Below are 45,467 nucleotides of genomic sequence, written 5' to 3' on the forward strand. Positions count from 1 at the left end.
TCGGACGCAACGGCGGCTAACTCGCGGCCGGGCCGCTACGGCCACTGCGTGGCCGCTGCTCCCTATGGGTCGCAGGTGGGGGCTGGGAGTGCGGTCATGGGGGATTTGGGGTTTGCGGGGTGGGTGGCTCAGGCTGAGCCTGGGCCTACGTTCTTGCTGTTTCTGGTGCGCAAGGAGTGGACGTAGTCCTCTGGGGCGCCTGCTTTTTCGGCGGCGTCGGCGATTACTCCGATGTAGCGGGCCGAGGGGAGGCCGCCTTCGTAGGAGTCCAGGACGTACAGCCAGGCGAGGCGGGACTCGCCTTGGGTGCCGGTGACTCGGATTCGGATCTTCTTGTGGATTCCGAAGTCGGAGCCCTCCCAGCGGTCGAGGCTGTCCTCGTCCTCGGGGGAGACGTCGTAGAGCACGACGAATACCCGCGAGCCGGGGTCCTCGACGACGGTGGCCAGCGGGCCTTCCCAGCCGATGTCGTCACCGGCGAAGGTCAGGCGCCAACCCTCCAGCCACCCGGTCCCGGACATGGGCGAATGCGGGCAGCGTTCCAGCATCTGCGTCGAGTCCATGTTGGACCCGTAGGCGGCATAGATCGGCACCATGGAACTGTAGCCAATAACCGGCGCACAATTACTGTCTCCCACCCAGATCGGCTGACCGTCACACTTACCGACCACAGATGACGTGGCACAGAACACGCGCGCTGTTGTTCACCGATCCGACCCTGGCACGTCACAGTGCACCTGAAATGATGGGTCGACAGCACGGACGGGCCCTCACAAGGGGCAGTTCGATCAGGCGAGCACAAGGAGCGTGACTGGTGGCACGAATTGCGATCATCGGCGGTGGACCGGCCGGATACGAGGCGGCACTGGTAGCCGCCCAGCACGGGGCGTCGGTGACCCTGGTCGACGCCGACGGCATCGGCGGTGCCTGTGTGCTGTGGGATTGCGTGCCGTCGAAAACCTTCATCGCCTCGACGGGTCTGCGCACCGATCTGCGCCGCGCGCGCGACCTGGGCATCAACATCGACGCCGATCAGGCCAAGGTGCATCTGCCCGAGGTGAACGCGCGTGTCAAGGCACTGGCGTTGGCGCAGTCCTCCGATATTCGCACCAAACTGCAGGCCGCGGGCGTTCGACTGCTTCCCGGCTACGGTGAACTGGTCGGTCCCGCACCGGGTTTGGCGCATCAGGTGCGTGCCACCCTGCCCGACGGCAGCACCGAGGAGTTCGAAGCGGAGGTCGTGCTGATCGCCACCGGCGCCAGTCCGCGCGTGCTGCCCGGCGCCGAGCCCGACGGTGAGCGCATCCTGAACTGGCGTCAACTTTATGACCTGGAAGAACTGCCCGAGACCCTGGTCGTGGTCGGATCCGGTGTCACCGGCGCCGAATTCGTGTCCGCGTACACCGAGATGGGCGTGCGGGTGAAGCTGGTGTCCAGCCGCGACCGCGTGCTGCCCGGCGAGGACGCCGACGCGGCGCTCGTGCTCGAGGAAGCGCTGGCCGAACGCGGTGTGGAGCTGGTCAAGCACGCGCGCGCCGACGCGGTCGAGCGCACCGCCGACGGCATCGTGGTGAAGCTGTCCGACGGTCGCACCGTCACCGGTTCGCACGCGCTGATGACCGTGGGCTCCACCCCCAACACCCAGAACCTGGGCCTGGACCGGGTCGGTATCGAACTCGATCGCGGCGGATACCTTCGCGTGGACCGGGTTTCGCGCACCTCGGTGCCCGGCATCTACGCCGCGGGCGACTGCACCGGTCTGCTGCCGCTGGCCTCGGTGGCCGCCATGCAGGGCCGCATCGCGATGTACCACGCGCTGGGCGAGGGCGTGAGCCCGATTCGGTTGAAGACGGTGGCCTCGGCGGTGTTCACCCGCCCGGAGATCGCCACGGTCGGCGTCAGCCAGACCGCGATCGACGAGGGTGAGGTGCCCGCGCGCACGGTGATGCTGCCGCTGAACACCAACCCGCGCGCGAAGATGTCGGGGCTGCGCCGCGGCTTCGTCAAGATCTTCTGCCGTCCCGCCACCGGTGTGGTGATCGGCGGCGTGGTGGTCGCGCCGATCGCCTCGGAACTGATCCTGCCGATCGCGCTGGCGGTGCAGAACAATCTGACCGTGGCCGACCTGGCGCAGACGTTCTCGGTGTACCCGTCGCTGACCGGTTCGCTCACCGAAGCCGGGCGTTTGCTGATGCGCCACGACGATCTGGACTGACTCCGCCAGGCGCCGGATGCTGGGGTTTTCAGGTTCGAAATGTGTTGTTCGCCAACGCTACTCACTCGAACTCGGTAATCCTCACATCCGGCGTTCGCGCAGGCGGAGCCCAGAAGACGCGAAACCTACTGCTGCGTTGCCTGTCTCGCGCTCATGTGGTTGACTCACGGCCGAGGCGTGATCATCTGTGGTCGCGTGGTGGATGCAGTGGGGGATTCCCTCCGGGAAAGGGATTACGAAAAGTGAAGCATCGTAAGCCGAGTCGGGCGCAGCGAGCGATGGCAAGCACGTCGTTGCCTCTTGCTGCCGCGGCGGCAGTAGCAACTCTTCTCGCGGCACCGGCCGGCGCGGTCCCCAGTGACCAGCCGACCACTCCTGCCACGCCGGCTCCTGCGCAGCCGGGCCAGCCTTCGGCTGAAGTAGAGACCCCGGAGACTCCCACCCCGGAGACCCCGGAAAGCGTCAAGCCCAAGCCGGGCGAGACCAAGCCGACCCCGGCGCAGCCGGGCGTCACCAGCCCCGCGCCGGGTCAGCCGGAGCAGGGCACCCCCACCAAGCCGACGCCGAGTCAGCCGGGCGTCACCAGCCCGCGCGTCGCGCCGCTGCCCGTGCCGGGTCAGACCGCCCAGGGCACCGACAAGCCCGCGGTGCAGCCGGAGCGCACCGACGCCACGCCCGACCAGCCGGGCACCACCAAGCCCGAGACCGTCACGCCGACCCGTCCGGGCCAGCAGACGCAGCCGACCGTGCCGTCGGGTCAGGGCGAGCAGGCCGAGGTCGAGTCCCCGGACACCCTCATCCAGGAACCCAAGGCGCCGGAATGGCAGGCCCCGCGCCTGGCCAACGCGCCCGCCGCGCCCGTAGTCGAGATGGAAGGCCCGCACCAGGAAATCGGCGCTACCATCGACGGCGCGGGCATCCTGGCCAACACCCACCACTACAACAACGCGTCGGGCTACGTCGGCACCGTCGGCTACCGCGCGCCCGGTGGCGGCTTCGGTGACGCCGGTGTGTCGGTGGAGTACATCGGCGAGAACTCGGTCAAGGTCACCACCTTCAACGGTGGCGACGGCCGCGCCGACAACACCACGGTGACCGTGCTCGACACCACGCAGGCCAACCTGGCCAAGGCCGCGGTCGAGAACTGGATCAAGGCGCAGCCGGGTGGCACCGCCGCACTCGAGCAGGCCGCGAAGGCTACACTGCCCGTGCCGGGGGAGCTGCTTCAGACGGTGAACGTCGCGGGTGTGAACACCCAGTGGGGTGGCTCGCTCCAGTACTGACACGCAGTACGTCGTGTGGGGCGGTCGCATTCGACCGCCCCACACGTGTGTCCTGGGGAAAGGATTGGACGTGGGCACCGAAGGTGACAACAACGAGCGCGGCGATCGACGACCGGCCGCGGAATTCGGTCCTCCCGTAAGCGATTTCGGGCCACCGGTCGACGACGAAGGTTTCGGCGGGCCCGTGCCTGTTACGCCGCCGCCCGTGCCGACCGGGGTTCCCGAGTTGGGGTGGCGGCCTGCTGGTCCGCCCGCTGGTGGGCCTGCACCGGGTCACTCCGGTCCGCCCGTTGGCGGGGGTGCTGCTCCCGGTCCGTTCGGTCCGCCCGCTGGTGGCCCCGGCCCCTCCGGTGCGCCCGCAGGTCCGCCTGCCGGCGGGGGTGCTGCTCCGGGTCCGTTCGGTCCGCCCGCTGGTGCGCCCGCGCCAGGTCCGTTCGGTGCGCCGGTCGCGGGTCAGCCACCCGTTGCGCCACCGCCCGCTGGGCCGTTCGGTGCGCCCGTCTCGTACAACACGATGCCGCCGGGTCCGCCCGTCGGCCCGCCGCGTCAGTCCGGTCCTACACCGCAGGCGCCACCCCGATCTCCCGATAATCGACGCTCCGCCCCCACCTCGGTCTTCGGTGACGCGGTAGCCACGCCTCCGCCCGCCCAGTCCGGGCCTCGCCAGGCCGCCCCGTTCGGCGGTCCGACTCCGGGTGGTCCGCCCTCGGCCGACCCCACTGTCCGGTTCGGTGGGAAGCAGGGCTCCGGTGACGCGGTAGGCACGCCTCCCTCCGCCCAGTCCGGGCCTCGCCAGGCCTCCCCGTTCGGTGGTCCGACTCCGGCTGATCCCACTGTGCGATTCGGTGGGGAGCAGGGCTCCGGTGACTCGGTGTTCGGTGATTCCGTGCCGGTGACGTCCGGTCGTGAGCTCACCGAGGTGATCCGTCGCGGTCGCCCCGATCCCAAAAAGCCCGCGTCGCAAGGACCTTCGTCCGAAGTGCCGCCGGAGCCGGTCCGTCCGCCCGACGGCACGCGCACCCCGCTGTTCGCCGACGAGCCGAAGCCGGCAGCCGACAAATGGTGGGACGCCGACGATGACGGCGCGATCCCGAAGCCGCCCGCCGAGCCCGGCTTGTCGTGGGCCGACGACCCGATCGCGCGCCGCCTCGCCCCGAAGACGCCGACCACCCCGCCCCCCGCGGAACCCGAACTCGACAGCAAGCGGATGCGCTGGATCATCGGCGGCGTGGCCGCGGCGGTGCTGCTGGTGGTGGCACTGGTGTTGACCATCGGCTTGGTCAAGCGCGGCGGTGGCGCCGATCCCGGCGTGACGGCCGCGCCGGTCACCTCGGCCGCCTCCGCGACCGAATGCCAGTCTGTCGCAGAACAATCCGTCACCGTCGGCAACGGCCCGGGCGACACCACCACCGGCGCCAGAGCCATCCTCGGCTTCCAATACGCCTTCTACACCGACCGATCCGGCGCCAAGGTGCGCGAGTTCGTCGCACCCGACGCGGAGAACATCTCACCGGCGGAGACGATCCAGCAGGCGATCGACGGCCAGATCCCCGCGGGCACCACACACTGCGTGAAGATGCGCGAAACCACCGTCGGCCGCTATGACGTGGAGTTGCGCGAAATGCACCCCGATGGTTCCGCGGTGGTCTACAAGCAGGAAATCATCACCACCAACACCGATGGAAAGTGGCAGGTCAAGTCGATCACTGCCCGATAGCATCTCACTGCATGAGACGATAGTTTCACATTCTGGCGGACGCTATGCAATCGTAGGATGATTGCTTCCCTTGGCGTCCCCGGAGGTTCCCATGTCGCTGACCACTCCCGCCCTGGCGGGCAAGCTCGCAGGCCTACAGAGCTCAGCGATCAGGGACCTGCTGAAACTCACAGCCCGCGACGACATCATCAGCCTCGCGGGCGGCCTGCCCGACGCCGCCCTGATGCCCCGCGAACGCATCGCTCTCGCCGCCGAGACCGCCCTGCGTAGTTCGGCGGTCCTGCAATACACCGAGTCATCCGGCTGGCCCGCGCTGCGTGAGGTGATTGCCGCACGCGAGTCTGCCAAGATCGGCCGCGCCGTGCCCGCAACGGAAGTCTTCATCACGCACGGCTCCCAACAGGCCCTGTCCCTGCTGGCTGAAGTCCTACTCGACCCCGGCGCCCTCGTGATTGTCGAAGACCCCGCGTATGTCGGTGCCTTGCAGGTCTTTCGAGCCGCGGGCGCCCGAATCGTCGCCGTCCCACTGGATTCCGACGGCATGCGCCTGGACATCCTCGAAGACCTCCTGGCCGCAGGCGAACGCCCCGCCGTCGTCCACACGGTCTCGAATTTCCACAACCCCGGCGGCGTCACCCTCGCCCCCGAACGCCGCCGCCGACTCGCGGAACTCGCGCAGGCCCACGGCTTCTGGATCATCGAAGACGACCCCTACGGCGAACTCTGGTTCGACCAGCCCACGCCCGCGCCGGTCGCCTCGTACTCACCCCAGGTGATCCGCCTGTCCAGCGTCTCCAAAATCCTGTCCCCTTCCCTGCGCGTCGGTTGGATGATCGCCCCCGAAAAAGTCTGCCGCGCAGTCGAACTCCTCAAACAGGGCGCCGATCTCTGCGGCTCGGCTCTCACCCAGCAGATCGCCACCGACCTGCTCTCGGACACCGATTGGCTTGCATCGCACATCAATTCGATCCGAACCACCTACGGCACCCGGGCTCGAACCCTTACCTCCGCCCTCCACGCCACCTTCGGCACCCGAATCCACTGCACAGCCCCCATCGGCGGCATGTTCATCTGGGCCGACTTCACCGACAACACCAACACCACCACCCTGCTCCCCAAAGCCCTCGAATCCGGCGTCGCCTACGTCCCCGGCGCGGCCTTCGCGGTCGCCGACACGGGGCACAACGCCCTACGGCTCTGCTTCACAACATCGGACGAGCAAACCCTCCTAGAAGCGGTCACCCGACTGTCGAAGGCTGCAGCGGTCTAACGACCACGGGCTATCTGCCATAATCCTGCTAGAATCATGGCATGGTGATGTTTCAGGTCAGCGATCTAGCGGGCGCGCGCCGCCGTGAGTTCCTCGACGAGGCCAAACGCTCGTCGGCGTCGCTGCGCGATACCGACGGATCTGTGCTGATCATGCTCGCGGCACAGCGGATCGCCGCTCTGCACGAAGCGGTTGCCGTCACCACCCAACTGTTCACGGCCGAAGCGGTGCTGGCGCGGACCTCCTCGCCCACCCCGGTCGAGCTCGGCGGCCTGGCATGGCTCGCAGAGTTCGACCCTGACGACCGGGCCGAAGCGTTGGCCGAGATCCGAAACGCCGTTGTCCTGACGGTGGCATCGGAAGACCCGGAACCGCTGCGGGAGGCGTTGCACGCGTGGGTCACGACAGCAGCGGTCATGCGCGACTCGGCCCGTCGCGCGGTGCACATCGGTTCAGTAGAGGATTCAGAGTTCGTCGAGGTGGATGCACCCCGTTCGAGCGACAATGGCTGACCCCGAGCCAGGAGCGTATCGGCCCTTCGTCGCAGCGCGCTCGCCCGGCGGTCGACCCGGCACCAAACCGATGTACCGAGTTCTGGTGCACCGGCAATACCTCGACGTGTGGAACGGACTGGCCGACCGGGTCGGAATGACATCGGCTCAGCAATTCTGGGAACACGTCTCGGCAACTCCTGGCAGGCCACCTTCGGTCGGATCGTCGACCGTTCTACGCGGCAAACACCACGGCCCGAAATGGGCAGGCTATTCACGCACCATCCACTACGAGATCAGCGGCGCCGGGCGAATCGATTACCAGTACTGCAACGACACTGAGGAAGGCGATAGAGGCGACGCGCATCCGGTGGTCAAGATTCTGACCATAGATCTCGGCAGCCATTGAATCCGTTGCGCGGTTTCTCAGGCCCAGTTGTAGGTGCGTTCTACGGCTTTGTTCCAGTCGGCGTAGCGGTGGGTTCGTTCCTTTTCGGACATTGTGGGGGTCCAGGTTTGGTCGGCTATCCAGTTGGCTCGCAGGTCCTCGAGGTCGGACCAGTAGCCGACTGCTAGGCCTGCGGCGTAGGCGGCGCCCAGGGCGGTGGTTTCGCGGACTACGGGGCGTACTACGGGGACGTCGAGGATGTCGGCTTGGAATTGCATGAGCAGGTTGTTGCCGGTCATGCCGCCGTCGACTTTGAGGGTGGTCAGTTCCAGGTCCAGGTGTTGGGCGGCGGCGTCGGCTCGCATGGCGTCTACTACTTCGCGGGATTGGAAGGCGGTGGATTCCAGTGCGGCTCTTGCCAAGTGGGCTTTGGTGACGAAGCGGGTGAGGCCGGCGATGACACCGCGTGCGTCGGGGCGCCAGCGGGGGGCGAACAGGCCGGAGAAGGCGGGGACGAAGTGGGCGCCGCCGTTGTCTTCGACGGTGCGGGCCAGGGGCTCTACTTCCTCGGCGGAGGAGATGATGCCGAGGTTGTCGCGTAGCCACTGGACCAGGGAGCCGGTGACGGCGATGGAGCCTTCGAGGGCGTACACCGCGGGGGTGTCACCGAGTTGGTAGCAGGCGGTGGTGAGCAGGCCGTGCTTGCTGAACACGGGTGTGGTGCCGGTGTTGAGGAGCATGAAATTGCCTGTGCCGTAAGTGTTTTTGGCTTCGCCTGGGGACAGGCAGGCTTGGCCGAAGGTTGCGGCTTGCTGGTCACCGAGAATGCCCGCGACGGGGACGCCTTCGAAAGGGCCGGAGACGACGTCGGCGTAGACCTGCGACGAGCTGCGGATCTGGGGCAGCAGCGACATCGGGATGTCGAAATCGGCACAGATCTGCGAATCCCATTGCAGGGTCCGAAGATCCATCAGCATGGTGCGCGAGGCGTTGGTGACGTCGGTGAGGTGTTCACCGGTCAGTTTCCACAGCACCCAGCTGTCCATGGTGCCGAAACACAGGTCGCCGGCTTCGGCGCGTGCGCGCACGCCCTCGACGTTGTCCAGGATCCAGCGCAACTTCGGACCGGCGAAATAGGTCGACAGCGGCAGCCCGGTGCGGTCCGCATAGCGTTGCGGCCCTTGAGCACCCGCGAGTTCCGCGCAGAGTTGATCGGTGCGCGTGTCCTGCCAGACGATCGCGTTGTACACGGGCTCGCCGGTGACCCGGTCCCACACGAGGGTCGTCTCACGCTGATTGGTGATCCCGACCGCTGCCAGATCCCCGGCCGAACACCGCCCGTTACCCAGCGCCGCGCCCAACACCCACTCGGTATTACGCCAGATCTCCGCCGGATCGTGCTCCACCCAGCCCGGCTTGGGAAAGATCTGCCGATGCTCCCGCTGCGCGGTCCCGACGATCCGACCCTGCCGATCGAAGATGATGCACCGACTCGAAGTAGTCCCTTGATCGATGGCAGCCACATAGCGACGCATTGACGCAGGTTACCGAATGCGAGGCGTCCGGCTGACAGCTTTGTCGCTGGAGAGCAGCGGTATAGCGGGTCGGCGGCGACATGCGTCAAAACAATCGTGAAGTTCGCCCCGCTCATCGCACCCAGATGTTGGAGCCTGACGAGCCCGGCCACGCACGGCGCACGGCGGTCGCGGACCGGGGCGAATGTTGGGGCCCGGCACATCCCCCGGCCGTTCGGTTCGGTCAGGCCGCCGAATTTCGTCCACACGCCCCGCCGAACGCGTCCCGCGCGCTGGATGCCCACTACGTTTAGCCTGTACGCAGCGGCGCCGGGTTCGCGGCGCCCGCCCCACTGTCGGCTGGGACCGGCCGGATTCGGTCGGCGGCGAGGAGTCGAGCATGTCGCAGACACCGGAGTTTCCGTTCTTGCACCCGGGTGAGTTGGTGGCGGGCGGGAAGCGGGACCGGCTCGGGCCGGGGGTCCTGGGCCCCGAACATCGGCGTGCCGCCTGGGAACGGCTGGGTAAGGATCAGTTCGACGTGCTGGTCGTCGGTGGCGGCGTGGTCGGTGCGGGCATCGCGCTGGACGCGGCTACCCGCGGGCTTTCGGTCGCGCTGGTCGAGGCTCGCGATCTCGCGTCGGGCACGTCGAGTCGCTCGTCGAAGATGTTCCACGGTGGCCTGCGCTACCTCGAACAGCTCGAGTTCGGCCTGGTCAAAGAGGCGCTGAAGGAACGTGAGCTGGCGCTGTCGACGTTGGCCCCGCATCTGGTGAAGCCGCTGCGCTTCCTGTACCCGCTGACCCATCGCGTGTGGGAGCGGCCGTACGTGGCCGCGGGAATCGCCCTGTACGACACGATGGGTGGCGCGAAATCTGTTCCCGGACAACATCATCTGACAAGGCACGGCGCGCTGCGGTTGGCACCCGGACTGCGCCGCGATTCGATGATCGGCGGGGTCACCTACTACGACACCGTCGTCGACGATGCACGCCACACCATGACCGTCGCGCGCACCGCCGCCCACTACGGCGCGGTCATCCGCACCTCCACCCAGGTCGTCGGCCTGTTGCGCGAGGCCGACCGGGTCGTCGGCGTGAAGCTGCGCGACACCGATGACGGGCGCACCGCCGAGGCGCGCGCGAGTGTGGTGATCAACGCGACGGGCGTGTGGACCGACGAGGTCCAGGGTCTGTCGAATCAACGCGGGCGTTTCCATGTGCGTGCGTCCAAGGGTGTGCACATCGTGGTGCCGCGCGACCGGATCGTCAGCGACGCCGCGATCATCCTGCGCACCGCCACCTCGGTGCTGTTCATCATCCCGTGGGGTGCGCACTGGATCGTGGGCACCACCGACACCGACTGGAACCTCGACCTCGCCCACCCCTCCGCGACCAAGGCCGACATCGACTACCTGCTCGACCGGGTCAACGAGGTGCTGGTCACCCCGCTCACCCACGCCGACATCGACGGCGTCTACGCGGGCTTGCGTCCGCTGCTGGCAGGCGAGAGCGACGAGACGTCCAAGCTTTCGCGCGAACATGCCGTGGCTCGCGTCGCGCCGGGTCTGGTGAGTATCGCGGGCGGCAAGTACACCACCTATCGGGTGATGGCGGCTGACGCGATGAACGAAGCGGCACAAGACATTCCGGCGCGGGTGTCGCCGTCGATCACCGAGAAGGTCGCGCTGCTGGGCGCCGACGGCTACTTCGCGCTGGTCAACCAGACTGTGCAGCTCGCGCAGCACTACGGCATCCACCCCTATCGGATGACGCACCTGCTCGACCGCTACGGCTCCCTGGTCGACGAGGTGCTCGACATGGCGGCGGGCAAACCCGAACTGCTGCAACCGATTACCGATGCCCCCGCCTACCTGCAGGTCGAAGCGGTCTATGCGGCCGCCGCCGAGGGCGCGCTGCACCTGGACGACATTCTGGCTCGCCGCACCCGGATCTCCATCGAATACCCCGATCGTGGCGCGAACAGCGCCGAACAGGTCGCCCACCTGGTGGCGCCCGTACTCGGTTGGGATGCAGACGATGTCGACCGCGAGATCGCCACCTATCAGGCGCGCGTGCGAGCCGAGATCGAATCGCAGACCCAACCCGATGACAAGTCCGCCGACGCGCTGCGGGCCGCCGCCCCCGAACCCCGTCCGCAATTGCTGGAACCGGTGCCGCAGGAGCGGTGAACACCGGCGTAATCGACCACTTCGACCTCGAATAGGCCGAAATCGGGGGGTAAACGATGCGAAGTGGGCGATTACGCCAGTTGTCCAGAGGAGGACGCAGACGGCCGGAATCGGGTCAGCTTGTTTGTGGACTGGGCTGGCAGCGGGGGCAGAAGTAGATTCCGCGTTCTCGCTGGGTGATGCGGTCGGCGGGATCGTCTTCGCCGAGGAGTTGGGAGGCGATGGCCGTGCCGCAGCGGGGGCAGGGGCGGCGGGTTCGGCCGTAGACCAGGGGGCGCCACGGGGGTTGGTGGGCGGCTTTGCCCAGGACGCGGTGGGATTCGTCGACCAGGGCGGGGAGGTCGGGGATGTCGCCGACGGGGGTGGCGGGGTGGATTCGGCGCAGGAAGCAGATCTCGCTGCGGTAGATGTTGCCGATGCCTGCCAGGTTGCGCTGGTCGAGCAGGGCGAGGCCGATGGCGCGGCGGGGGTGTTCGGTGAGGTTGTGCAGTGCCTGTGCCGGGTCCCAGTTCGGGCCGAGTAGGTCGGGGCCGAGGTGGTCGATGACGGTGTGTTCGTCGGCGCGCGGGAGTACCTGCACCTTGCCCAGCGAAAAGCCGACCGCTTCGACCTCGTCGTTGGCCAGTACCAAGCGGGCGGTGACCCGCGGTTTGGTCCAGCGTTGGCCGCAGTGGAACACCCGCCATTCGCCTTCCATCTTGAGATGGGTGTGGATGCTCAGGCGGTCGGTGCGGATGAACAGGTGCTTGCCGTAGCTGGCGACCTCCTCGACGAGGTCGCCGACCATGTTCACCGTGGCGAATCGCGGTACTCGAAAGTCGCTGCGCGTCAGGGTTTTTCCGACCAGGGCCGTGCGCAGCCGTTCCGCGGTGCGGAAGACGGTGTCGCCCTCGGGCATCGGTCTACACCTGTCTGCGCAGCCGTAAACCGCGCGGGGTCATCGAGAAACCTGCCTCGACCAGGACATCGGCGAAAAGGTTGCCGTGCACGGTTTCTCCGTTGATCTTGTCGATCACCAATCCGTCGACCCTATGGTCGCGCACGAGTCCGGCCAGCGCGACCGAGGCGGCTCGGCGCATCCCGATGTCCTCGGTGAAGCTGAGCAGGGTTTTGCCGCCGCGTTCGGAGTAGAGCACCAGTTCGCCGCCCACGAGTACCACCAGGGCGCCCGCTTTGCGACCGGGGCGATGGCCGCCTTCGGCGTCGCCTTTGGGCCATGGCAGGGCCGCGCCGTACGGGTTGGCGGGGTCGCACGCCGCAAGCGCCAGGGCGACGCCCGTTCGGGTGTCGTCGCGATCGGTGTCGAAGGAGCGCAGGCGGTCGACGGTGTCGGTGGTGGAGAATTGCGCGCCACCGAGACTGTCGACGAAGTAGCCGCGCCTGCACCGGCCACGGTCCTCGAATTCGGTGAGTACCCGGTACATCAGCTGGAAGCCGCCGGAAATGCCTTCGTTCTGCACCGAACCGCGGGTGAGGACGCCGTAGCGTTCGATGAGCTGGTCGGCGGTGGCGTGGGCGCGAACGGTGTTGTCCTGCACGCGTTCCGGCAGGATCGACCAGCGACCCGCGAGGTTCGGCGGCCCTGCGCGGGTGGGCAGCGCGGCCCTCGGGAGGTAGGCGCGGCCGCGAGGGGCGCGACGGGGGGCGCGGTGCGCGGTGGTGGCTCGGGTGGTGCCTGCCAGCAGTGCACGGACGGGCGCGAAAGTGTCGCCCGAGACATAACCGGCCCAGACGAGTTGCCACAGCGCCTCGCCAACCGCTTTGTCGTTGAGTAGGCCGGTGGCGTCGGAGAGGTGGCGGAAGAAGTACGCGCCCGCGCCGTGCAGGGTGGGGGGAAGCCGACCGTAGGACCCGGCTGAACTGCCGGGAGTCGCATCGGCGGGGGAGGAACTTGCACCAGGATCGCTGGTTGAAGGTCCTGTAGTTGTTCCCGCCGCGCGACTTTTACCCGTGCGCGACTTCGCCGCGGTGTCCAGCTGTGGCGAAGCGGGTTGTGTCGGTTCGATGGTGACGCCTTCGCCCGCGCTGTCCAGGTCGACCACTTGGCGTTCGTTGCCGGGGGGCCACGGTTCGAGTTGGGCGCCCATGGCTACCAGGAGGTTGAGTTGGATGTCGGTGGGGTCGATGTCGTCGGGGGGCGGCAGGGTGAACGAGGCCTGGTCGGCCAGGTGCAGGGCGATCCAGCCGTCGCGGGAGGTGATCGCGCCGTGGCCCGACCAGACCACTTCGCCGGTGGCCATCAGTTCGTCGAGCATGGCGGGGGAGTAGTCGCGCACGCGCATGGGCAGGATCAGCGATTCCCATGCCGAGGCCGGAATCGGTACGCCCGCAAGCTGTTCGACCACGGTGGCCACGCCGTCGACACCCCGCAGTTCGCCGGAGCCGACGTGTTGCCATGACGGTAGGAAGCGGCCGAACGCGGCAGTGGTCACCGGCTCGACTTCCTGCCGAGCGGCGGCCAGTGAACGGCGGCGCAATTGGCGCAGGACCTGGGAGTCGCACCACTCGCCACCGGCTGTTCCCGGCGTGAATTCGCCTTCGACAACACGCTTTTCGGCGAGCAATCGGTGCAGTGCGGTGCCGGCCACCGCGGCTCCGAGGCCGAAGCGGGCGGCGACCGCGCCGGTGGTGAAGGGCGCGTGGGTGCGGGCATAGCGCCCGACGAGGTCGCCGAGCGGATCGGGCACCGGTTCGATGAACGCCGCGGGCACACCGATCGGCAACGGCACGCCCAGAGCGTCGCGAAGGCGAGCCGCGTCCTCCACCGCCACCCACCAGGTGCGCCCCGCGAACGAGACTTCCAGCGCTCGACGCGAATCCCGCAGTTCCGCGAACCACAGCGGGGCATCGGAATCGGCGAGCAGATCGTCGGAGGCTGCGGCGCGTGCTGAGGGTGTGGCGCTTGGGGTGCCCTCGGTGGCCGCTGTCGGCTCGGCCGTGCGAGCGTTCACGTCGGGTTCGGGGGCGCCGAAGTCGTCTAGCGCCACGTTCCCCATGGCCTCGGCGCGGCGAGCGGCGGCGGCCGTGCCGGGGCGGGGGACGCAGCGGGCTGCGGCCTCGGTGGGGGTGAGGGGGCCGAGTAGACGGAGGAGGTCGGCCAGGCCTTCGGCGTCACGGGCTTGGCGTTCGGGGGTGAGGCGTTGCAGTTCTCGTTCGGTGAGGTCGATGACGGCGGGGTCGAGAAGTTCGCGTAGCTCGACGCGGCCGAGGAGTTCGGCGAGCAGGCTGGAGTCCAAAGCCAGTGCGGCGGCACGACGTTCGGCCAGGGGGCTGTCGCCGTCGTAGAGGAACTGGCCGATGTAGGAGAACAGCAGGGCGCCCGCGAAGGGGGACGGGCTGGCCGTCTCGACTTCGATCAGGCGGATTTCGCGGCGGGCGACCTTGGTGAGCAGGTCACGCAGAGCGGGCAGGTCGTAGACGTCGCGCAGGCATTCGCGCACGGTTTCCAGCAGGATCGGGAACTGGGGGAATTTGCGGGCCACATCCAGCAATTGGGCCGAGCGCTGCCGTTGCTGCCACAGCGGTGCGCGTTTGCCGGGGTCGCGGCGCGGCAGCAGCAGCGCTCTGGCGGCGCATTCGCGGAAGCGGGAGGCGAAAAGGGCGGAGCCGCCGACCTGTTCGGTGACGATGTCGTCGATCTCGTCGGGTTCGAAGGCGAACAGTTCGGCACCGGGCGGTTGGTCGGTGGTGTCGGGCAGGCGCACCACGATGCCGTCGTCGGACGCGGTCGGGGCGGCGTCGATGCCGAACTGTTCCTGCAGGCGCGCGCCGACGGCAAGCGCCCACGGTGCGTGCACGGGGGTGCCGTAGGGGGAGTGCAGCACCAGTCGCCAGTCGCCGAGTTCGTCACGGAATCGTTCCACGACCAACGTGCGATCGGTGGGCAATTGCCCTGTAGCGCTGCGCTGTTCCTCGATCAGGCTCACCAGATTCGCGGCAGCATTCTGATCGAGTCCAGCCGATCGCACCAGGTGCTCCAGCCGCGCCCCAGGCTTACTGAGCTCGGCCGAAACAGGTTTCGCCTTCTTCCTGGCAACCGGGGTCTCAGCATCATCGACCGCCGACCCCGCAGGCAGCGCAAGCTGCGACCCCATGCCCGCCACGATCCGCGTCAGTTCATCCCCCGGCACCTGACCCGCCGTGCGAATGAATTCACCCAGCGCAGCACCCAATTCGGCAGGCCGCCCCAACCCGTCACCGCGCCAGAACGGCAACCTGCCCGGCATCCCGAACGCAGGCGAGACCAGCACCCGGTCGAAGGTGATTTCCTCGATCCGCCAACTGGTGGCACCGAGCGCGAACACATCGCCCACGCGCGACTCGTACACCATCTCCTCGTCGAGTTCGCCGACGCGAGATGCTTTTTCGCCCACCATGAACACCGCGAACATGCCACGGTCGGGGATCGCGCCGCCGGAGGTGACCGCAAGGCGTTGCGCGCCGGGGCGGCCCATGATGGTGCCCGCGTCGCGGTCCCACACCACCCGCGGGCGGAGTTCGGCGAACTCGTCGGAAGGGTAGCGTCCGGCCAGCAGGTCGAGCACTGATTCGTACGCGGAGCGGGGCAGGTTCGCGTAGCTGCCGGTGGAGCGCACGAGGTCGAACCAACCGTCGACGTCGATGGGTTCCAGCGCGCAGGCCGCCACGGTCTGCTGGGCGAGGATGTCCAGGGGGTGCGCGGGGATCTGCAGTTTCTCGATTTCGCCGGCGAGCATGCGTTGCGCGGCCACGGTGCAGTGGATGACGTCGGTGCGGTGCTTGGGGAACAGCACGCCTCGCGAGACCTCACCCACCTGGTGTCCGGCCCGGCCGACCCGCTGCAGCCCACTGGCCACCGACGGCGGCGCTTCGACCTGCACCACGAGGTCCACCGCACCCATGTCGATGCCGAGCTCGAGCGACGACGTGGCCACCACGCACCGCAGCCGACCGGTCTTGAGGTCGTCTTCGATGATGGCCCGCTGTTCCTTGCTCACCGACCCGTGATGCGCGCGGGCCAACAGGTGTTCGGCCCCGTGGGTCACCTCGGTGGACGCCCCGATCTGCGCGGGCGGTGCGTGCTCGGTCTCGACCGGTTCGCCCAGTCGGGCCGCGTAGGTTTCGTTGAGTCGGGCGGTGAGGCGTTCCGACAGTCGTCGCGAGTTCGCGAACACGATCGAGGACCGATGTTCGAGCACCAGGTCGACGATGGCCTCGTCGACGTGCGGCCAGATCGACCCCGGCTGATCGGAATCGCCGCCGGGATCGGTCATATCGGCCACCGGCACTCGCACCGACAGGTCGAAGGTCTTGGGCGCGGGCGGTCGCACGATGGTGATGGGCGCGTTGCCGACCAGGAACCGCCCGACCTCCTCGGCCGGGCGCACCGTGGCCGACAGTCCGATCCGCTGTGCGGGTTTCTCGGTGAGCTGATCCAGCCGGGCCAGCGACAACGCCAGGTGCGCGCCGCGCTTGGACCCCGCGATGGCGTGCACTTCGTCGACGATGATCGTGTTGACCTCGGCGAGAGTCTCGCGCGCCGCCGAGGTCAACAGCAGGAACAGCGACTCGGGTGTGGTGATGAGAATGTCGGGCGGCGTGCGCAGCATGGCCCGGCGCTGGGCGGGCGGGGTGTCGCCCGAACGCACGCCCACCGAGATATCCGGCGGGTCCAGTCCCAACCGTTTCGCCGTCTGCGTGACTCCCACCAGCGGCGCCCGCAGATTGCGCTCCACGTCCACGGCCAGGGCCTTCAACGGCGAGATGTAGAGCACCGACGTGCCGCGCGGCGCGTCCTTCTCCGGCGGCTCTCGCTGAGCCAGCTGATCGATGGCCCACAGGAACGCCGACAAGGTCTTGCCGGACCCGGTCGGCGCGACGACCAACGTGTTCTGACCGGCGGCGATCGCGTCCCACGCGCCGAGCTGGGCCGACGTCGCGCCGGGGAAGGCACCGTCGAACCATTGCGCGGTAGCGGGGGAGAACCGATCCATGCACCCAGTGTGCACCGACCCACTGACAATTCCCGGCGACCGCGCGCGCACCGACCTGCACCGATACCGCGAATACGGGGCTGACCGGGGCGACTGCGCGGCCCTGGGGTGTGGCGTGGGTCGCACCCGGGGCTACCCTCGACTCTCGTGCAAACGGTGCTGAGAGTCGACCTGGTCGGCCATGGCCTTACCGAGGCGGTACGTAAGGCGCGTTTTCCTGTTGACGAACCCCTCGACGAGTCGGGGCGGGCCGCGGTGCGCGCCTGCGTGCCCCTGGACGCGGCGCTGGTGCGGACCGGGCCCGAACTGCGGGCCCGCGAGACCGCGCAGGAGTTGGGCCTGGTCGGCGAGCCGGATGTGCGACTACGGGACCTGGATGCGGGGTCGTGGCGGGGCAGTGAGATGGGCAAGGTGGCCCAGGATCAACTGTTCGCCTGGCTCACCGATCCCGAATTCCGTGGGCACGGTGGGGAATCGGTCACGGATCTGACTGAGCGAGTGCGGTTTTGGTTGGCCGAGGTCGCGTCGGCGGGGCGCGACACCGTGGCGGTGACGCATCCGGCGGTGGTGCGCGCGGCGCTGCTGGTGGTGCTCGACGCACCGGCGAAGTCGTTCTGGCGAATGGATGTGCCGCCTGCCAGCGTGACGCGGCTGCACTACCGGGGCAACTGGACGCTGCGGCTGGGTACATGAACGGCTGGGTACATAACGAAGAAGGCCCCGAAGTCGAAACTTCGGGGCCTTCTCGTAGTAGCGGGAGCAGGATTTGAACCTACGACCTCTGGGTTATGAGCCCAGCGAGCTACCGAGCTGCTCCATCCCGCGTTGCAAAGACAACTTTACACGGGGGGAGCCGAAAGACGAAATCGGTGCCTGATCAGCCGAAATGGATGCCCTGAGCCAGGGGGAGTTCGGTGGAGTAGTTGATGGTGTTGGTCGCGCGACGCATGTACGTCTTCCAGGAATCGGAGCCCGACTCGCGCCCGCCGCCGGTGTTCTTCTCCCCGCCGAACGCACCGCCGATCTCCGCACCCGAGGTGCCGATATTGACATTGGCGATGCCGCAGTCCGAGCCCGCCAGGAACCGTTCGGCCTCACGCTGGTCGAGGGTGAGGATCGACGAGGAAAGTCCCTGCGGCACACCGTTGTTGAGTGCGATGGCCTCATCGAGGTCGTCATAGGTGAGCACGTACAGTATCGGCGCGAAGGTCTCCTCGCGCACGAGCTCGGTCTGCCCCGGCATGCGAACCAGTGCGGGCCGCACGTAGTAGGCGTCGGGACCGACGATCTCGACTCGCTCACCGCCGCAGATGATGTCGCCACCCTCGGCCACCGCTCCTACCAGTGCTTCCTGCATCGCGGCGAAGGCGAGTTCGTTGATCAGCGGGCCGACCAGCACGCCGTCGTCGAGCGGATTACCCACGGGCAGTTGGCTATACGCCGCGGACAGCCGTTCGACCACCTGGTCGGCGATCGAACGGTGCACGATCAACCGACGCAGACTCGTGCACCGCTGCCCCGCGGTTCCGGCCGCCGAGAACACGATCCCGCGCACCGCCAACTCCAGATCGGCACTGGGCGCGACGATCGCGGCATTGTTGCCGCCCAGTTCGAGCAGGCACCGCCCGAACCGCGCGGCCACGCGAGGTGCGACCGTGGCGCCCATCCGCACCGAGCCGGTGGCACTGAGCAGTGCGACACGGGGGTCGTCGACCAGGACCGAACCGGCGGTCGCATCACCCTGAATCAGTTGGTGCACTTCGGGATCCGCCCCGACATCCACCGCAGCCCGACGCAGCAACGTGTGACAGGCCAACCCCGTCAACGGCGTGGTCTCCGAGGGTTTCCACACCACCGTGTCACCACACACCAGCGCGATCGCGGTATTCCAAGCCCACACCGCCACCGGGAAATTGAACGCCGAGATCACCCCGACGACGCCGAGCGGATGCCACGTCTCCATCAGTCGATGGCCGGGCCGTTCGGAAGGCATTGTGGCGCCGTAGAGTTGGCGCGACAGCCCGATCGCGAACTCGCAGACGTCGATCATCTCCTGCACTTCGCCCAGCGCCTCGGGACCGATCTTGCCCGCTTCCAGGGTCACCAGTTCGGCCAGCTCGTCCTGATGCTCCACCAACAACTGAGCCAGCCGACGTACCAGCGCGGCCCGAATGGGCGCGGGCACCGTGCGCCACGACTCGAATGCCGTTGCGGCACGGCCGATCGCGGCGTCCACGTCGGCGGGGGTATCGGTGGTCAACGGCAGCAGGACCCCGCCCGAAATGGGCGTGCGCGCCAGCAGCGGGCCGGGTGCGGGCAGGGTGGCACCCAGGGCGTGCAGCAGCGCCCCGGCGCGCAGCGACAGCTGCTCGGAGAAGTTCTCGGTCACGGTCTGCGTCATCGGTACTGTGCTCGCCTTCTGCAGTTCGGCTGACTGCTGTTTGGTACGACTCACGGAAAAGTTCGGGAGATTTCGGTGGGGAACGGAAAGAAGTTTTCCCCGCGCCGGGGCCGCGCTGGGTTAGCCTTCGCTGATGGCGGATACACCGGCTCGACCCCAGCTAGACGACATCGATCGACTATTGATCAAGGAACTGATGATCGATGGCCGCGCCACGTTGTCGATCCTGGCGGAGAAGGCCAGTCTGTCGGTCTCCGCGGTGCAATCGCGGGTGCGCAGGCTCGAAGCGCGTGGCGTGATCCGCGGATACACCGCGAATGTGGACCCCGAAGCGCTGGGCCACCTGTTGTCGGCGTTCGTCGCGATCACTCCTCTCGACCCGTCCCAACCCGATGACGCGCCCGCATTGTTGCAGCACATCCCCGGCATCGAGGGGTGCCACTCGGTGGCGGGCGAGGAGAGCTACGTGCTGCTGGTGCGGGTGGCCTCGCCTCGGGCGTTGGAACATCTGCTGCAGGAGATCAGGGCCACGGCCAACGTGCACACCCGCAGCACCATCATCCTGCAGACATTCTATGACAAGTAGTCATCGGTCGTAATTTGATTCGCGAATCCGTAGAACTTCCGTAAATATTTGCGTATCGTCGGTCTGGTGACCATCGAACTGGAGCGCCCCGGCGCGGCGGTCATCCCCGCCAACCGGGTCCACGAAATCCTGTCCTCGCACATCCTCGCGGACGGCTTCGAACTCGTGCTCGACCTGCGCAAGTCGCACGGTCGCACGCTGGTCGACGAACGCGACGGCACCAGCTACCTAGACATGTTCGGCTTCTTCGCCTCCAACGCGCTGGGCATGAACCATCCCGCGTTGGCCGGCGACGAGGACTTTCTCGCCGAATTGGCCACTGCCGCACTGAACAAGCCGAGCAACTCCGACATCTACACCGTCGAGATGGCGGCCTTCGTCGACGCCTTCGCCCGCGTGCTCGGCGACCCGAGCCTGCCGCATCTGTTCTTCGTCGACGGTGGTGCGCTCGCGGTCGAGAACGCGCTGAAGGTCGCGTTCGACTGGAAGAGCAGGCACAACGAATTGCACGGTCGCGCACCGGAACTGGGCACCAAGGTGCTGCACCTGACCGGGGCGTTCCACGGCCGCAGCGGCTACACGATGTCGCTGACCAACACCGATCCGGTCAAGACCGCCCGCTTCCCGAAATTCGACTGGCCGCGCATCGACACACCGCACACCTTCGCCGGCCCCGATATCGAGAAACTGGAAGCGCGCGCGCTGGCGCAGGCCGAACAGGCTTTCGCCGAAAACCCGCACGACATAGCGTGTTTCATCGCGGAGCCGATTCAGGGTGAAGGCGGCGACCGTCACCTTCGGCCGGAATTCCTCGCCGCCATCCAGCAGCTGTGCCACGCCAACGACGCGCTGTTCATCCTCGACGAGGTGCAGACCGGCGTCGGCCTGACCGGAACCACTTGGGCCTTCCAGCAATTGGGGGTGCAGCCCGATGTGGTGGCGTTCGGGAAGAAGACGCAGGTGTGCGGGATCATGGCGGGCGGTCGGGTCGACGAGATCGACGACAATGTCTTCCAGGTGAGCTCGCGTCTGAACTCCACGTGGGGCGGCAACCTCACCGACATGGTCCGTACTCGGCGCATTCTCGAAGTGCTGGAACAGGATCGGTTGATCGAAGGGGTGGCGCCGCTGGGTGCGTTCCTGCTCGATCAGCTGGGCAAACTGGCTGCCGCGCATCCGGACGAGGTGAGCGAGGTGCGTGGGCGCGGGCTGATGTGCGCGATCACCCTGGCCACGCCGGAACTGCGCGATCGGGTGGTGACGGAGTTGCGTGGACGTGAGCATGTGCTGTTGCTGGGCACGGGGGAGCGCAGCATTCGGTTCCGTCCGGCACTGACGGTGACCGAGGAAGAACTCGAGCGCGCGGTCGATGCGTTGGACGCGGTCCTCACACGAGAAGCGCAGTAGCGCAACACAAGTCGCTCATGGCCGCGATATGGCGACGTGTCGCGGCTATGGGCGGCGTTTTTCCTCGCGGAACCGCCATAACCCCGTCAGGCGGAGACCGGCCGCAACCCCAGCGCACCCTCGACGAATCGATGCACCGACGCCAGCCCTGCCGCCAAAGCCTCGTCCGCACCGGCCCGCGCCCACCCGGTCACCGCAGCCGTTCCGTCGACCCCCGGCGTCACGCCGATCTCGGCGACCATCTCCGCCGTGGTCGGCACACACACCGCCCACGACAGGTGCGACTCATCCGCCCACTGCTGCGAACGCGTGGCCACATAGTCGGAATCGGTGATCCCCCCATCGGCCAACGCGGGTCGGTCATCGATGCGCTCATCGGCCCGCAAGGCGCGCAGATACCAGGACCCAGCGTTGATCTCGATCGCTTCCACGCCCGCAGCCTAACGGCTCATCTCGCGGCTGGTTCAGGCCGTACGCAGCGTTCCCCCACCGAGCAACGAATGCACAGCCGTCCGCCCGATCTCCAACGCCCGATCGAGCAGATCCGTATCCCGAGTCGCACTCTCCACCGCGGGCGAACCAGCAGGCGGATGCACCTGCAGCACCTGTTCGCCCAGCCCGGCCAGATAACTGTCCTCCCTGGCCTGCTGACCCGGCCGCTTCGTCCACGCCCGAAACGCCCCCGGCGCGATGGCCCGCATGTACCCGCCGCCCACCACCCGGTGCAGCAGCGAAGCGGGCGGCCGCAGCTCGTCGGTGCGACGGGTGCGCAACACCAACGCGTGCGTGACCCCCGCGGCCACCGCCGTACGAATCGGCACGGTCTCGGCGAGCCCACCGTCGAAGTAACTGCCACCCCCGAGCATCACCGGTGGCCCGGCCAGCAGTGGCAGCCCCGCAGACGCCCGCAGCGCCGTCAGCAGCGACTGTTTGTCGGTGATGTAAGGACCAAGGTCCACCGACTCCCCGGTGCGGATGTCGGTCGCGATCGGGTGAAAGCTGGTGGGGTTGGCCAGGATCGCCGGAAAGTCCATCGGCTGGATTCCGTCGTAGACGCCGTTCACCAGATAGTGCAGGTCGAACACCGGCTTACCGCGCAGGATGCGCACCGGGTCCACCACGCGTCGCATGATCGCCGGATCGGTCCACGATCGCATCCCCGTAGCCGCGCGTCCGCACAGCAACCACGCACCGTTGATCGCCCCGGCCGACGTGCCGTACACCGCGTCGAACACCTTCGACAGGCCCAGCTCCTCGAGCGCCTGCACCATCCCGCTGGAATACACCCCGCGACTGGCACCACCCTCGATCACCAGCGCCAGCCGATGCCCGTCAGCGCGATGACCGGCGTCTCGACGGTGGTGAATGACCTCCGCGACCGTGGCCGAACCCGGCGTAGGCAACGGGTTCGAATCGGTGTGCGCGGTGCTGGTCACCCGATCCACGATACGACAGGATCGGGCCACTCAGCCTGGAAGAACCCGTGATCTTCGCCCCCCGTTCAGCTACGCCGCCTCCCTGCGACTTTTGCCGGTAGGAGAACAGCAACGGGCGCCGGTCACGAAGACCGACGCCCGTTGGGGTGAAACCAATTTTTACTTGATCTCCGCCAGAACAGTGCCCTGCGTGATCGCAGCACCCGCCTCCACGGACAGCCCGGTGACAACACCGGCCTTGTGCGCGTTGACCGGGTTCTCCATCTTCATGGCCTCGAGCACCACGATCAGATCGCCCGCCTCGACCGACTGTCCCTCTTCGACAGCCACCTTCACGACGGTGCCCTGCATCGGCGCGGTCACCGCGTCACCCGACGCCGCACCACCGGCCGCGCCACCACGCTTGCGCGCCTTGGGCTTCTTGCGAACCACACCGTTGCCTGCCGAACCGGCAGCGCCACCACCGAGGGTGAACTGACCCGGCAGCGACACCTCCACGCGACGTCCACCGACCTCGACGACGACCTTCTGCCGGGGCAGATCCTCGTCGTCATCGTCGGCAACGCCCGCGGCCGTGTACGGCTCGACGGTGTTGTTCCACTCGTTTTCGATCCACTTGGTGTAGACGTCGAACTTCTCGCCGTCACCGATGAACGCCGGATCCTCGATGACCGCGCGGTGGAACGGGATCACCGTGGCCAGGCCCTCGACCTCGAACTCGGCCAGCGCGCGACGCGCACGCTGCAGCGCCTGCTCACGGTTCTCGCCGGTGACGATCAGCTTGGCCAGCATCGAGTCGAACTGCCCGCCGATGACGCTGCCCTGCACCACACCGGAATCCACGCGCACGCCGGGGCCCGAGGGCTCGCGGTACACGGTGACCGGGCCGGGCGCGGGCAGGAAGCCGCGACCGGCGTCCTCACCGTTGATGCGGAACTCGAACGAGTGGCCGCGCGGAGCCGGGTCTTCCTTGATGGTCAGCTCGTCGCCGTTGGCGATCGCGAACTGCTGACGCACCAGGTCGATGCCAGCGGTCTCCTCGGTGACCGGGTGCTCCACCTGCAGGCGGGTGTTCACCTCGAGGAACGACACGGTCTCGCCCTGCACCAGGTACTCCACGGTGCCGGCACCGTAGTAGCCGGCTTCGCGGCAGATGCGCTTGGCGGAGTCGTGGATGGCGGCGCGCACCGAGTCGGACAGGAACGGCGCGGGCGCCTCCTCGACCAGCTTCTGGAACCGACGCTGCAGCGAGCAGTCGCGGGTACCGGCGACGACCACGTTGCCGTGCTGGTCGGCGATGACCTGGGCCTCGACGTGGCGGGCCTTGTCGAGGTACTGCTCGACGAAGCACTCACCGCGACCGAACGCGGCCACGGCCTCACGGGTGGCCGACTCGAACAGCTCGGGGATCTCCTCGATGGTCTGGGCGACCTTCATCCCGCGCCCACCGCCACCGAACGCCGCCTTGATGGCGACCGGAACGCCGTACTCCTTGGCGAACGCGACGACCTCGTCGGCGTTCTTGACCGGGTCCTTGGTGCCCGCGGCCATCGGCGCCTTCGCCTTCTCGGCGATGTGGCGCGCGGTGACCTTGTCACCGAGGTCGCGGATGGACTGCGGCGACGGACCGATCCAGATGAGCCCGGCGTCGATGACGGCCTGGGCGAAGTCGGCGTTCTCGGAAAGGAAACCGTAGCCGGGGTGGATCGCGTCGGCGCCGGACTTGGCCGCGGCGTCGAGGATCTTGTCGAACACGAGGTACGACTCGGCAGAGGTCTGACCGCCGAGGGCGAACGCCTCGTCGGCGAGCTTCACGAAGGGAGCGTCGGCATCGGGCTCGGCGTACACCGCGACGCTGGTGATTCCCGCGTCCTTGGCAGCCCGGATCACGCGAACCGCGATCTCGCCGCGGTTAGCTACGAGTACCTTCGTGATCCGTGCGCTGGCATGGCTGGGCACTGAGCCTCCTGTGTGCAATCTTTGGTCGCGTCGGGGAACGGGTCGCCGGTTAGGCCCCGTGCCCGGTATCGACAACTTTCGTCTCGGGCGAGTGTAGGCAGTGTGCCAACCCTGCTCGAACTCGGCTAGCCCTACCGTGGAGTAGGTCGCAGGTCACACTACGCGGCGTCCACCGATGTGAACATGTTTCACATGATCTGATTCGCGACACCGGGCTCGGTACCTGCGACTATGGGCAGCCGCACCGAATTGCCCCATTCGATCCAGGAACCGTCGTAATTGCGCACCGACCTGCGGCCGAGCAGGAATGTCAGCACGAACCAGGTGTGGCTCGAGCGCTCGCCTACCCGGCTGTACACGACCAGATCGTCGGCCGGCAGCGCCCCGTAGACCTCGTCGAGTTCGGCGCGCGAGCGGAATCGGCCGTCGTGGGTGGCGGCCTGCGTCCACGGGATGTTCACCGCGGTCGGCACGTGACCGCCCCGCAGCGTCGCGTACTCCTCGCGCAGGCGTGCGTCCTCGATCTCGCCGGAGTACTCCTGCGCCGAGCGCACGTCGACCAGCGGCTTGCCGAGCCTGCCCAGCACCTCGTCGCGGAACGCGCGCGCGGTCGAGTCGTCGCGCTCGACCTCGGGATAGTCGCTGGGTACCGGCATCGGCAGATCGAACGTGGTGTCGCGTTCCTCGGAGATCCACGCGTCACGGCCGCCGTCGAGCAGACGCACGTCCTCGTGCCCGAACAGGGTGAAGATCCAGGCGGTGTGCGCGGCTTGGGCATTGCCGCGATCGCCATAGATCACCACGGTGTCGTCGCGCTGGATACCCTTGGCTCGCATCAGTTCGGTGAAGCGCGGGCCGTCGACATAATCGCGGGTCACCGGGTCGCTCAGGTCGCCGCGCCAGTCGATCTTGACCGCGCCCGGGACGTGGCCGATGTCGTAGAGCAGGATGTCATCGTTGGACTCGATGATTCGTAAACCACGCACGCCGATGTTTGCGGACAGCCATTCTGTGGTTACCAATCGTTGTGGCACTGCGTAGGAACCGAAGGCGGGGTGGCGATCCGGGGCGACGGGCACGATGTGGTCCTTCACGCGAGTTGGGTGGGTGCGAACACTGTGTGGTCGCATCCGATGGTAAGTGTGTGGTGGCACGTCACAAATCGACACAATGGGCGAATAAAGCGCACGGTTATCCGATAAAGTCTCTGGAGAGGAGGGGTGAGCTATGTCCGATTCATGGCCGCGACGGCGACTGCTCGCGATCCTACGTGGCGCCACCGAGCCCCTCGATGCCCAGGAACTGGCCCGGATCACCGGACAGCACGTCACCACCGTCCGATTCCACCTCGACGTGCTCACCCGCGAATCGCTGGTGCGCCAGTTCCAGCAACCGCCACGCGGACGCGGACGGCCACGCATCGGCTATCGCGCGGTCCAACGCTCGGTGGGATACCAGGAACTCGCACAGGTGCTGGCCGACCATCTCGGTCCCGACCCGGTCACCCGTTCGGCCGCCGCGATCGCCGCGGGCCGAGCCTGGGGTGCGCGCATGGACGTCGGCGCGCAGCCGGTGGAAACCCTCGCCGACGCCAGGGACATCACCATGTCACTGCTGTCGGAACTGGGCTTCGCGCCGGAGAAGGAACCCGCCGGTGAGACCCCCGAACACGTGCAGATCAACCTGACCGCCTGCCCGCTGCGGGAACTGGCCCGCTCGCACGCCGAAGTGGTGTGCGGGGTGCACATGGGGCTGATGAGGGAAGTGCTCGAACGCAACGGTGCGCGCGGTCGCGTGGACGTGCAGCTGCACCCGTTCGTGGAACCCGAACTGTGTACCGCGCGCCTGGACCTGACGATGTCGGCCGACGACCGCACTCCGGCCGTGGAGCCGGGCGCGCAGCACGTGATCGCGCCGTCAGTCCCGCGCGTCCCGCCACAGCTGCGTGACACCGACCCCGACGTCTTCGAGCAGTCGGCGCAACAGCGGTAGACCGATCCCGATCACGCTGGACGGGTCGCCCTCGATCCGGTCGACGAACCACCCGCCCAGACCGTCGAGCGTGAAGGCGCCCGCGACCTGCAAGGGTTCGCCCGAGGCGATATAGGTCTCGAGTTCGTCGGGTGTCGGCTTCGCGAAATGCACTGTGGTACTGCTGCATTCGGCGGATTCGGCCACGATCTCACCATCGCGCAGACGCAGCACACAGTGCCCGGTGATCAGATCCGCGCTGCGCCCGGCCATCGTGGCCCAGCGCTGCCGCGCGACCTCGGGAGTGTGCGGTTTGCCTTGTAGCTGCCCGTCGACCAGCAGCATCGAATCACAGCCGACCACCACACAGTCGGCGTCGAACTCCGGGATCGACGCGGCGACGTCGGCCGCCTTGGCGCGGGCCAAGGCGACCACGACATCGTGCGAGGAGGTACCGGCGGGCAGTGCCGCGGCTACCGCGTCCTCGTCCACGCCGGAGACCCGCACCACGGGATCGATCCCCGCGGTGCGCAGGATCCCGAGCCGGGCCGGAGACGCGGACGCCAGAACCAGCTCGGTCACCGGCACGGTCAGCGCAGGTGCGACAGCATCGGGTACACGTACGGCGAGAACGGGTTGGTGCCCCGATGCATCATCGTCGACGTGCCCCAGCTGTCCGCCGGACCGCTCGCGCCACCTGCGGGGGCAGCAGCGGCCGCAGCACTGAGCACCGCGACCAGCGCCGCGATGTCCGCGTCGGTGGGCGAGCCCTTGAGAATGCGGAACAGCGGCTCGCCCGCGGTGTCGACGGGAGCTTGCGCCACCGCCTGCACCGACAGTTCGAGTTCCTCGACGAGTGGCTCGACGACGAGCTCGAGCTCGGCGACTGTCAGAACATCTTCTTCTGCCACAGTTGTCACAGTGCCAGATCCTTCCTGCACTTACTTCGCTTCTCGAGCGCGGTTGCCGCGATCATTCCCGGTCCCACCGCGTCGATCAATAGTTGCTTCCCACAATCAGTGTGCGCGGGTGCACTCTGATATCGCGCAATCAGAGCGGAATGTTGCCGTGTTTCTTCGGGGGCAACGTCACCATCTTGCGCTCGAGCAGGCGCAGCGCCGACACGATCTGGCCACGGGTGTGCGACGGCGGGATGACCGCGTCGACGTAGCCACGCTCGGCCGCGACGTACGGGTTCACGAGCGTGTCCTCGTACTCGTTCTGCAGCTCGAGGCGCAATGCGTCGACGTCGTCGCCGTTCTTCGCGGCTTCCAGCAGCTGCTTGCGGTAGACGAAACCGACGGCACCCGAGGCACCCATCACCGCGATCTGGGCGGTCGGCCACGCCAGGTTCACATCGGCACCCATGTGCTTGGAACCCATGACGTCGTAGGCGCCGCCGTAAGCCTTGCGGGTGATGATGGTGATCTTGCCCACAGTGGCCTCGCCGTAGGCGTACAGCAGCTTCGCGCCACGGCGGATGATGCCGTTGAACTCCTGGCCGGTGCCGGGCAGGAAGCCGGGCACGTCGACCAGGGTGATGATCGGGATGTTGAACGCGTCGCAGGTGCGCACGAAGCGCGCGGCCTTCTCCGAGGCGTCGATGTCGAGGCAGCCGGCGAACTGCATGGGCTGGTTGGCCACGATGCCGACGCTGCGCCCGTCCACCCGACCGAAACCGCAGATGATGTTCATCGCGCGCTCGGCCTGGACCTCGAGGAACTCGTCGTCGTCGAGCAGACGACGGATGACCTCGTGCATGTCGTACGGCTGGTTCGGCGAGTCCGGGATGATCGTGTCGAGCTCGATGTCCTCGTCGGTCAGCGAGTCCTCGATGGCACCGTCGATCGGGTCGGTGGGCAGGTGACGCGGGGACTCGGCGCGGTTGTTGCTGGGCAGGTAGCCCAGTAGTTCCTTGACGTAGTCCAGGGCGTCCTGCTCGCCGGAGGCCACGTAGTGGGCCACGCCGGACTTGACCATGTGGGTGTGCGCGCCACCCAGGTCCTCCATGGAGACCTCTTCACCGGTGACGGTCTTGATCACGTCGGGCCCGGTGACGAACATCTGCGAGGTCCCGTCGACCATCACCACGAAGTCGGTGAGCGCGGGGGAGTACACGTGACCACCGGCGGCGGCGCCCATGATCAGCGAGATCTGCGGGATCACGCCCGAGGCCTGCACGTTGCGGTGGAAGATCTCGCCGTACAGCCCGAGGGAGACCACGCCTTCCTGGATGCGCGCGCCCGCGCCCTCGTTGATGCCGACCAGCGGACGGCCGGTCTTGATCGCCAGGTCCATCACCTTGACGATCTTCTCGCCGTAGACCTCGCCCAGCGAGCCACCGAACACGGTGACGTCCTGGGAGAACAGGCACACGTCGCGGCCGTCGATGGTGCCGTAACCGGTGACCACGCCGTCGCCGAGCGGGCGGTTGTGCTCGAGGCCGAAGTTCACGCTGCGGTGCTTGGCCAGTGCGTCGAGTTCGACGAAGGAGCCCTCGTCGACCAGGGCCAGGATGCGCTCGCGAGCGGTCATCTTGCCCTTGGCGTGCACCTTGTCGACCGCGGTCTCACCCATCGGGTGCTGCGCTTCATCGAGCCGATTCCGCAGATCAGCCAGCTTCCCGGCGGTGGTGTGGATATCGGGGGTGCCCGCCGATTCCGATGCGGGCTGCTGCTGGACACTCGTCATGGGTTGCGATTGTAACCAGTGACACCGTCGCGCACTACGGCAGTCTCGCTTACCGGTCAGTAGAGAAACCGCAGCTAGCTGTGGTCATGATCGTTCACGGTTGACACCCGGTAGCCTGCCTGAAATGAACCGGGCACCCCTGGACGAATCGCGGCTGAGCGCCTCACCTGCACTGTCGTTCTACGAGCGGATCGATGTGGTCGAGTCGACCGGATCGACCAATGCCGATCTGGTCGCGCGCGCGGCCGACCCGTCGGTGGACCGGGTGGCGTTGCTGGCCGAGGAACAGGTCAGTGGTCGCGGCAGGCACGCCCGCGCGTGGGTGAGTCCGCCGCGGGCGCAGATCTCGATGTCGATCCTGGTTCGCCTGCCCGGCATCGATCCGTCCGCGCTGGGGTGGTTGTCGTTGCTGACTGGCATCGCGGTTGTGGACGCGTTGCGCGGAACCGCCGATGTGGCACCAGAATTGAAGTGGCCCAACGATGTTCTGCTCGGCGGCCGCAAACTCGCGGGCATCCTCGCGGAGGTAGCCGCGACCGGTACCGCGCCCGCCGTGGTGATCGGCATCGGCATGAACGTCGACCTCGACGAATCGGAACTGCCTGTCGCCCATGCGACTTCGCTGTCGCTGGCCGGTGCGCAGGTCGACCGCACCGAGTTGGTCGCGGCGATCCTGGCCGAATTCGCGCGCCGCTTCACCGCGTGGGAGCTGTCGGGTTGGAACACCACCGAACTCATCGCCGAATACCGTCAGCGGTGCGCCACGATCGGCGTCGACGTGCGCGCCGAACTGCCCGGCGGGACGGTGCTCACCGGCGTGGCCACCGGCGTCGACGACACCGGCAGGCTGCTCATCGGCGACCGTGCGGTCTCCGCGGGCGACGTCTCCCACCTGCGCGGACACTACTGAGACGGGCCCGGCAGCCGGGCCCGTCTTCAGCGGCACAGATCAGCGAGCGGCCACCGTCGTGCGCTCGGCTACCTCACGCTCGCGAGCGAGCAACCGGTCGCGCTGTTCCTCGAACCGCAGCACGTCCTTCTCCAGCTTGTCGATGAACAGCGCCAGTTCGTCGCGCGCCGCCTCGCCCCGCGCACCGAAGTCGTTGCGCTCGAACACATCCCACTGCTTGAGCACCGGTCGCACCACTTCGTCGAGGTGCTGGCGCAGGTCGTAGATCCCGTGCTTGGCCATCAACACACCGTTGCGCCGCCAGTTCGGCATCCCCGCGCCCGGCATCTGAAAGTTGGTGAGCACCTTGGTGATCGCGGGCATCGCCTGATCGGGCACCAGGTCCAGCGCCGCCGCGCACAGGTTCCGGTAGAAGATCATGTGCAGGTTCTCGTCGGTGGCCACCCGCGCCAGCATCTTGTCCGCGATCGGGTCGTCGCACACCCGCCCGGTATTGCGGTGGCTGACCCGGGTGGCCAGCTCCTGGAACGTCACATAGGCGACGTTGACCAGGAAACCGCCCCAGTTCGCCGGTGCGTGCGCACCCTGCGTCATGTGCACCATCCGCGCCTCTTCCAGCGCCACGGGATCCACACCGCGAGTAACAACGAGGTAGTCGCGAATGACGATGCCGTGCCGGTTCTCCTCGGCGGTCCACCGCCCCACCCACGTGCCCCACGCGCCGTCGAGCGAGAAGTTCTCGGCGATCTCGCGGTGGTAGGACGGCAGGTTGTCCTCGGTGAGCAGATTGGTGATCATCGCCGCCTTGGCGACGTCGGTGAGCTTGGATTGTGAAGGGTCCCAATCGGTTCCGCCCATGGCGGCGAAATTGCGACCTTCCTCCCACGGCACGTAATCGTGTGGATTCCAGTCCTTGGCGATGGAAAGGTGCCGGTTGAGGTTCTGTTCGGCAACAGGTTCCAGGGCCGTGAGAATGTCGAGCTGAGTCAGATCTTCGGTCACGCGTGCCTCCACTGTCGGTTTCGAGCAAGCAGATCGGGATAAAACCTGGCATCTAGCGTGGAATCCACAGTATCGGTTCGGTCGTGGCATCGAGAAATGCACCGTCACACCGCTGTACTGTTCGGGGCATGGGTTACCCGGAGGATGTCCTCGCGCCCGACGAGCAGCTGATCCTGCACCGCCACCCGCATTGGAAAATGCTGGTGTGGCCCATCGTCACTCTCATCGTCGTGACCGCGATCGCCGGCTTCCTCGGCGGTCTGGCCTGGCGCAACACCACCGGTCATGTCCGCACGGTGCTGCTGATCCTGATCGGGCTGGTCTGGCTCGGGGTGATCGCGTGGCGGGTGGTGGCGCGCGTGATCGCTTGGAAGTCGACACATTTCATCATCACCGGGCGACGCGTGCTGGTGCGCCAGGGCGTGCTCACCCACACCGGCATCGACATTCCGATGAGCCGGATCTCCAGTGTGCAGTTCAGCCACGGACTCTGGGACCGGATGCTGGGCACCGGCACCTTGATCATCGGGTCCTCGTCGGAGGAGCCGCTGGAATACGACGACGTGCCGAAGGTGCAGCAGGTCCACGCGCTGCTCTACCACCACGTGTTCGAGGCGGGCCGCTCCACCAGCGACCAACACTGGGGCGGCGGCTACCGGTGAGCTGTCCTTCCCCGCTGATCAGAAACGCTTAGCCTGTGCACATGACCGCAGTACTGCTGGCCGAAGACGACGAGGCGATCGCCGCACCCCTGTCGCGCGCGCTGGGACGTGAGGGCTACACCGTCACCGTCGAACGGTTCGGCCCCGCGGTGCTGCGTCGCGCCCTCGAAGGCAACCACGACCTGCTGATCCTGGACCTCGGCCTGCCCGGCATGGACGGCCTCGAAGTGTGCAGGCAGGTGCGTGCCAGCGGCGCCGATCTGGCGGTGCTCATGCTCACCGCCCGCACCGACGAAGTCGACTTCGTCGTCGGCCTGGACGCGGGTGCCGACGACTACGTGGGCAAACCGTTCCGGCTGGCCGAACTGCTGGCCCGCGTGCGAGCCCTGTTGCGCCGCAGCGGAATCGGCGACGACGCGGTGGAAGTCGGCGCGATCCGACTAGAACCCGCCGCCCGCCGCGTATTGGTCAACGGCGCCGAAGTGAACCTGGCCAACAAGGAATACGAGCTGCTCAAGGTCCTCATCGACCGCGCCGGTCAGGTCGTCTCGCGCGAGACCATCCTGCGCGAGGTCTGGGGCGACGCGGACCTGCGCGGTTCCAAGACCCTGGACATGCACATGTCCTGGTTGCGCCGCAAGATCGGCGACGAGGGCCCGATGGCCGAGCGACGCATCGTCACCGTGCGCGGGGTCGGGTTCCGGCTCAACACCGACGGACCCACCTCGCACCGAGGCTGACCGGTGCGCCGCCGCATCCTGCGTTCGATTCTCACCGTGCTGACCATCACCACGGTGGTCCTGGGCGTACCGCTGATCTACACCGCGTGGCTGTGGGTCGAGGACATCACCCGCAACGACCTGCAGAGTCGCCTGGAACAGGTCGCGGCGGAGGTCATCGCGCAGGAAGGCGGCGACGGGATCGTGCACAACGGTCTCGACGTGCGAGCCATGCGCGCGCTGATCCCCGAGGGCGGCAAACTCACCATCGTCTACCCGGCCCCGCACGACAACGCCGCCCGCGAGGACCTCGGCGTCGACGAGGTACCCGATCCGCTGATCGAATCACTGTCGATGGGCACCTCCGGTTCGCTGCGCCTCGAGGTCCCCGCCGGGCCGATGCACTCGCGTCAGGAACAGGCGGTGGCCGCGGTCGCGCTGGCCGTGCTGGCCTCGCTGGGCGCCGCGTTCTCGGTCGCGGTGGTGACCGCCCGCCGCGTCGCCGACCCGCTGCGCGATGTGGCCGCGCGCGCCGCCCGCCTGGCGATGGGCGACTTCCGCCCCGACCCGCGCCGCCACGGCATCGCCGAACTCGACCGCGTCTCCGACGTGCTCGACTCGGCGACCGTGGAGATCGCGGGCCGCCTACAACGCGAGCACGCGCTGGTCGCCGACGTCTCCCACCAGCTACGCAGCCGCCTGACCGCCGTTCGCCTACGCCTGGACGAGCTGTCCACCCACGCCGATCCCGAGGTCGTCCACGAGGCGGAGGAGGCGATGGCGCAGGTCGACCGGCTCACCGAGGCCATCGACGACCTGGTCCGCGCCTCCCGCGACGAGGACGCCAACGACCGCGACCCGGTCCCGGTGATGGCGGAACTGCGCGGCGTGGTCACCGAATGGACCCACCCGTTCCACGAGACCGGGCGTGAACTGCAACTGCTCGGCGACGAATCGCTGCGAGCCCCGATCACCGGTTCCCGGCTGCGCGAGGCGGTCGCGGTGCTGGTCGACAACGCGCTCATGCACGGCGACGGCACCTGCACGATCTCCGTGCGCACGGTCCCGACGATGAGTTCGCGCGACCCGCTGATTTGCGTGGAGGTGTCCGACGAGGGGGAGGGGGTGCGCGACGAACTCGCGCCGCACATCTTCGATCGGGGATTCTCCGCGGGCGGTTCGACCGGCGTGGGTCTTGCCCTGGCCCGCGCGTTGGTCGAGGCCGATGGTGGGCGACTCGAGTTGCAGCGGCGTCGGCCGGCGTTGTTCGCGGTGTTCCTGGGTTCCAAGCTCAATCGGCCGCAGAACGCGACGTTGACCGAGCCACGCTGATCAGCTGTGCCCGAGGTGCTCTTGCTCGCCCTCGATGAGGTCGTCCAGTTCCGCCTCTAGCTCGTTCATCTCGTCGGGGAACACCCAGCGCTTCATCGCCCAGAACCGGAACGCCATCTGCAGCAGGTTGCCGATGATGAACGCGCTGAAGAAGTCGGCCAGGTTCTCGACCAGGAAGCTCACATGGGGTTCGCGCAGGTCCAGCACGTAGATCGAGATCCACAGCGGGATATTGGCCAGCACCACCCCGACGCCGCTGACCCCGAAGAACAGCAGCGCCTCGTGATGCTTCTCCCGGCCGCCGCGGTTCTTGAACGACCATTCCCGGTTGAGAATGTACGACGCGATCACCGCGACCACCCCGGAGATGATCTTGGCCGTAATCGGCTTCTCCGACAGGATCGTCCACTTCAACAGGTAGAACAGGCCGCTGTCGATCACGAACGTCGTGGCTCCGACAATGGCGAACTTGATCAGCTCTTTGTGCTTGATCGCGCTCGCACGCATGCGCGGGGGAAGGACGTTGACCACGTCGTCGACGATTGACACGAGTTCTGAGTGTACCGGTCGACGACTTCGGCTCTCGACATGACAACATTGTCCGACGTGACCGCACGCTCATTCGATCCGTCAGCCATGCCCACCGTCACCATGATCGGTGGAGGCCAGCTCGCGCGCATGACGCACCAGGCCGCGATCGCGCTGGGCCAGCGTCTGCGAGTGCTCGCGGAACAGCCCGACGACCCGGCCGCGCAGGTCACCCCCGACGTGGTGTTCGGCAGCCACGACGACCTGTCCGCGCTGCGCGAGGCCGCCCGCGGTTCGCACGCGCTGACCTTCGACCACGAGCACGTGCCCACCGAACACCTCGAGGTGCTGGTCGCCGAGGGTGTGAACGTGGCACCGCCGCCGCAGGCGCTGATCTTCGCGCAGGACAAGCTGGCCATGCGGCGGAAGCTGTCCTCGCTGGGTTTGCCGGTGCCCGCGTTCGTCGAGGTCGAGGCTGTTTCGGACGCGGTCGCCTTCGGTGACGAGCACGGCTGGCCGTTCGTGTTGAAGGCGGTGCGTGGCGGTTACGACGGGCGCGGCGTGTGGATGCCCGCCGACGCTGCCGAGGCCACCGAGCTCGTGTCCGACCAGCTCGCGCACGGCGTGCAGTTGCTGGCCGAGTCGAAGGTCTCGTTGAAGCGCGAGCTGTCGGCGATGGTCGCGCGATCCCCCTTCGGACAGGCGGCGACCTGGCCCGTGGTCGAGACCGTGCAGCGCAACGGCCAGTGCGCCGTCGTCATCGCCCCCGCCCAGGACCTGGACGAGGACTTGGGTGCGCGCGCCGAGACCATGGCACTGGAACTGGCCGCCGGTCTCGGTGTGGTGGGAGTCATGGCCGTGGAGCTGTTCGAAACCCACGACGGCGAACTGCTGGTCAACGAACTCGCCATGCGCCCGCACAACTCCGGCCACTGGGGCATGGACGGCGCCCGCACCGGCCAGTTCGAACAGCACCTGCGCGCGGTCCTTGACTACCCCCTCGGCGACACGTCCCCGCTCGCACCGGTGACCGTGATGTCGAACATTCTCGGTGCGGCGGAAGCTCCCGAGATGTCGATGGACGAACGGCTGCACCACCTGTTCGCTCGCATGCCCGATGCCAAGGTTCACCTCTACGGCAAGGGTGAACGCCCTGACCGCAAGATCGGCCACATCAACATCCTCGGCGACGATGTCGTTGCGGTGCGCGAAAAGGCCGAGCGTGCGGCGCACTGGATGTCGACCGCGGTCTGGACCGACGGTTGGGATCCACACGGGGAGTGAAACCCATTGTCCCGCAAGTGTTTTCGACGCCTGCGGGAGTCGGCGCAGTAGAGCCTCGAAACCGCGGCGTCAGCCGCCAACCCTAAGGAACCCACATGAGCACCACTGGACCCCAGGTCGGCCTCATCATGGGCAGCGACTCCGACTGGCCCACCATGGAAGCCGCCGCAGAAGCCCTCGCCGAATTCGGCATCCGCTTCGAAGTAGGCGTCGTCTCCGCCCACCGCACCCCCCAACGCATGCTCGACTACGCCCGCGAAGCGGCAGGCCGCGGCCTCAAAGTGATCATCGCCGGCGCGGGCGGCGCAGCCCACCTCCCCGGCATGGTCGCGTCAGCCACCCCCCTGCCCGTCATCGGCGTCCCCGTCCCCCTGAAATACCTGGACGGCATGGACTCCCTCCTCTCCATCGTCCAAATGCCCGCAGGCGTCCCCGTAGCCACCGTCTCCATCGGCGGCGCCCGCAACGCAGGCCTACTGGCAGTCCGAATCCTCGCCACCACCGACGAAGCCCTCCGCACCCGCATGGAACAGTTCCAAGCCGACCTGGAAAAAATGGTCCTCACCAAAGACGAAGCCCTCCGCAACAAACTCCTGGGCTGAGATGATGTCGCCCCGTCGCGAGCCGACGAGCGGGGCGCATCAGAAGTCAAGCACCACGACGTCCCTCACGTAGAGCTGCCACGGCCTCGACCAACCCTGCGCGTTCGAGTTCGTCGAGCACGTCCTCAGCAGTCTCTGGCGGATTTCGTCTGGAATACGCGATTTCTTGGACGCAGCCCCAGACAACTCGATCGTCGAGGTCGATGAGGTCCAGCAGGAAATCATCCGGACTCTTCGCTGCGATGTTCCAGCCCGCGATGTACTCGTCGGGAAAGTCTTTCAGGTTGGACGTCACGATTATCTGAGCGCCTGCTCTGATCGCGGCGGCAAGTACATGGCGGTCGTCAGGATCCGGCAGTTTCAGGTTTTCGACAAGCGGTTCGTACCCCTCGATTCGGCAGTCGGGAACCGCAGTGATGATCATCTGCCGCAATTGTGCGATCTTCTCGGCAGTGATGTCGGGCCGCTTGGCGGCGAGGCTACCCAGCGCCTCGTCGAGGATCCGGTCCGCCATTGGGCCCGGACAACTTTTGCGCGAGCCAAGCGGATGAATAGATCGCGAACTGCGTTGCCATACAGGACATTCGCGTCATAGACCACGATGAATGCCATCAGAGGTCGAGTTCCTGCCCGAGGCGGGTCAACTCATCTGCGGCCGCGCGGCTGGTGGCCTCGCTGCGCTGGGCGTACACCTTGAGGTCGTCGAATCGGATCCGGCGATGCCTACCGACGAGGCGATAGGGGATCTCGTCGTTCTCCAGCAGTCCCACCAGATACGGCCGCGAGACGTTCAACATGTCGGCGGCCTGCTGCGTGGTCATCTCCGCATGTGAGGGGACCACCGAAACGCCGCGGCCCTCTGCCGCCTGCGCCAAGATGAACGCCAGCAGGCTGACAGCTTCCCGCGGCAGTGCCAGCGCCTCGTCACTACCGATCTCTCCGGTGACCGGAATGATCTCCTCGTCCGGGTGGCGCATGAGGTAGTCCTTGATCCGCCGCATCGCTCGGTCGGCGACGGCCGCATCGATCGCACCGGGTTCGGTGCGCTTGGCCGACTGGATACCTGACATCGTTGCCTCCTTCTCGGTAAGCCGTAGCGTTCCGACACCGACTGAACAGCTATTCGCAGTGTACGAAATATTCGAAGCAAGCGAAACCTCGCCGGCTGGATCAGTCGAGGAAATCCCGCAGGGCGACGGCGACGGCTTCCGGCGCCTCCACGTGTGGGGAATGCCCTGCGTTCTCGATGATGGCGGTGCGTGCGCCCGCGGCGGAGTAGCGCGCGATCGACGGTGCGCAGGCGTACATCTGGTCGCGGCGGCCGTGAATTGCCAGAACAGGCACGTCCAGGCGTTGGATCCGTGCGTCGAGTGGGTCGGCGGCCAGCTCCCGCGCGCGGTCGACGAGTGCGAACCTGCCTATCGACGGAGTGAAGGCGCGGAAGTCGCGCACGACGATTTCGGCGAAGCCGGGTACCGAATCGAACCGGAACCCCGGTGCGAATCCCTGTTTCGAACCTTGTTGGATGGCGAACGCGGGCGCTCGTTGAGCGATCGCGATCAGTGACGGCCGGGAGAGTGTGATGAGGCCGGGAGGGTAAGTGGCGCAGCGGAAGTCGGGCGCCTGGTCGATCAGTACGACAGCATTCGCGCGCCCGGCAGTAGCCAAATCGATGGGGATGTCGGTGCCGAAAGAATGTGCCACCGCGGAGATTTCGGTGATTCCGAGGTGATCGAGCACCTCGGTGACCATCGCGACCTGGTCCATGCGCCCGAGCCGTTCCCGCCCGCCGGTTGCGCCGTGTCCACGCAGGTCGATTCGCACAATGCGATAGGTGTCGCACAGCAGCGAGGTGAGCTGGTCGAACCATTCCAGCGAACACGGTGAGCCGTGGATGAGGAGCAACGGCGGACTCTTCGATGGTCCATCCAGTCGCACGCGCACCGGCCCGTGCTGCAGGTCAAGGATCCGATCGGTCGATTCGTCGACCGTGAAGCTCATGGTGACAGTCCTTTTCACGGTGTCAGGAACTCGACGAGGGTGGTGACGACCGCGTCGGGCCGGTCGACCTGGACGAAATGGGATGTGCGGTCAACGCGCACCATTCGTACGGACGGCAGGCGCTCTGTGAGTGCGTCGGCCACCCGCGGCGACACGATCGGGTCGGGTTCGGTGCCGTAGACGGCGAGCAGCGGAACCGGGAAACTGTCGAGGTCGGCGAGCGTGCGGCCGAGAGCAGCCAGGTCGGCGGGGCGAAGGCCGTCGCGTAGGTGCCTGACGAAGGCCCGTGAGCCATCGGGGCTCGCCAGCGCCGATCCGTACTCGCCCGCCTCTTCCAGCGACTTCACCGTCTCGTCGAAATAATGCGTTCGGTGGTGCGCCCATCGGTACGGCTGTCGTCGGATGTAAGCCGCGAGTCCGGCTGCGACACCGGGCACCGCCAGCACGGCGGCGAGCGCGCGGTGTTTGACCTCCGGCAACAGTGGCGAATGCAGGACCACTACCTTCCGAAACGAGTCGGTGGCGTCCAGCGCGCGATGCATCACGGGCAAACCGCCGAGCGAATTTCCCACCACCGCACAGCCTTTGATGCCCAGCGCATCCTGGAACTCGCCCAGCCAATCACTGATCTCGGCGCAACGATACGTCGCATCCGGGGGAGCTTCGCTGCCGCCGCAACCGGGTAGATCGACCGCTACGACCCGAAAGTGTTCGGCGAGTTCGGATATCACGTATCGCCATGAGTAGGACGTGGTCATCAGCCCGTGGACGAGCAGCAAGGGCGGCCCGGTTCCGCTGGTGCGGTAGCGAATTCGAATCCGTCCGTACCTGGCGGAGTCCATCGGCAGGTCCATCGCGGGTAGCTGGAAGAACGAATGTGAACGAGCGGGCCGGGCGGGCAGATCCCGAAAGCGCGCTTGGCGAAAGGGGGTGGGCTGGACGGCCATCGAAGGCTCCGATCCTCTGCTATCGTTCGTTCGAACGAACGAGACAACGATAGCGCGATTCGAGTCGCCGAGGGAAGCGAGACCCATGTCACAATCGGAGCCCACTCGGGACCGCATCATCGGTGCGGTCGTGCGTATCATGGGTGCCGACGGCGCGGCAGCGGTCACCAATCGGCGCATCGCCACCGAGGCCGGCATTTCGCTGGGCACCCTCACCTACCACTTCGCCAACCAGCGTGACCTGGTCGAAGCCGGCATGGCGGCCTTCGTCGCCGAGGAAACCGTCAAGTTCACCCAGCTCGCCGACCGCGCCGCCGCAGGCGAGCTCGACCTCGCCCAGGCCGGTGAGATCCTCGGCGGCATCGTCACCGACACAGGCTTCGGCGGCGACCACATCGCATGGTTCGAACTCTTCGTCCAGGCCGCCAGATACCCGGCCCTTCATGCCGCGACCACCGAATTCTTCGACACCTACGACCGGCTCGCGGTTTCGATCCTGCGCGCCCTCGGTGTCGCCGATGCCGAATCGGCGGCCCCACTGGCAGTCGCGACGTTGGTCGGCCTCCAGCTTCGTCGTCTCGCGGGCGGTGGGTCGCCCGACCAGGTCGTCGCGGGCATGACAGAACTGGTCGCCGGCTTCGCAGGGCGGCCGACTGCCTGATCCGCGCCGAAGACCGGTGACTACGGTTGACCCCCGTGGCACATGATGACGCGGCGCAGTTTCGGCTTACGGTGGTTGATCAGGCGTTGCGGTTGTTCGCTGAGCGGGGGTATGAGGCGACGACGGTGGATGAGATCGCGGTGGCGGCGGGGATTTCTCGGCGGACGTTTTTTCGGCAGTTCCGGTCGAAAGAGGATGTGATCTTCGCGGATCACGAGTTCCAGTTGGCGTCGGCGGAGGAGTTTCTGGCCGGGGTGCAGGGGGATGCGTGGGATGCGGTGTGTGAGGCCGTGATCGGGGTGTTCGAGCGGTTCACGCAGTGGCGCGAGATTTCGGTGCGGCGGTATCAGGTGGTGCGGCGGGTGCCCGCGTTGCGGGAGCGGGAGATCGTCACGGTGTTTCGGTATGAGCGGTTGTTCACCGAGTTCCTGCGCGGGCGGTTGCCCGAGGTGCCCGACCTCGCGCGCGTGCAGTTCACGGCGGCGGTGACCGCTACGCACAACTATTTGTTGCGTCGGATGGTGCGGGGTGAGTCCGGTGCCACGGTGGCGGATCTGCGTGCGGAGCTGGATCTGATTCCGCGTGGCAGGCGGGCGCAGACCGAGCCCGAGCAGCTGGTGGTCGCGGTGTTCCCGCGCGACATGCCGCCGCGCAAGGTGGCCGATCTGCTCACCGCCCGCCTCGGTAGCCTGTGAAGGCAACCCGAGCCGCGACGCTCGACGGTGACACTGAGTGCCATGGGTATATCCGCATGTAGCGGCAAAGTGCCGCGCGTATAATCCTCGATAGACTGGCACTGCGTGCCGACGCAAGACGCGCTGTGAGCCCGCAGCGATCACGACCACGACCAGGAGTGTGCCCCCGATGGCCGGTAACCCCGATTTCGACCTGTTCAAGCTCGAGGACTTCCACGACGAGCTGCGCGGCGCGATCCGTGGCCTCGCGGAGAAGGAAATCGCTCCGTACGCCAAGGACGTCGACGGCAACTCCCGCTTCCCGGAAGAGGCGCTGACCGCGCTGAACGCCGCGGGCTTCAACGCCGTGCACGTGCCAGAGGCCTACGGCGGCCAGGGCGCGGACTCGGTCGCCACTTGTATCGTGATCGAGGAAGTCGCCCGCATCTGTGGCTCCTCCTCGCTGATCCCCGCCGTGAACAAGCTCGGCACCATGGGCCTGATCCTCAACGGCTCCGAAGAGCTCAAGACCAAGGTCCTGGCCGACATCGTCAACGGCGAGATGGCCTCCTACGCGCTGTCCGAGCGTGAGGCGGGCTCCGACGCCGCCGCCATGCGCACCCGCGCCAAGGCCGACGGCGACGACTGGATCCTCAACGGCTCCAAGTGCTGGATCACCAACGGCGGCAAGTCTTCCTGGTACACCGTGATGGCCGTGACCGATGCCGACAAGGGCGCCAACGGCATCTCCTCGTTCATGGTCCACAAGGACGACGAGGGCTTCGTGGTCGGCCCGCTCGAGCACAAGCTGGGCATCAAGGGTTCGCCGACGGCCGAGCTGTACTTCGAGAACTGCCGCATCCCCGGCGACCGCATCGTCGGCGAGCCCGGCACCGGTTTCAAGACCGCCCTGCAGACCCTCGACCACACCCGCCCCACCATCGGCGCGCAGGCCGTCGGCCTGGCCCAGGGTGCCCTGGACGCCGCGATCGCCTACACCAAGGATCGCAAGCAGTTCGGCAAGACCATCGCCAGCTTCCAGAACACCGAGTTCATGCTGGCCGACATGGCCATGAAGATCGAGGCCGCCCGCCTGATGGTCTACACCTCCGCGGCCCGCGCCGAGCGCGGCGAGAAGAACCTCGGCTTCATCTCCGCCGCCGCCAAGTGCTTCGCTTCCGACGTGGCCATGGAGGTCACCACCAACGCCGTCCAGCTCTTCGGCGGCGCCGGCTACACCACCGACTTCCCGGTCGAGCGCATGATGCGCGACGCCAAGATCACCCAGATCTACGAAGGCACCAACCAGATCCAGCGCCTGGTGATGGCCCGCAACATCCTGCGCTGATCTCCACCGCAACACCCGTTTTTCGCGGCCCCTCGAAGTCTTCTTCGAGGGGCCGCCCCCGTTCTCGGGTCGAACCGTGCGTCGGCCTTCCGGGCCGGGCAGCGAAACTTGGGCCCGGCGAAACTGGGCTGCTGACGTCGATTATTCGGGAATCTTTGGTAGATGGCATGACTCGGCGCGAGGGGCCGCAATCGTGGGTCGGGACCACTAGCGTGATCGGCCGAGTGGCCCGGAGATGCTGGGCCGTGAGGTGGTTCGAGGATGACGGTGGTTTCCGCGGTGCGTCGTGGTTGGGGCGCGGTGGTGCTGGTTGGGGTACTGCTAGCCGGTGCGGGGTGTGCGCAGGAGCGGCCTGCGATTGTCGCGTTGAAATCGTTGCCGCGGCTGGTGGAGTATCCGGCGGGGTATGAGATGCCGAGCAAGCCGGAGAGTATTTCCGCGGATCAGCCGGGTACGGCGGTGCCGCTCACGTTCACCGATGACAGTTGTCGGTCGCTGATCGAGAATCCGGTGGGGGCCGGGGCGAAGGAGTCGGTGACCTCCGGAACCAACCCGGCGGTGTTTCTCGTGCAGATCGTCGAGTCCGATCTGGCGGTGGCCGAGTTGACCACGCTCGCGCAGCGGTGTGCCGATGTCGAGGCGCGCACCAGTACCGGCAACACGTTGCGCATGAAAGTGACGGCGATCGAGCCGCCGAAAACCGTTGCCACGGAAAGCGTTGCGATTCGAACGGCCGGAACTCAGGAGACGCGTGTCGGCGACGCACCGCCGAAGCAGACCCAGATCGGCCAGCAGCGCTACGTCGCCCGCGTCGGCAAATACGTCGTCTCGGCGCTGGCGATCCTGCCCCCGATGCCCGAGGAGGGCTTGGCCGCCGAGATCGGTGTGTTGGGCACTGTCTTCCAGATCGCGGTCGATCGACTGACGCGGGAAACGCGGTGAATTACGCGACGAGTCCGGCGTATTCGGGGTGCTCGACGATGTACTTCTCGACGTACCAGCAGGTGGGGATGATCTTGTAGCCGTGTTCGCGGGAGTCGTCGAGGCCGTATTTCACGACCTCCGCCGCCACGCCGCGGCCCCGGAATTCGGGGAAGGTCATGGTGTGGTGGAAGTCGCGGACCTTGGGGTCCTCGCGTTCGGCGTAGTCGGCGTATCCCGCGAGGACGTCGTCGTGGTAGATCTCGTAGCGGGTGTCGGCGACGTTGTGCTCGAGCCTGGTGGTCATAGTTCGGATGCTAGTCGCGCTACAGGACTGCGCCGGGGTTGAGGATGCCTTCGGGGTCCAGCGCGTCCTTGATGCGGCGGGTCAGGGCCATGACGTCGGGGCCGACCTGGTCGGGTAGCCAGGCCTTTTTCAGGCGGCCGACGCCGTGTTCGCCGGTGATGGTGCCGCCCAGCGCGATGGCCAGGTCCATGATCTCGCCGAAGGCGCGGTGGGCGCGCGCGGTGTTGTCGGGGTCGGTGGGGTCGTGCACGATCAGCGGGTGGGTGTTGCCGTCGCCCGCGTGGGCGATGACCGACACGAGCACGTCGTTGCGTTCGCCGATGGCGGCCACGCCGGCGATCAGGTCGCCAAGACGCGGCAGTGGCACGCCGACGTCTTCGAGCAGCAGCGGCCCGATCTTCTCCACGGCGGGGATCGCGAAACGTCGTGCGGCGGTGAAGGCTTCACCTTCGGTGGGGTCGGCGGTGTGGAAAACCTCTGTCGCCCCGGCCTTCTCGCACAGCTCGACCATCACCTCGGCTTCGTGCCCGGCGAATTCACCCGGTGCATCAGAGCGCGCGACCAGCAGCGCGGCGGCGGTGCGATCCAACCCCATGCGCATCTCGTCCTCGACCGCGTTGATCGCCACGGTGTCCATGAATTCGAGCATGGCGGGGCGCAGCGTCGAGGTGATCGCCAGGATGGCGTCGGTGGCCGCGGCCAGTGAACCGAAACTCGCGACGACGGTCGACTGCGGCGGTTGCGCGGGCAGCAGTCGCAGGGTGAGTTCGGTGATCACGCCGAGCGTGCCCTCACTGCCCACGAACAGTTTGGTCAGCGACAACCCGGCCGAATCCTTCAGCCGCGGCCCACCCAGCCGCACCACGGTCCCGTCGGCCAACACCACCTCCATGCCGAGCACGTAATCGGTGGTCACGCCATATTTCACGCAGCACAGCCCGCCCGCGTTGGTCGCGGCATTGCCGCCGATCGAGCAGATCTCGAACGACGACGGATCCGGCGGATACCACAGCCCTTCCGCCGCCACGGCCCGCTTCACCTCCGCGTTGAGCAGCCCTGGTTGCACCACCGCGATCCGCGTCACCGGGTCGACGCTGATCTCACGCATCAACTCGGTACTGAGCACGATCCCGCCGTCCACCGCGGTGGCCCCACCCGACAACCCCGTCCCGGCCCCCCGCGGCACCACCGGCACCCGATGCGCCGCCGCCCACCGCACCGTCGCCGCCACATCGGCAGTACTCCGCGCCCGCACCACCGCCACCGGCATCCCCGCATCGGGATCGCGCGCCCAATCCTGCCGATACCCCGCCAACAGATCGGGATCGACGACCACCGCCCCGTCCGACACAACGGAAACCAACGAATCCAGGTCAACACCGCGCGCGCTCACCCATCCACGCTAACCCGCCCACCCCCGCCCCCGTGGGCACTCTGCGCTGGTCATTTGATCACCACGCTCTCAGCGTGGAAATTCGGCCGAAATACCTCCGTGAGCGCGTGGTGATCAATCGACCAGATGTGATGTGTGTCCGAACAAGGGAATTTGCGCATCACTGTGATCTGGCGCGCCTGGGTGGTGTATACGGCGTCCAATCCGTAACAATGCCCGTACGTGGTGGGTTCGATGGTGAATTAGGCCGCCGCTCAGCGTGTTTCGAGTTCCGCTCCACGGTGCGTGTATCACGCACCGGTCATGCGACGTCGTTGCGCCGCACCATGTTTCGCGAGGAGGGACCGTTGATGACACAGCCGCAGGATCGTAGAGAGATGGTCGGCGCCCTGTTGGCCGCCGAGCTCGCCGACGCGGGGATCGACGCCGACGCGATGGGTCGGGTGTACTCCGGCGTGCACGACGAGTGGCTGGACGCGTTGGAAGCGACCGGGATGTTCGGGGTGCGCGCGATCGCCGCGATCGCCGAGAGCTGGGCGGCGGACCCTCGGGTGCTGCGCGACGCGCTGCTGGTCGAGGCCGACGAGTTCACCCGCCGGCGTTGTCTGTCGGCTTGGACGTCGTTCGAGACCCGGCCGATCGCCGCGGTCGGCCGCTGACGGTCCCCGGCGGTCACTGCCAGTC

42 protein-coding genes and 1 tRNA gene are annotated in these 45,467 nt (G+C 67.2%); 22 read left to right on the plus strand and 21 right to left on the minus strand.

Features of this window, described 5'->3' with window-relative positions; all coding sequences use genetic code 11:
• Positions 1-128: 128 nt before the first annotated feature.
• The gene (locus tag ACFWVD_RS24060) at positions 129-593 is read right to left on the minus strand and encodes a gamma-glutamylcyclotransferase (RefSeq protein WP_379246372.1); all 465 of its coding nucleotides are present in this window, start codon (positions 591-593) and stop codon (positions 129-131) included.
• A gap of 221 nt (positions 594-814) precedes the next feature.
• Here ACFWVD_RS24060 and ACFWVD_RS24065 point away from each other — a divergent pair, with 221 nt between their 5' ends.
• From ACFWVD_RS24065 to ACFWVD_RS24090, 6 genes are all read left to right on the plus strand, one after another.
• Positions 815-2,215: an NAD(P)H-quinone dehydrogenase gene (locus tag ACFWVD_RS24065; protein WP_379246374.1), complete on the plus strand. Its 1,401-nt coding sequence runs from the start codon at positions 815-817 to the stop codon at positions 2,213-2,215.
• A 278-nt stretch (positions 2,216-2,493) separates the two neighbouring features.
• Positions 2,494-3,498, plus strand: a complete 1,005-nt coding sequence (locus ACFWVD_RS24070) for a hypothetical protein (RefSeq protein WP_379246376.1) — start codon at positions 2,494-2,496, stop codon at positions 3,496-3,498.
• A 70-nt stretch (positions 3,499-3,568) separates the two neighbouring features.
• A complete protein-coding gene (locus ACFWVD_RS24075; RefSeq protein WP_379246378.1) occupies positions 3,569-5,215 on the plus strand; it encodes a hypothetical protein in 1,647 nt (548 codons plus the stop codon).
• Positions 5,216-5,306: 91 nt separating this feature from the next.
• On the plus strand, positions 5,307-6,485 hold the full coding sequence (locus ACFWVD_RS24080; protein ID WP_379246380.1) for a PLP-dependent aminotransferase family protein: 1,179 nt from the start codon (positions 5,307-5,309) through the stop codon (positions 6,483-6,485).
• 41 nt (positions 6,486-6,526) lie between these two features.
• Positions 6,527-6,997 carry a hypothetical protein gene (locus ACFWVD_RS24085; protein ID WP_379246381.1) on the plus strand — a complete coding sequence of 157 codons (471 nt, stop codon included), beginning with the start codon at positions 6,527-6,529 and terminating at the stop codon, positions 6,995-6,997.
• Positions 6,990-7,385, plus strand: coding sequence for a hypothetical protein (locus ACFWVD_RS24090; RefSeq protein ID WP_379246383.1), 396 nt, complete (start codon positions 6,990-6,992; stop codon positions 7,383-7,385). The genes ACFWVD_RS24085 and ACFWVD_RS24090 overlap by 8 nt, the downstream gene beginning before the upstream one ends.
• 17 nt (positions 7,386-7,402) lie before the next feature.
• Here ACFWVD_RS24090 and glpK read toward each other — a convergent pair whose 3' ends face one another.
• Positions 7,403-8,899, minus strand: a complete 1,497-nt coding sequence (gene glpK / locus ACFWVD_RS24095; protein WP_379246385.1) for a glycerol kinase GlpK — start codon at positions 8,897-8,899, stop codon at positions 7,403-7,405.
• Between the two features lie 379 nt (positions 8,900-9,278).
• Between glpK and glpD the strand changes: the two genes are divergently transcribed.
• Positions 9,279-11,069, plus strand: coding sequence for a glycerol-3-phosphate dehydrogenase (gene glpD, locus ACFWVD_RS24100; RefSeq protein ID WP_379246387.1), 1,791 nt, complete (start codon positions 9,279-9,281; stop codon positions 11,067-11,069).
• Positions 11,070-11,184: 115 nt separating this feature from the next.
• On the opposite strand, the gene ACFWVD_RS24105 is transcribed toward glpD, so the two are convergent.
• Together ACFWVD_RS24105 and ACFWVD_RS24110 are read right to left on the minus strand one after the other, a co-directional pair.
• Positions 11,185-11,967 carry an Fpg/Nei family DNA glycosylase gene (locus tag ACFWVD_RS24105; RefSeq protein ID WP_379246389.1) on the minus strand — a complete coding sequence of 261 codons (783 nt, stop codon included), beginning with the start codon at positions 11,965-11,967 and terminating at the stop codon, positions 11,185-11,187.
• A 4-nt stretch (positions 11,968-11,971) separates the two neighbouring features.
• The gene (locus ACFWVD_RS24110; protein ID WP_379246391.1) at positions 11,972-17,041 is read right to left on the minus strand and encodes a DEAD/DEAH box helicase; all 5,070 of its coding nucleotides are present in this window, start codon (positions 17,039-17,041) and stop codon (positions 11,972-11,974) included.
• A 147-nt stretch (positions 17,042-17,188) separates the two neighbouring features.
• On the opposite strand from ACFWVD_RS24110, the gene ACFWVD_RS24115 reads away from it, so the two are divergent.
• The gene (locus tag ACFWVD_RS24115; RefSeq protein ID WP_379246393.1) at positions 17,189-17,734 is read left to right on the plus strand and encodes a histidine phosphatase family protein; all 546 of its coding nucleotides are present in this window, start codon (positions 17,189-17,191) and stop codon (positions 17,732-17,734) included.
• Between the two features lie 58 nt (positions 17,735-17,792).
• On the opposite strand, the gene ACFWVD_RS24120 is transcribed toward ACFWVD_RS24115, so the two are convergent.
• Positions 17,793-17,866 (minus strand) — tRNA-Met (locus ACFWVD_RS24120).
• Positions 17,867-17,918: 52 nt separating this feature from the next.
• Positions 17,919-19,442, minus strand: coding sequence for an aldehyde dehydrogenase family protein (locus ACFWVD_RS24125; protein WP_379246395.1), 1,524 nt, complete (start codon positions 19,440-19,442; stop codon positions 17,919-17,921).
• A gap of 133 nt (positions 19,443-19,575) precedes the next feature.
• Here ACFWVD_RS24125 and ACFWVD_RS24130 point away from each other — a divergent pair, with 133 nt between their 5' ends.
• Both ACFWVD_RS24130 and lat read left to right on the plus strand, forming a co-directional pair.
• Positions 19,576-20,028: an Lrp/AsnC family transcriptional regulator gene (locus tag ACFWVD_RS24130; RefSeq protein ID WP_379246397.1), complete on the plus strand. Its 453-nt coding sequence runs from the start codon at positions 19,576-19,578 to the stop codon at positions 20,026-20,028.
• A 66-nt stretch (positions 20,029-20,094) separates the two neighbouring features.
• The gene (gene lat, locus ACFWVD_RS24135; RefSeq protein WP_379246399.1) at positions 20,095-21,435 is read left to right on the plus strand and encodes an L-lysine 6-transaminase; all 1,341 of its coding nucleotides are present in this window, start codon (positions 20,095-20,097) and stop codon (positions 21,433-21,435) included.
• 86 nt (positions 21,436-21,521) lie between these two features.
• On the opposite strand, the gene ACFWVD_RS24140 is transcribed toward lat, so the two are convergent.
• The 4 genes from ACFWVD_RS24140 to ACFWVD_RS24155 form a co-directional block, all read right to left on the minus strand.
• Entirely contained in the window at positions 21,522-21,866 is a 345-nt protein-coding gene (locus tag ACFWVD_RS24140; RefSeq protein WP_379246401.1) for a hypothetical protein, read from the minus strand.
• A gap of 33 nt (positions 21,867-21,899) precedes the next feature.
• A complete protein-coding gene (locus ACFWVD_RS24145; RefSeq protein ID WP_379246403.1) occupies positions 21,900-22,871 on the minus strand; it encodes a patatin family protein in 972 nt (323 codons plus the stop codon).
• A gap of 159 nt (positions 22,872-23,030) precedes the next feature.
• A complete protein-coding gene (locus ACFWVD_RS24150) occupies positions 23,031-24,830 on the minus strand; it encodes an acetyl/propionyl/methylcrotonyl-CoA carboxylase subunit alpha (RefSeq protein ID WP_379246405.1) in 1,800 nt (599 codons plus the stop codon).
• Positions 24,831-25,018: 188 nt separating this feature from the next.
• Positions 25,019-25,909, minus strand: coding sequence for a sulfurtransferase (locus ACFWVD_RS24155; protein ID WP_379246576.1), 891 nt, complete (start codon positions 25,907-25,909; stop codon positions 25,019-25,021).
• A gap of 148 nt (positions 25,910-26,057) precedes the next feature.
• Between ACFWVD_RS24155 and ACFWVD_RS24160 the strand changes: the two genes are divergently transcribed.
• Complete coding sequence (locus ACFWVD_RS24160) at positions 26,058-26,822, plus strand: helix-turn-helix transcriptional regulator (protein ID WP_379246407.1); 765 nt, start codon at positions 26,058-26,060, stop codon at positions 26,820-26,822.
• Here ACFWVD_RS24160 and ACFWVD_RS24165 read toward each other — a convergent pair.
• From ACFWVD_RS24165 to ACFWVD_RS24175, 3 genes are all read right to left on the minus strand, one after another.
• Positions 26,748-27,383, minus strand: a complete 636-nt coding sequence (locus tag ACFWVD_RS24165) for a nucleoside triphosphate pyrophosphatase (protein WP_379246409.1) — start codon at positions 27,381-27,383, stop codon at positions 26,748-26,750. The genes ACFWVD_RS24160 and ACFWVD_RS24165 overlap by 75 nt on opposite strands.
• A gap of 8 nt (positions 27,384-27,391) precedes the next feature.
• Complete coding sequence (locus ACFWVD_RS24170) at positions 27,392-27,721, minus strand: acyl-CoA carboxylase epsilon subunit (RefSeq protein ID WP_379246411.1); 330 nt, start codon at positions 27,719-27,721, stop codon at positions 27,392-27,394.
• 130 nt (positions 27,722-27,851) lie between these two features.
• Complete coding sequence (locus ACFWVD_RS24175) at positions 27,852-29,492, minus strand: acyl-CoA carboxylase subunit beta (RefSeq protein WP_379246413.1); 1,641 nt, start codon at positions 29,490-29,492, stop codon at positions 27,852-27,854.
• Positions 29,493-29,616: 124 nt separating this feature from the next.
• Here ACFWVD_RS24175 and ACFWVD_RS24180 point away from each other — a divergent pair, with 124 nt between their 5' ends.
• The gene (locus ACFWVD_RS24180; RefSeq protein WP_379246415.1) at positions 29,617-30,402 is read left to right on the plus strand and encodes a biotin--[acetyl-CoA-carboxylase] ligase; all 786 of its coding nucleotides are present in this window, start codon (positions 29,617-29,619) and stop codon (positions 30,400-30,402) included.
• 39 nt (positions 30,403-30,441) lie between these two features.
• Here ACFWVD_RS24180 and ACFWVD_RS24185 read toward each other — a convergent pair whose 3' ends face one another.
• A complete protein-coding gene (locus ACFWVD_RS24185; RefSeq protein ID WP_379246417.1) occupies positions 30,442-31,404 on the minus strand; it encodes an acyl-ACP desaturase in 963 nt (320 codons plus the stop codon).
• Positions 31,405-31,532: 128 nt separating this feature from the next.
• On the opposite strand from ACFWVD_RS24185, the gene ACFWVD_RS24190 reads away from it, so the two are divergent.
• The 3 genes from ACFWVD_RS24190 to ACFWVD_RS24200 are packed head-to-tail and all read left to right on the plus strand — an operon-like array spanning position 31,533 to position 34,117.
• Positions 31,533-32,066 (plus strand): PH domain-containing protein, encoded by a 534-nt coding sequence (locus ACFWVD_RS24190; RefSeq protein WP_379246419.1) that lies wholly within the window; start codon positions 31,533-31,535, stop codon positions 32,064-32,066.
• Positions 32,067-32,107: 41 nt separating this feature from the next.
• Positions 32,108-32,806, plus strand: a complete 699-nt coding sequence (locus ACFWVD_RS24195) for a response regulator transcription factor (RefSeq protein ID WP_194826060.1) — start codon at positions 32,108-32,110, stop codon at positions 32,804-32,806.
• Between the two features lie 3 nt (positions 32,807-32,809).
• Complete coding sequence (locus tag ACFWVD_RS24200; protein WP_379246421.1) at positions 32,810-34,117, plus strand: sensor histidine kinase; 1,308 nt, start codon at positions 32,810-32,812, stop codon at positions 34,115-34,117.
• Here ACFWVD_RS24200 and ACFWVD_RS24205 read toward each other — a convergent pair whose 3' ends face one another.
• A complete protein-coding gene (locus tag ACFWVD_RS24205; protein ID WP_379246423.1) occupies positions 34,118-34,666 on the minus strand; it encodes a GtrA family protein in 549 nt (182 codons plus the stop codon). It lies immediately after the preceding gene.
• Between the two features lie 39 nt (positions 34,667-34,705).
• Between ACFWVD_RS24205 and ACFWVD_RS24210 the strand changes: the two genes are divergently transcribed.
• Both ACFWVD_RS24210 and purE read left to right on the plus strand, forming a co-directional pair.
• On the plus strand, positions 34,706-35,929 hold the full coding sequence (locus ACFWVD_RS24210) for a 5-(carboxyamino)imidazole ribonucleotide synthase (protein WP_379246425.1): 1,224 nt from the start codon (positions 34,706-34,708) through the stop codon (positions 35,927-35,929).
• Between the two features lie 95 nt (positions 35,930-36,024).
• The gene (gene purE, locus ACFWVD_RS24215) at positions 36,025-36,531 is read left to right on the plus strand and encodes a 5-(carboxyamino)imidazole ribonucleotide mutase (protein ID WP_379246427.1); all 507 of its coding nucleotides are present in this window, start codon (positions 36,025-36,027) and stop codon (positions 36,529-36,531) included.
• 46 nt (positions 36,532-36,577) lie between these two features.
• On the opposite strand, the gene ACFWVD_RS24220 is transcribed toward purE, so the two are convergent.
• The 4 genes from ACFWVD_RS24220 to ACFWVD_RS24235 all read right to left on the minus strand — a co-directional run bounded on the left by ACFWVD_RS24220 (position 36,578) and on the right by ACFWVD_RS24235 (position 39,479).
• Complete coding sequence (locus ACFWVD_RS24220; protein ID WP_379246429.1) at positions 36,578-37,045, minus strand: PIN domain-containing protein; 468 nt, start codon at positions 37,043-37,045, stop codon at positions 36,578-36,580.
• 97 nt (positions 37,046-37,142) lie between these two features.
• Positions 37,143-37,601, minus strand: a complete 459-nt coding sequence (locus tag ACFWVD_RS24225; protein ID WP_379246431.1) for an excisionase family DNA-binding protein — start codon at positions 37,599-37,601, stop codon at positions 37,143-37,145.
• A 100-nt stretch (positions 37,602-37,701) separates the two neighbouring features.
• Complete coding sequence (locus ACFWVD_RS24230) at positions 37,702-38,532, minus strand: alpha/beta fold hydrolase (RefSeq protein ID WP_379246433.1); 831 nt, start codon at positions 38,530-38,532, stop codon at positions 37,702-37,704.
• A gap of 14 nt (positions 38,533-38,546) precedes the next feature.
• Positions 38,547-39,479 (minus strand): alpha/beta fold hydrolase, encoded by a 933-nt coding sequence (locus ACFWVD_RS24235; RefSeq protein WP_379246435.1) that lies wholly within the window; start codon positions 39,477-39,479, stop codon positions 38,547-38,549.
• Between the two features lie 85 nt (positions 39,480-39,564).
• On the opposite strand from ACFWVD_RS24235, the gene ACFWVD_RS24240 reads away from it, so the two are divergent.
• The 4 genes from ACFWVD_RS24240 to ACFWVD_RS24255 all read left to right on the plus strand — a co-directional run bounded on the left by ACFWVD_RS24240 (position 39,565) and on the right by ACFWVD_RS24255 (position 43,104).
• A complete protein-coding gene (locus ACFWVD_RS24240; protein ID WP_379246437.1) occupies positions 39,565-40,140 on the plus strand; it encodes a TetR/AcrR family transcriptional regulator in 576 nt (191 codons plus the stop codon).
• A 35-nt stretch (positions 40,141-40,175) separates the two neighbouring features.
• Complete coding sequence (locus ACFWVD_RS24245; RefSeq protein WP_379246439.1) at positions 40,176-40,835, plus strand: TetR family transcriptional regulator; 660 nt, start codon at positions 40,176-40,178, stop codon at positions 40,833-40,835.
• A gap of 169 nt (positions 40,836-41,004) precedes the next feature.
• Positions 41,005-42,162, plus strand: coding sequence for an acyl-CoA dehydrogenase (locus tag ACFWVD_RS24250; RefSeq protein ID WP_379246441.1), 1,158 nt, complete (start codon positions 41,005-41,007; stop codon positions 42,160-42,162).
• Positions 42,163-42,537: 375 nt separating this feature from the next.
• On the plus strand, positions 42,538-43,104 hold the full coding sequence (locus ACFWVD_RS24255) for a hypothetical protein (RefSeq protein ID WP_379246443.1): 567 nt from the start codon (positions 42,538-42,540) through the stop codon (positions 43,102-43,104).
• Between the two features lies 1 nt (position 43,105).
• Here ACFWVD_RS24255 and ACFWVD_RS24260 read toward each other — a convergent pair whose 3' ends face one another.
• Positions 43,106-43,390, minus strand: coding sequence for a GNAT family N-acetyltransferase (locus ACFWVD_RS24260; protein WP_379246445.1), 285 nt, complete (start codon positions 43,388-43,390; stop codon positions 43,106-43,108).
• Between the two features lie 19 nt (positions 43,391-43,409).
• Positions 43,410-44,783: an FAD-binding oxidoreductase gene (locus tag ACFWVD_RS24265; RefSeq protein WP_379246447.1), complete on the minus strand. Its 1,374-nt coding sequence runs from the start codon at positions 44,781-44,783 to the stop codon at positions 43,410-43,412.
• A 350-nt stretch (positions 44,784-45,133) separates the two neighbouring features.
• Here ACFWVD_RS24265 and ACFWVD_RS24270 point away from each other — a divergent pair, with 350 nt between their 5' ends.
• Positions 45,134-45,442, plus strand: a complete 309-nt coding sequence (locus ACFWVD_RS24270) for a hypothetical protein (protein WP_379246449.1) — start codon at positions 45,134-45,136, stop codon at positions 45,440-45,442.
• Positions 45,443-45,467: the final 25 nt, after the last annotated feature.

This window comes from Nocardia sp. NPDC058666, assembly GCF_042714895.1.
In the GTDB taxonomy this organism is placed as follows: Bacteria; Actinomycetota; Actinomycetes; order Mycobacteriales; family Mycobacteriaceae; genus Nocardia.

Excerpts from the sequence above, each read along its gene's own strand:
- ACFWVD_RS24070 (WP_379246376.1), top strand. The coding sequence starts at position 2,494 with ATGGCAAGCACGTCGTTGCCTCTTGCTGCCGCGGCGGCAGTAGCAACT.
- ACFWVD_RS24080 (WP_379246380.1), top strand. The coding sequence starts at position 5,307 with ATGTCGCTGACCACTCCCGCCCTGGCGGGCAAGCTCGCAGGCCTACAG.
- ACFWVD_RS24085 (WP_379246381.1), top strand. The coding sequence starts at position 6,527 with ATGGTGATGTTTCAGGTCAGCGATCTAGCGGGCGCGCGCCGCCGTGAG.
- ACFWVD_RS24090 (WP_379246383.1), top strand. The coding sequence starts at position 6,990 with ATGGCTGACCCCGAGCCAGGAGCGTATCGGCCCTTCGTCGCAGCGCGC.
- glpK (WP_379246385.1), bottom strand. The coding sequence starts at position 8,899 with ATGCGTCGCTATGTGGCTGCCATCGATCAAGGGACTACTTCGAGTCGG.
- glpD (WP_379246387.1), top strand. The coding sequence starts at position 9,279 with ATGTCGCAGACACCGGAGTTTCCGTTCTTGCACCCGGGTGAGTTGGTG.
- ACFWVD_RS24105 (WP_379246389.1), bottom strand. The coding sequence starts at position 11,967 with ATGCCCGAGGGCGACACCGTCTTCCGCACCGCGGAACGGCTGCGCACG.
- ACFWVD_RS24110 (WP_379246391.1), bottom strand. The coding sequence starts at position 17,041 with ATGGATCGGTTCTCCCCCGCTACCGCGCAATGGTTCGACGGTGCCTTC.
- ACFWVD_RS24125 (WP_379246395.1), bottom strand. The coding sequence starts at position 19,442 with ATGACGCAGACCGTGACCGAGAACTTCTCCGAGCAGCTGTCGCTGCGC.
- ACFWVD_RS24130 (WP_379246397.1), top strand. The coding sequence starts at position 19,576 with ATGGCGGATACACCGGCTCGACCCCAGCTAGACGACATCGATCGACTA.
- ACFWVD_RS24160 (WP_379246407.1), top strand. The coding sequence starts at position 26,058 with ATGTCCGATTCATGGCCGCGACGGCGACTGCTCGCGATCCTACGTGGC.
- ACFWVD_RS24175 (WP_379246413.1), bottom strand. The coding sequence starts at position 29,492 with ATGACGAGTGTCCAGCAGCAGCCCGCATCGGAATCGGCGGGCACCCCC.
- ACFWVD_RS24180 (WP_379246415.1), top strand. The coding sequence starts at position 29,617 with ATGAACCGGGCACCCCTGGACGAATCGCGGCTGAGCGCCTCACCTGCA.
- ACFWVD_RS24190 (WP_379246419.1), top strand. The coding sequence starts at position 31,533 with ATGGGTTACCCGGAGGATGTCCTCGCGCCCGACGAGCAGCTGATCCTG.
- ACFWVD_RS24195 (WP_194826060.1), top strand. The coding sequence starts at position 32,108 with ATGACCGCAGTACTGCTGGCCGAAGACGACGAGGCGATCGCCGCACCC.
- ACFWVD_RS24210 (WP_379246425.1), top strand. The coding sequence starts at position 34,706 with ATGACAACATTGTCCGACGTGACCGCACGCTCATTCGATCCGTCAGCC.
- purE (WP_379246427.1), top strand. The coding sequence starts at position 36,025 with ATGAGCACCACTGGACCCCAGGTCGGCCTCATCATGGGCAGCGACTCC.
- ACFWVD_RS24220 (WP_379246429.1), bottom strand. The coding sequence starts at position 37,045 with ATGGCGGACCGGATCCTCGACGAGGCGCTGGGTAGCCTCGCCGCCAAG.
- ACFWVD_RS24225 (WP_379246431.1), bottom strand. The coding sequence starts at position 37,601 with ATGTCAGGTATCCAGTCGGCCAAGCGCACCGAACCCGGTGCGATCGAT.
- ACFWVD_RS24230 (WP_379246433.1), bottom strand. The coding sequence starts at position 38,532 with ATGAGCTTCACGGTCGACGAATCGACCGATCGGATCCTTGACCTGCAG.
- ACFWVD_RS24235 (WP_379246435.1), bottom strand. The coding sequence starts at position 39,479 with ATGGCCGTCCAGCCCACCCCCTTTCGCCAAGCGCGCTTTCGGGATCTG.
- ACFWVD_RS24240 (WP_379246437.1), top strand. The coding sequence starts at position 39,565 with ATGTCACAATCGGAGCCCACTCGGGACCGCATCATCGGTGCGGTCGTG.
- ACFWVD_RS24250 (WP_379246441.1), top strand. The coding sequence starts at position 41,005 with ATGGCCGGTAACCCCGATTTCGACCTGTTCAAGCTCGAGGACTTCCAC.
- ACFWVD_RS24260 (WP_379246445.1), bottom strand. The coding sequence starts at position 43,390 with ATGACCACCAGGCTCGAGCACAACGTCGCCGACACCCGCTACGAGATC.
- ACFWVD_RS24270 (WP_379246449.1), top strand. The coding sequence starts at position 45,134 with ATGACACAGCCGCAGGATCGTAGAGAGATGGTCGGCGCCCTGTTGGCC.